General features: G+C 72.0%; 42 protein-coding genes (1 of these 42 running past the window's edge). 21 read left to right on the top strand and 21 right to left on the bottom strand.

Annotated elements, in window-relative coordinates; translation table 11 throughout:
- Nucleotides 1-275 precede the first annotated feature (275 nt).
- Nucleotides 276-890, top strand: coding sequence for an ATP-binding protein (locus Aut01nite_RS00465; protein ID WP_083999252.1), 615 nt, complete (start codon nt 276-278; stop codon nt 888-890).
- Nucleotides 891-1,171: 281 nt separating this feature from the next.
- On the opposite strand, the gene Aut01nite_RS00460 is transcribed toward Aut01nite_RS00465, so the two are convergent.
- Entirely contained in the window at nt 1,172-2,125 is a 954-nt protein-coding gene (locus Aut01nite_RS00460; protein WP_043527001.1) for a hypothetical protein, read from the bottom strand.
- 228 nt (nt 2,126-2,353) lie between these two features.
- Between Aut01nite_RS00460 and Aut01nite_RS00455 the strand changes: the two genes are divergently transcribed.
- Both Aut01nite_RS00455 and Aut01nite_RS00450 read left to right on the top strand, forming a co-directional pair.
- Entirely contained in the window at nt 2,354-3,538 is a 1,185-nt protein-coding gene (locus Aut01nite_RS00455) for an adenylate/guanylate cyclase domain-containing protein (protein WP_043526999.1), read from the top strand.
- Nucleotides 3,539-3,731: 193 nt separating this feature from the next.
- Nucleotides 3,732-4,376, top strand: a complete 645-nt coding sequence (locus Aut01nite_RS00450) for an NYN domain-containing protein (protein WP_043526998.1) — start codon at nt 3,732-3,734, stop codon at nt 4,374-4,376.
- Here the strand turns inward: Aut01nite_RS00450 and Aut01nite_RS00445 are convergent.
- The 4 genes from Aut01nite_RS00445 to Aut01nite_RS00430 all read right to left on the bottom strand — a co-directional run bounded on the left by Aut01nite_RS00445 (nt 4,373) and on the right by Aut01nite_RS00430 (nt 10,876).
- Nucleotides 4,373-5,899, bottom strand: coding sequence for an AAA family ATPase (locus tag Aut01nite_RS00445; protein ID WP_152628815.1), 1,527 nt, complete (start codon nt 5,897-5,899; stop codon nt 4,373-4,375). The two genes, Aut01nite_RS00450 and Aut01nite_RS00445, sit on opposite strands and share 4 nt — an antisense overlap.
- Nucleotides 5,890-10,347, bottom strand: a complete 4,458-nt coding sequence (locus Aut01nite_RS00440; RefSeq protein ID WP_204037381.1) for an ATP-binding protein — start codon at nt 10,345-10,347, stop codon at nt 5,890-5,892. The genes Aut01nite_RS00445 and Aut01nite_RS00440 overlap by 10 nt, the downstream gene beginning before the upstream one ends.
- Before the next feature lie 80 nt (nt 10,348-10,427).
- The gene (locus Aut01nite_RS00435) at nt 10,428-10,652 is read right to left on the bottom strand and encodes a hypothetical protein (RefSeq protein WP_043528149.1); all 225 of its coding nucleotides are present in this window, start codon (nt 10,650-10,652) and stop codon (nt 10,428-10,430) included.
- Complete coding sequence (locus Aut01nite_RS00430) at nt 10,649-10,876, bottom strand: hypothetical protein (RefSeq protein ID WP_043528146.1); 228 nt, start codon at nt 10,874-10,876, stop codon at nt 10,649-10,651. The genes Aut01nite_RS00435 and Aut01nite_RS00430 overlap by 4 nt, the downstream gene beginning before the upstream one ends.
- Before the next feature lie 342 nt (nt 10,877-11,218).
- Between Aut01nite_RS00430 and Aut01nite_RS00425 the strand changes: the two genes are divergently transcribed.
- The 4 genes from Aut01nite_RS00425 (at nt 11,219) to Aut01nite_RS00410 (ending at nt 17,454) form a co-directional block, all read left to right on the top strand.
- Entirely contained in the window at nt 11,219-15,262 is a 4,044-nt protein-coding gene (locus Aut01nite_RS00425; protein WP_043528144.1) for a SpoIIE family protein phosphatase, read from the top strand.
- The gene (locus Aut01nite_RS00420; protein WP_043528142.1) at nt 15,262-15,549 is read left to right on the top strand and encodes an STAS domain-containing protein; all 288 of its coding nucleotides are present in this window, start codon (nt 15,262-15,264) and stop codon (nt 15,547-15,549) included. The genes Aut01nite_RS00425 and Aut01nite_RS00420 overlap by 1 nt, the downstream gene beginning before the upstream one ends.
- A gap of 577 nt (nt 15,550-16,126) precedes the next feature.
- Nucleotides 16,127-16,477 (top strand): hypothetical protein, encoded by a 351-nt coding sequence (locus Aut01nite_RS00415; RefSeq protein ID WP_083999414.1) that lies wholly within the window; start codon nt 16,127-16,129, stop codon nt 16,475-16,477.
- Nucleotides 16,474-17,454: a pentapeptide repeat-containing protein gene (locus Aut01nite_RS00410; protein WP_043528138.1), complete on the top strand. Its 981-nt coding sequence runs from the start codon at nt 16,474-16,476 to the stop codon at nt 17,452-17,454. Before Aut01nite_RS00415 ends, Aut01nite_RS00410 begins: the two co-directional genes overlap by 4 nt.
- A 306-nt stretch (nt 17,455-17,760) precedes the next feature.
- On the opposite strand, the gene Aut01nite_RS00405 is transcribed toward Aut01nite_RS00410, so the two are convergent.
- Nucleotides 17,761-20,178: a DUF3376 domain-containing protein gene (locus Aut01nite_RS00405; RefSeq protein ID WP_204037380.1), complete on the bottom strand. Its 2,418-nt coding sequence runs from the start codon at nt 20,176-20,178 to the stop codon at nt 17,761-17,763.
- A gap of 247 nt (nt 20,179-20,425) precedes the next feature.
- On the opposite strand from Aut01nite_RS00405, the gene Aut01nite_RS00400 reads away from it, so the two are divergent.
- Nucleotides 20,426-20,617: a hypothetical protein gene (locus Aut01nite_RS00400; RefSeq protein WP_043528133.1), complete on the top strand. Its 192-nt coding sequence runs from the start codon at nt 20,426-20,428 to the stop codon at nt 20,615-20,617.
- A 267-nt stretch (nt 20,618-20,884) separates the two neighbouring features.
- Here the strand turns inward: Aut01nite_RS00400 and Aut01nite_RS00395 are convergent, their stop codons facing one another.
- On the bottom strand, nt 20,885-21,571 hold the full coding sequence (locus Aut01nite_RS00395; RefSeq protein WP_043528131.1) for a DUF998 domain-containing protein: 687 nt from the start codon (nt 21,569-21,571) through the stop codon (nt 20,885-20,887).
- Nucleotides 21,572-21,650: 79 nt separating this feature from the next.
- Nucleotides 21,651-22,400 (bottom strand): EAL domain-containing protein, encoded by a 750-nt coding sequence (locus Aut01nite_RS00390; RefSeq protein ID WP_043528129.1) that lies wholly within the window; start codon nt 22,398-22,400, stop codon nt 21,651-21,653.
- Between the two features lie 139 nt (nt 22,401-22,539).
- Between Aut01nite_RS00390 and Aut01nite_RS00385 the strand changes: the two genes are divergently transcribed.
- Together Aut01nite_RS00385 and Aut01nite_RS00380 are read left to right on the top strand one after the other, a co-directional pair.
- On the top strand, nt 22,540-23,142 hold the full coding sequence (locus Aut01nite_RS00385) for a M23 family metallopeptidase (RefSeq protein ID WP_236642892.1): 603 nt from the start codon (nt 22,540-22,542) through the stop codon (nt 23,140-23,142).
- Nucleotides 23,143-23,411: 269 nt separating this feature from the next.
- A complete protein-coding gene (locus tag Aut01nite_RS00380; RefSeq protein WP_173476710.1) occupies nt 23,412-23,570 on the top strand; it encodes a hypothetical protein in 159 nt (52 codons plus the stop codon).
- Between the two features lie 22 nt (nt 23,571-23,592).
- On the opposite strand, the gene Aut01nite_RS00375 is transcribed toward Aut01nite_RS00380, so the two are convergent.
- A complete protein-coding gene (locus tag Aut01nite_RS00375) occupies nt 23,593-24,168 on the bottom strand; it encodes a GNAT family N-acetyltransferase (protein ID WP_043528127.1) in 576 nt (191 codons plus the stop codon).
- A 2-nt stretch (nt 24,169-24,170) separates the two neighbouring features.
- Nucleotides 24,171-24,794, bottom strand: coding sequence for a dihydrofolate reductase family protein (locus Aut01nite_RS00370; protein WP_236642891.1), 624 nt, complete (start codon nt 24,792-24,794; stop codon nt 24,171-24,173).
- A 55-nt stretch (nt 24,795-24,849) separates the two neighbouring features.
- Between Aut01nite_RS00370 and Aut01nite_RS00365 the strand changes: the two genes are divergently transcribed.
- Complete coding sequence (locus Aut01nite_RS00365) at nt 24,850-25,341, top strand: winged helix-turn-helix transcriptional regulator (RefSeq protein ID WP_043528123.1); 492 nt, start codon at nt 24,850-24,852, stop codon at nt 25,339-25,341.
- A gap of 115 nt (nt 25,342-25,456) precedes the next feature.
- Here the strand turns inward: Aut01nite_RS00365 and Aut01nite_RS00360 are convergent, their stop codons facing one another.
- Nucleotides 25,457-26,569 (bottom strand): RCC1 domain-containing protein, encoded by a 1,113-nt coding sequence (locus tag Aut01nite_RS00360; RefSeq protein WP_373871424.1) that lies wholly within the window; start codon nt 26,567-26,569, stop codon nt 25,457-25,459.
- A gap of 157 nt (nt 26,570-26,726) precedes the next feature.
- On the bottom strand, nt 26,727-27,629 hold the full coding sequence (locus tag Aut01nite_RS00355; protein ID WP_152628882.1) for a hypothetical protein: 903 nt from the start codon (nt 27,627-27,629) through the stop codon (nt 26,727-26,729).
- An 86-nt stretch (nt 27,630-27,715) separates the two neighbouring features.
- Here Aut01nite_RS00355 and Aut01nite_RS00350 point away from each other — a divergent pair, with 86 nt between their 5' ends.
- Nucleotides 27,716-28,126: a VOC family protein gene (locus tag Aut01nite_RS00350; RefSeq protein WP_043528117.1), complete on the top strand. Its 411-nt coding sequence runs from the start codon at nt 27,716-27,718 to the stop codon at nt 28,124-28,126.
- A gap of 288 nt (nt 28,127-28,414) precedes the next feature.
- Here the strand turns inward: Aut01nite_RS00350 and Aut01nite_RS00345 are convergent, their stop codons facing one another.
- Entirely contained in the window at nt 28,415-29,671 is a 1,257-nt protein-coding gene (locus Aut01nite_RS00345; RefSeq protein WP_043528115.1) for a M48 family metallopeptidase, read from the bottom strand.
- Between the two features lie 99 nt (nt 29,672-29,770).
- The gene (locus tag Aut01nite_RS00340) at nt 29,771-31,381 is read right to left on the bottom strand and encodes an MFS transporter (protein WP_043528113.1); all 1,611 of its coding nucleotides are present in this window, start codon (nt 31,379-31,381) and stop codon (nt 29,771-29,773) included.
- Nucleotides 31,382-31,432: 51 nt separating this feature from the next.
- Here Aut01nite_RS00340 and Aut01nite_RS00335 point away from each other — a divergent pair, with 51 nt between their 5' ends.
- Nucleotides 31,433-32,047, top strand: a complete 615-nt coding sequence (locus Aut01nite_RS00335; protein ID WP_052164079.1) for a TetR/AcrR family transcriptional regulator — start codon at nt 31,433-31,435, stop codon at nt 32,045-32,047.
- Here Aut01nite_RS00335 and Aut01nite_RS00330 read toward each other — a convergent pair.
- Together Aut01nite_RS00330 and Aut01nite_RS00325 are read right to left on the bottom strand one after the other, a co-directional pair.
- The gene (locus Aut01nite_RS00330; RefSeq protein WP_043528111.1) at nt 32,021-33,610 is read right to left on the bottom strand and encodes an FMN-binding glutamate synthase family protein; all 1,590 of its coding nucleotides are present in this window, start codon (nt 33,608-33,610) and stop codon (nt 32,021-32,023) included. The genes Aut01nite_RS00335 and Aut01nite_RS00330 overlap by 27 nt on opposite strands.
- Before the next feature lie 11 nt (nt 33,611-33,621).
- Nucleotides 33,622-34,581 carry a hypothetical protein gene (locus Aut01nite_RS00325; protein WP_152628881.1) on the bottom strand — a complete coding sequence of 320 codons (960 nt, stop codon included), beginning with the start codon at nt 34,579-34,581 and terminating at the stop codon, nt 33,622-33,624.
- Between the two features lie 78 nt (nt 34,582-34,659).
- On the opposite strand from Aut01nite_RS00325, the gene Aut01nite_RS00320 reads away from it, so the two are divergent.
- Complete coding sequence (locus Aut01nite_RS00320) at nt 34,660-35,088, top strand: DUF732 domain-containing protein (RefSeq protein WP_043528107.1); 429 nt, start codon at nt 34,660-34,662, stop codon at nt 35,086-35,088.
- Between the two features lie 3 nt (nt 35,089-35,091).
- Here the strand turns inward: Aut01nite_RS00320 and Aut01nite_RS00315 are convergent, their stop codons facing one another.
- Nucleotides 35,092-36,711, bottom strand: a complete 1,620-nt coding sequence (locus Aut01nite_RS00315; RefSeq protein ID WP_236642890.1) for a serine/threonine protein kinase — start codon at nt 36,709-36,711, stop codon at nt 35,092-35,094.
- Nucleotides 36,712-36,890: 179 nt separating this feature from the next.
- Between Aut01nite_RS00315 and Aut01nite_RS00310 the strand changes: the two genes are divergently transcribed.
- From Aut01nite_RS00310 to Aut01nite_RS00290, 5 genes are all read left to right on the top strand, one after another.
- A complete protein-coding gene (locus tag Aut01nite_RS00310; RefSeq protein WP_152628880.1) occupies nt 36,891-38,051 on the top strand; it encodes a neutral zinc metallopeptidase in 1,161 nt (386 codons plus the stop codon).
- 87 nt (nt 38,052-38,138) lie between these two features.
- Nucleotides 38,139-39,347 carry a glycosyltransferase 87 family protein gene (locus tag Aut01nite_RS00305; RefSeq protein ID WP_152628879.1) on the top strand — a complete coding sequence of 403 codons (1,209 nt, stop codon included), beginning with the start codon at nt 38,139-38,141 and terminating at the stop codon, nt 39,345-39,347.
- An 82-nt stretch (nt 39,348-39,429) separates the two neighbouring features.
- Complete coding sequence (locus Aut01nite_RS00300; protein ID WP_043528194.1) at nt 39,430-40,161, top strand: DUF2382 domain-containing protein; 732 nt, start codon at nt 39,430-39,432, stop codon at nt 40,159-40,161.
- A 44-nt stretch (nt 40,162-40,205) separates the two neighbouring features.
- Nucleotides 40,206-40,742 carry a YsnF/AvaK domain-containing protein gene (locus Aut01nite_RS00295; RefSeq protein ID WP_052164077.1) on the top strand — a complete coding sequence of 179 codons (537 nt, stop codon included), beginning with the start codon at nt 40,206-40,208 and terminating at the stop codon, nt 40,740-40,742.
- Between the two features lie 104 nt (nt 40,743-40,846).
- A complete protein-coding gene (locus tag Aut01nite_RS00290; protein WP_161790685.1) occupies nt 40,847-40,987 on the top strand; it encodes a hypothetical protein in 141 nt (46 codons plus the stop codon).
- A gap of 3 nt (nt 40,988-40,990) precedes the next feature.
- On the opposite strand, the gene Aut01nite_RS00285 is transcribed toward Aut01nite_RS00290, so the two are convergent.
- From Aut01nite_RS00285 to Aut01nite_RS00270, 4 genes are all read right to left on the bottom strand, one after another.
- Entirely contained in the window at nt 40,991-41,626 is a 636-nt protein-coding gene (locus Aut01nite_RS00285) for a MarR family winged helix-turn-helix transcriptional regulator (RefSeq protein WP_063958814.1), read from the bottom strand.
- 65 nt (nt 41,627-41,691) lie between these two features.
- Nucleotides 41,692-42,129 (bottom strand): hypothetical protein, encoded by a 438-nt coding sequence (locus Aut01nite_RS00280; protein WP_052164075.1) that lies wholly within the window; start codon nt 42,127-42,129, stop codon nt 41,692-41,694.
- Nucleotides 42,130-42,330: 201 nt separating this feature from the next.
- Nucleotides 42,331-42,879 (bottom strand): carboxymuconolactone decarboxylase family protein, encoded by a 549-nt coding sequence (locus Aut01nite_RS00275; protein ID WP_043528101.1) that lies wholly within the window; start codon nt 42,877-42,879, stop codon nt 42,331-42,333.
- A 263-nt stretch (nt 42,880-43,142) separates the two neighbouring features.
- Complete coding sequence (locus Aut01nite_RS00270; RefSeq protein WP_043528099.1) at nt 43,143-44,321, bottom strand: PP2C family protein-serine/threonine phosphatase; 1,179 nt, start codon at nt 44,319-44,321, stop codon at nt 43,143-43,145.
- A gap of 259 nt (nt 44,322-44,580) precedes the next feature.
- Between Aut01nite_RS00270 and Aut01nite_RS00265 the strand changes: the two genes are divergently transcribed.
- Together Aut01nite_RS00265 and Aut01nite_RS00260 are read left to right on the top strand one after the other, a co-directional pair.
- Nucleotides 44,581-47,184 carry a putative bifunctional diguanylate cyclase/phosphodiesterase gene (locus tag Aut01nite_RS00265; RefSeq protein WP_152628878.1) on the top strand — a complete coding sequence of 868 codons (2,604 nt, stop codon included), beginning with the start codon at nt 44,581-44,583 and terminating at the stop codon, nt 47,182-47,184.
- A gap of 166 nt (nt 47,185-47,350) precedes the next feature.
- A protein-coding gene (locus Aut01nite_RS00260; RefSeq protein WP_052164073.1) for an L-2-amino-thiazoline-4-carboxylic acid hydrolase crosses the window boundary here: on the top strand, nt 47,351-47,818 show its 5' portion. 186 nt of this gene lie beyond the right edge of the window; 468 of the gene's 654 nt are visible here — the first part of the coding sequence; its start codon is at nt 47,351-47,353; the stop codon falls past the right edge of the window.

Here is a 47,818-nt window from a genome sequence, read left to right as displayed (position 1 = left end):
CGCGCCGTGCCGCATCGCGCCGTGCCGCATCGCGCCGTGCCGCATCGCGCCGTGCCGCATCGCGCCGTGCCGCATCGCGCCGTGCCGCATCGCGTCGCGTCGCGTCGTGCCGTGCCGCCGTCGTGTCGTGCCGCGGTACGGGCCCGCGACGAATGGTGCCGGTGGGGCCGCCGGACCCGGTCGGGGGAGCGCGGGCGTGAGACTCTTGACCCGGCGATGAGGCCGGGGAAGTGGCGAGCGCCGCGTGACAGCGGCTGTGTGTTCGAGGAGAGCCGATGGCGGACGAGCTTCCGGCGTACGCGGTCCCTCCGCCCCTCGACCTCGCGGCGCAGCTTCAACGCTCCGAGGACCTGGTCGCCCAGGCGGCCGCCTTGCGGGTCAAGGCGTCAGCGGTGGTGGCCACCGCGGTCGAGGTCGTCGCGGAGACCGCGAGCCGGCACGCCGCCCACCCGCGGACGGGCAGCGTGCTCTCCGATGCCGGCTCGGTGCCGGTGCCCGTGCCACCGATGCCGTTCAGCCGGATCGTCACGCGCGCCAGGCTGCGTGCGGTGCGCCGGGAGATCGGGATCGCGGCGGCCGGCGCCGGACTCGCCGACCAGGTCACGGCGGGCTTCGTGCTCGCGGTGCAGGAGCTGATGACCAATGCGGTCCGGCACGGCGGCGGTTGGGCCCGGGTGCGGCTGCACCGTTCCGGGTCGGCGCTCGTCTGTGTGGTGAGCGACCGCGGCCCGGGCCTGACCGGTGATCCTCGACGGGTCGGCACGCTCGCCGGCGCCCGGTCGGCGGGCGGGCGTGGGCTGTTCCTCGCCAGGGAGATGACCGACAGCCTGGAGGTCCGCAGCGGCCCGTCCGGAGTGACCGTCACGGTGACGATGGGCCTGCCCGGCTGACAGCGCAGTGGCCCGGTGCTCTCGTCCCACCGGGGGCCACCCGCTCGCGGGTGGGCCGACCAGGAGCCGCCTGCTTGCGGGTGGGCCGACCTGGAGCCGCCTGCTTGCGGGTGGGCCGACCTGGAGCCGCCCGCTCGGGGGCGGGCCGACCGGGAGCCGCCTGTCCGGGGGAGAGTCGTCGGATCAATGGCAGGGCCCGGCGACCGGGGGGTTCGGTCGCCGGGCCGGGACGGCTCAGCCCGGGGCGCCCGGCCGGCGGCGCCCGGGATCGGACCGGCCGGTCACGCCGCCTTCAGTTCCGGGGTGAGATCCGCGAGGAGCGCCTTGGCGAGCCGCCGCACGGCGAGGTCGTCGGTGCTCCGGCGGGCCCAGTGCGCCGGGTGCGGTTCGTCGCCGAACCATGCGGCCACGGCGGACCGGAGCGCGTCCTGCGGGCTGGCGCCGGACCGGACCCGGCGCAGCAGGTCGTCGAGCATCGTGGCGGCCGCGTCGTCGAGGGCCGCATCGCCGGGATCGCCGTCGGGCCCGGCCGGTTCCAGGTCGTCCGGCAGCGGCGCCACGGCGCCCCGGTTGGCCAGCGGTAGCAGCAGGTACTCGTACAGCCAGCCGTCGCCCGCCTCCCGGCGGATCCCGTCGAGGCAGGCCGCCACGTCGGCGCGCAGTTCCGCCCGGGTCGCCGTGCCGCCGGCCGGGCGTTCGACGCCGTCCCGGGCGGACTTGCGCAGGGCGAGCACGTCCAGTGGCCAGCCGTCCGCCTCGCCGCCGGTGGAGGCGGCGTAGCCGAGCAGGAACCGGAACACGTCGGCCAGCCAGGGATCGCCGAAGGACCGGGCGACCCGGCCGATCACCCCGTCGTTGCGCTGTGGTTTGGCGACGCCGCCCCGCGCCGCGCGCCCTCGGCGGCCGATCTCCTGCAGTTGGGCGCGCGCGGTGGCGTGGAAGTAGGCGAGCGCCATGTCGATGTCACCGGCGGCGGGGTCACCGAACTTGGCGTGCATCGCCGTGTGCGCGTGCAGCCACACGTCCAGGAACAGGTCCACGCAGCCGGTGCTCTCGCAGATCTGACGGGGGAGCCGGGCGCCGGGGTCGTGCGGGCCGAACGGGGCGGTGGTGCGGCAGGCGCCGGTCCGGTGCCCCTCGTGCCGGGCGTGTCGTGCCGGGCGCGTGACGCTCCAGGCGATGACGGCGGTCCGGGGCAGGCAGTTGCTGGTGGCGGGGCAGAACGAGGAAGACATGGACGCGCTCCTGAGGAGAACCCCACAAGGTGGGTTCGGCCACGGTGGCCGGCGCGTCCTGCGCGAGGCGCAGTAGTGAGCTCGAGGCTCGGTTGCCGATCGATCGGCTCTCCCACGTTACCCAGGCGACGCCCGGTGTCAAGGAATCGGGGCGGGATCCCCTGTCCGTTAGAAGGGTGCGGCACGGCTCGTCATCACCTCCGGCAGCACCAGAGAGGCAGGCTCACCATGACCACTCAGCTTCGTGACTCGTTCGCGGACCCGCAGTCCCGCGAGGACCGTTCCGTCGTCTTCATCGATCAGGTCGGCTCGACCGCGATGAAGGAGCAGCAGCCGGAGGCGGGCTGGCTGCCCTCGCTGGGTTTCCTGTACGACACCGTGACCACGATCGCGTTCCGCGCCAACCCGGACGCCGAGATCAAGTACCTCGGCGACGGCATCATGATCTCCTTCGACGGCGACCGGGCCACCGAGGCGGTGAACATGGCGATCCAGGTGCAGGAGGCGATCAACGACGCCAACCAGGGGCGTACCGGCGGCAAGGGCGCGATCGACTTCAACTGCAGTGTGGGCGTCAGCACCGGACCGATCGTCGCGTTCGAGACCCCGACCGGCGGCCGTGACTACGTCGGGATGGTGGCCGACAAGGCGCGTCGGCTGTGTGACGCGGCATCGCCCAAGGGCATCCTCATCGACCGGGCGACCGCGGCCGCGGCGAACATGACCCGGATCGCCAGCCGCGTCGGCACGGCGCTCGGGCGGGCTCCGGAGCAGTATCAGGGTGACATCCAGCGCATCCCGCTCAAAGGTTTCGACCAGCCGGTCGACTACTTCGAGGTCTTCTGGGACCAGCAGCTGCACGGCCTGAAGTCGGAGGGGGTGACCAGCACCGCGGACCGGATGCGCACGGCCGCCGCGCCGGTCGCCACGCAGCTGACCGTCGTGCGTCAGGCCGGCCGGGCCGGCGCCCCGGAGGAGCGGCACGTGGGGGAGGTGACCTGCTGGAAGCCGGAGGCCAACTTCGGTTTCCTCCGTGACCAGCGGACCGGCGAGGACTTCTACTTCCGCGGCAACCACATGGTCTACCCGGAGGACGCCGCCGAGACGCTGACCGTCGGCAGCCGGGCGGCCTTCGTCGCGTCCGGCCGGGCCGACACCGGCCACAAGCGGTCCGCCGTCGGCATCCTGGTGGTCGGCGACTACGCCGAGGGGACGCTGCGGCTGCCGGAGGGCAAGGCGCACGGCTGGCTGCGGGTCGCCGACGGGCTCGGCAACTCCCATCACGTCTTCACCTCCCGGGCCGCGGTGCAGGGCCACGCGCCGGGCACCCTGCTCAGCTTCAAGGTCGGCGCCAACGAGAAGGGGGGTGTCGCCGAGGAGATCGAGCTGCCGGAGATGCAAGCGGCGGCGTGACCGGCTGACGGTGGGGGCCTCCGGGACGTGGAGGTCCCCATCGGACATTCGGGTACGCCGTACGGGGGACTTTCGGCCATGGAGCTGCCGCCCGCTCCTTGATAGGCTGGGCGTGCCCCCGTCGCTAGCGCCGACTCTGCAAAGAGCCCATTCGGTCCCCGGCGGGGTTTTTCCTTCCCCAAGAGGTGCTGACATGGCGCGTGGTTGTCTCGTTCTGGTCGACGGCTGGAACCACTACCTTTCCACCAGCTCGTGCCTCGGGTTCGACCTCGCGCGGACCTTCCCGATCGACCGGCTGGCCGCCCACCTCGCGCCCCGGACCGGCGAGGAGACACTCGTCGACGTCGCCGTGGTGATGGCCCTGCCCAACCGGAACGAGCCGGGCGAGCTGCCCGAGTTCATGACCTGGCGCAAACGGCTGCGCGGGTTGCACAACGCCGGGGTGCGGCACGAGCACGCGAAATTCCGCTACTCCGACATGTCCTGCGGCGGCTGCGGCTCCCCGGTCGACCGGAAGGTCGTCTGCCCGCACTGCGAGCACGTGAACCCGATCGCCGGTCGCCGCAAGGAGAAGGGCGCCGACATCAAACTGGCCGCGCTCGCGCTCAACGGCGCCTGGCGGCAGGACTATTCGACGCTGGTCATCCTCTCCCAGGACGCGGATTTCGGCCCGCTGGTGCGCCAGCTCGCCGAGGTGCACCTGGAGCAGGGCCGGCGGTACGCCCTCTACTCCGCCTTCCCGGTCTGCGACCGGCCTCATCCGCACCGGGCGGTGCCCGGCACCCGGTCGATCCCTCTGGACGCCGCGACGTACGCCGCCTGCGCCCGCCGGTCCTAGGCGTTCTGAGCCGGCCGGGTGGCGGCCGCGGCCGCGAGCCAGTGGAGGATGTCCCGGCAGGCGATCCGGAAGTGTTCCATCAACGTCGGTGACGTGCCGGCGTTGCGGTTGTGGGCCATCGGGTTGCGGACCTTGGCGATCAGTTCGATCCGCTGGCGCCATTCCGCTTCGGCGCGGCCGAAGTACGGCTCGACCTGCTGCCAGTGCAGCACCATGACCTGCAGCAGCTCCCGCGGATGGGTGTAGTCCAGAAGGCTGCCGGCGTCGGTCGCCTCGCCGAACGCGCGGTCGCGTTCCTGCCGCTTGCGCCATTCCCCGACCAGCCTCGACTGGCTGTCCGCGAGGGTGACCGGCCAGGCGTCGCCGTACGCGTTCTCCAGCGCCGAGGAGAGGGCGGCGCGCAGCCCGATCTCGGTGCGGCGCCACAGCCGCCAGTCGTCGGAGGCGCGGGTGTCCTCCAGCGACAGCAGGTACTGCCCGAAGCTCTCGGAGAACGCCGTCCATCCGTCGTCGGTCGGTTTGATGATGCCCTCACGCGACATCCGTTCGGCGTCCAGCGGCCCGGCCGTCTCCTGCGGCCCGAACAGCACCTCGAGCAGTTTGCCCAGCCGGTTCTCCTCGCGCAGCAGCTCCAGCATGGACCGGTAGTAGTCGACGGTGAGCTGGCCGCAGGCGGCGACGGCCTGCCGGCAGCCGCGGTCCAGCGTCTCGGCGGGCGCCGGCCCGTAGAACGCCCACCGCTCGTGCAGCACCGACAGCAGCGCCGAGGACAGGAAGGGATGGCCGCCGGTCTCCAGGGTCAGCCACCCGGACAGAGCCTGCCGGAGATCGGCGTCCCGGTACGGCGATCGCCCGATCAGCTCGGTGAGTTCCGCGGCGGTGAAGCAGCCGACCGTCACCGACTGCCCGAAGATCCCCGGGAACGTCGACATCTCGGCGGTCGACTTCACCACGATCTCGCCCAGGCTGCGGCGCGACGTGGTGATCAGCCCGACCCGGAACTTCTCCTCGTGGGCGAGGGTCCGCAGGAACTCGAACGGGGCCGCCCGGGTGAACACGTTGCGCGCCGCGTCGAACTCGTCGAGCACGGCGACCACCTGATAGCCGGCCCGCCGGACCTGCCGGAGGTACGCCTTCAGGCAGCGGCACATGTCGTCCCAGGTGACGGCGGCCTCGAGGGCGGCGTACGGCGTCTGGAGCCGGTCGGTGAGCCGGCCACGATCCTCGATCCACTCGTGGATCAGGTCGGCGAGCTCACGGAACAGTGACTGTTCGGAATCGGCGCCGCTGACCGTGATCGTGATCGGGACGAAGGTGAGCCCGGCGGGGCTGGTCCCGGTGGCGTAGGTCTCGAGGGCCTGCGCGGCGAGGCTGGATTTGCCGATCCGGGGCGCCCCGACGATCGAGACGGGCGCCAGCGACGTGAACATCCGGCTGCGGACCGACCGCATCGCGTCCTGCCGCCCGACGAAATCCGCGCCGGTGACGATCAGACCGTAGCTGGCGTACGGGTTCACATCCATCGGTGCTGCAGCCACTCGCTGAACAGGCCGACCTGGATGCGGACCCGGTCACCGGGGATCCGTTTCACCACCTCACGGCGTTCGAGGTCCTGGATGACGCGATCGGCCTCGGGGTGGGCGCCGTGGTTGATCTCGTGGTACATGTAGCGCCCCGGGTCCCGGTGGGTCGCCCGCAACACCTCGATGACCAGGTCACCGCTGATGTCGGTCACCTCGCTGTCGCCCGGCGTCAGCAGGTTGTCGAACTGGTTGCGGTCCAGTTCCGCGATCAGCTTCTTCGCCACCGTGTCCACGTCGGCCGGGCCGATGACCGCCGCGAGGACGTCCGGCTGGTTCATGTAATGGACCAGGGCGTGGCACAACAGCTGGATGTAGTAGGGGCTGCAGCCGGTGAGGCGCAGGATCCGCTCGACGGCGTCACCGCGGTACCGGCTCTGGCCGTCGGGAAGCCGGATCGGATCCTCGATGAGCTGCCGGGCGTACACCTCGCCGAGGTAGGAGACCCGTTTCTCCAGCGCCACCTGGAACTCGTTGGGGTAGTCGAGGATGAACCGGGGCATCAGGTCGTTGCCGACGAGCACGCAGCGGAAGTAGCCGCGTTCCAGGATCGCCTTCCAGCCCTTCATGAAGTCGTTGGGCAGCTCACCGGTGCGCATCTTGGTGTGGAGCACGGTGAACTCGTCGACCAACAGCACCAGGGTGCTGTCGCCCAGGCCGGGCACGTCCCGCAACCACCTGCGCAGCCGCCGCATGTAGTCGTTGAACTTCGGCTGCGGAGCGAGCCGGATCTGCTCGACGTCCGGTTCCGGCGGCGGGCCGGTGGGCAGGCCGTGATCCTCGACCCGCTCGCTCAGGACCTGGTACATCTCCATGGCGATGGCGTACAGCAGGTCACCGAGGTCCTCGCCGCCGGGGAGGTCGCCGATGCTCATCTTCACCGCCAGATAGGGCGGCCGCAGCTTCTCCCGCAGGTGGTACAGCACCGACGACTTGCCGGCCCGCTTCTGCCCGTAGACGATGACGCTGCCCCGGGAGTCGCCGACCGTCTCGATCAGATCGGCGATCAGCTCGTCGCGCCCCTTGAACATGCCCGGGTCCTCGACCGGCAGGCCGGCGCTGAACGGGTTGTCGATCTCGACCCACTCCTCGTCCGGATGCAGGCGGATCGACTTCGGCTCGACCGGCGCGGTGACCCGTTCCCCCGACCGCAGGGTGAAGGCGACCTTGCTGTGCAGCGTGATGAGCTCCTGCTCGATCGCGTTCGGGGTGGCCGTCAGCGACAACTGGCAGGTCTGGGACTCCCCGGCGCCGATCGACTCGGCGACCGGGACGGTGTTCTTGGCGGCGGTGTACTCCGCGCTGTGCACGATCTCCAGTTCCACGTTGCTCACCGGCATCGCGTCGAAGCCGTTGGAGACCTGCAGCTGCACCGTCACCTCGCCGGCGGCCGGCAGGTACCGGTCGAGGACCACCTCCACCCGCAGACTCTCCGGGGCGGCCTTCGCCGAGTACCGCCGGAAGTCCTCCTCCAGCTCGTGGTCCAGGGCGAACAGGTACGGGTGCAGGGTCTCCACCGACAGCACCGTGGGCGCGGTCTCGAACTCGGCGACCAGGTCCCGGATCGCGGCGTGCACCGTGCTGAACAGCCGCTCGCGTTCGACGTACGCGCCCTGCGCCGAGTACCGCCGCAGGCTGGTGACGATCTGCTGGCAGCTGATCACCCGTTGCAGGTCCGTCTTCGAGGTCAGCTCGCGGGTCTCCTCGGCGATCCGGTCCAGTTCCGCGCGGTGCCGGTCGAGCGCCACGAGCGCCGGGCCGACCTCGGCCAGCGTGTTGATCTGCCGGTACGCCCGGCGTCCCCGCCGGTCCTGCTCCGCGGCCGCCGCCCACGCCGAGGTGAACGAGGCCTGGTCGTTGAGTGGCGTCGGCGAGCCGAGGTGCGCGGCGACGGCCTCCTGGAACAGCTCCCGGGTGGTCCGGTCGGCCCAGATCCGCCGGATCAGCCGGGCCGGCACCTCTCCCTGGGTCGGCAGGGCCAGCAACGCGCCGAGGACTTGCGGCGCCAGATGCTTCTGCCGCATGACGAGCGCGAGCGCCTTCTCCAGCGGCGGCACCTTGCCGTCCTCGAGCAGCTGCACGTTGGTGAGGGTGAACGACATGACGAGCTGGCGCAGCTTGAAGTCGACGACGTCGTCCCAGTCGGGTTTCACGCTCACCGCCTCGGTGTAATAGGCGCGGATCACGTCGGCGGTGACCCTGGCCTCGAGGGCGCAGGCGTCGCCCATGGCGGCCGCGAAGTACCGCAGGCGTTTCCGGAAGCCGTCGTCGGTGATGCCCAGGTCCTGCATGATCCGGGCCGCGGACAGGTTGGCCTCCGCCCGCTCGCGCGGCAGGTCCGTGCCGAGCAACCGGTTCTTGGCACGCCCGGAGACCAGGCGGTCGACCCGCTCGATGTCCTCCTCGGTGTACTGCCCACGGGTCCGGCTCTCGGTCGGGACACCCCAGTACTCGCACCGGTCGAGATGGAACGCCAGTAGCGGCGACAGCTCGGTCGTCGTCTCCACCTGGAGCTGCAGCGTCATCTCGACGACCGACCAGATGTTCGTCTCCATCGCGGTGTTGAGCTGTTCGAGCAGCGTCTCCAGGGACCGGTGGCGGGGATGACGGCGCAGCTCCGCCTCCAGAAGCTCCTTGGCCTCCTCGTGCCGGGTGCTCTTGAGCAGGGCGGCGGTGAGCCGCCGTACCACCCGGATGCGGTCGTCCCTGGTCGGCGCCGAGGTGATCATGGGGCGCAGCTGCTCGACCGCCTCCGGCCACCGCCCGGCGTGCTCCAGCACCGTGCTGCGGTCCTGCGACCAGCTCCACAGCTCCGTCGGCGTCCGGAACAGCCGGCGGTTCTCGTCGAGGACCGCCAGCGCCTCCTCCCGGTTCTTCATCCGGGTCGACAGCATGTTGACCAGCCTGCGTACGGCGCGGGCCGGCTGATCACCCTGCGCGATGGCCTGCCGGAACCAGCGTTCCGCATTCTCGAGGTCGCCCAGCCGGAGCGCCTCCTCGGCCAGGGACGACGGGCCGCTGTGCTTGCTCTGCGAGGTGTACATGGGTTTGCGCGCGGCCGGTTTCGGTGGCGGACCGGGAACCGGCGTGCCCGGGGCCGGTTCGCTGCGCGCGTTCGACACGGCGCGTTCCGCGGTCCAGGTCAGCGAATCCTCCGGGGCGAGCCGCACCAGCCGGGCGAGCGAACGCTCGGCCGCAGGGAGGTCCTTACGGCGCAGACTGGTGTGCACCTCTTGGGCGAGGTCCTCGACGGGGGAGGCCGCTTCCACCGGCGGGACGGCCACCACGGCCGGCGGCTCGATCGGGGCAGCCGGCTCGGCGGCCGGTGACGGGGCGGGCGGGGCGACCGTCGCGGCGGGGGCCGGGGTGGCCGGCTCCGGGGCGAAATGAAGGGCGCCGGCGAGCGCCAGGAACGCCTCCGGCGCGGCGTCGGGGGAGTTCCACTGATCGCCGGGAAACCCGGTCAGCTCGGTCGGTGACACGCAGACGAGGCCGCAGTGCAGCACCGCGAGCCGGCCGGCGCCGGCCGGCCATCGGGCGGCATCGCGGATCAGCCCGGCGAGCTCGGCCCGGCCCCCGATCTCGGTCAGCGCGATCGCGCTGAGGGCGGTCAGCGGCAGGTCGAACGGCGCGGAGTCGGCCTTGATGCAGCGGCGCAGCGTCGCCGGGGAGTGCTCGTGTTCACCGGTCAGCCGCTGGGCCATCGCGAGGTCGAAGCACGACAGGCTGTCGTCGAGAACGTCGGCCGCGTCGGAGAACAGGTCGCGAGCCTCCTCGCGGCGGCCCAGCCGCCACAGCATGCGGCCGGCGATCTGGAGCGCGTCCGGGGCCCGGTACTCGTCCGCGATCCGGCGCAGGCCCGCCACACACTGCAGGATCTTGTCCGGGTCCTTGGTCTTGACGGCGTACTCGTACCGGTTGCGCTCGGCCACCAGGTCGCGTTTCAGCCGGTGGCGGAATTCGACGTCCAGATCGCTGTCGTAGACCTCCCACACGACCGGCGGCACCTCCAAGGTGACCGCCCGTACCTGCTGGGTCAAGGCGGCGAGGACCGTCCGCGAGCCCGGCGGCAGCGGGACGTGCCGCACCACCGGGGCGGCGGCCGGCGCCGGGGGAGGCGCCGGGCCGCCGCCGTCGCCGTCGGTCGCCTCCGGCATCGGCGCCGGCGGCCGTGCGCCGCTGTCACCGCCGCCGTTCGCGCCGGGGGAGGTGCGCACGACCATGGCGATGGCAGGCGCTTCAAGGATGATCTCGTCGCCGCCGAGGTCGCTGATGATCAGACATTCGTCGTCGATGTCGACAAGGGTGCCCTCGATCGGCTCCCCGACGTAGACAGTGACACGAATACTGCTCCCCAGCGGAACCCGCGACTTGATGGGAGCGAGCCGCACCCGTGGGAATCTACCGGCTGCCGGCTCCCTTGAGGATCGACCGTTCGCGGGAGCCGGTCCGAAGCCGACCAGGGGCTTGACTATTCACGATGGACACTGGCGGGTGACCCGGAAGGCCCCCGCTCACCCTCCGGGCGCGCCTGTCCCGCCGGGCCCCGGCCGCCGGCACGGGAGGTGCGACGGAAGGTACGGGGGTCGAACGCCCCGCCGGGATGCTGCTGGACGAACTCGCCCTGCGCGTCGGTGATCAGGCCCCGGGCCCGGTCGGGATCGTTCTGCGGATACCAGTCCGATACGTCGTTCATGCCACTTCCCTACCCGCCGGGCCGGCCGGCTCACCCTCGGCGTCCTCGCCGGGGACCGGTTCGGGCGTACGGTGACCGGTGTCGTCGACCAGGCCGGGCGCCATGCTGCCGCCGTGCGCCTCCTGCGCCGGATGCTCCTGGGCGCGCCGCTGCTCGGCGTCGGCGGAACCCGGCCCGTCCCCGGTGGTGAACTCGCTGTACTGCTCGGGATCGACATCACTCATGATCGTCCTATACCCGCCCGGCCCGCTCTGATGCCCCACGGCCGGCGGAACGCGTGTGATCAGGGGTGACCGGCACGGGCATGCATGACCCGCAGCCGGGGGCGGCCGGGAGGGGAGGCCTGCCGTGGCCGCCGCGAGTCACGGGACGCTGCGTGGCCCGTACCGAAGCGTGGTGTGAGAGAACCCTCGCCGACCGGAACCGATGGCGGTGTTAGCCGACTTGTTGATCAGGGTACGGGAGGACATCGGAAGGCTGACCCCGCTCCCCGCGGCGGTGGACCGGCGGATACCTTGGCGCGGCGGGGTTTTGACGGCCTGGGGCAAGGGGAACAGCGAACAGCGATGAGCGGTAGTGAGCGCCGGCCGTCCGCACACGTCTTCTCCGCCGACAGCGAGGTCGGAAACGATCTCGCCGCGGTGGACTGGAGCGCGACCCCGCTCGGGCCGCCCGAGGACTGGCCGCAGAGTCTGCAGACGGCGGTCAGCATCCTGCTGTCGTCACGGTTCTCGATGTGGATGGCGTGGGGCCCCGAGCTGACGTTCTTCTGCAACGCTGCATACCGGAGGAACACCCTCGGCCGCAAGTACCCGTGGGCGCTCGGCCGGCCGGCCGGCGAGGTGTGGGCGGAGATCTGGGGCGACATCGGGCCGCGCATCGACACCGTGCTGCGGACCGGGGAGGCGACCTGGGACGAGGGGCTGCTGCTGTTCGTGGAGCGGTCCGGTTACCCCGAGGAGTCGTACCACACGTTCTCGTACAGCCCGCTGCGTGACGACGACGGCGCCGTGGTCGGGATGCTGTGCGTGGTCAGCGAGGAGACCGACCGGGTCATCGGCGAACGGCGGATGGCGACGCTGCGCGACCTCGGCTCGGACCCGAGCGTGGTGCGCACCGAGGAGCAGATGCTGGCGTTCGCGGGAGCGCAGCTGGGCCGCAACCTGCGGGACCTGCCGTTCACGCTGACCTACCTGTTCGATGACGACTCCACGGCGCGGCTCGCCGGGGCGACCGGGATCGACGCCGGGCATCCGGCGGCGGCCGTCGGCACGTGGCCGGTCGAGCGGCTGGCGCAGGGCGAGACGGTACGGATGCGGCTGGCCGCGGAGCCGTTCGCCGTCCTGCCGTCCGGGGACTGGCCGGCGCCGCCGACGGAGGCGCTGGTGCTGCCGTTGCTGCGACAGGGCGGCGCGCCGTACGGCTTCCTCGTCGCCGCCCTGAACCGGTACCGCCCGTTCGACTCCGCCTACCGCGGCTTCCTCGAACTGGCCGCCGGTCACGTGGCCGCCGGCATCGCCGGCGTCCGCACCTACCGGGCGCAGCAGCGGCGGGCCGAGGAACTGGCCGAACTCGACCGCGCCAAGACCACCTTCTTCTCCAACATCAGCCACGAGTTCCGTACCCCGCTGACTCTGATCATGGGCCCGGTCGAGGATCTCCTCGCCGACGCGGACGACGGGACCCGCGAGCAACTCGAGCTCATCCAGCGCAACGGGCTGCGGCTCGGCAAGCTGGTCAACGCGCTGCTCGACTTCTCCCGCATCGAGGCCGGCCGGATGCAGGCCGTCTACGAGCCGGTCGAGCTGGCCGCCGCCACCGCCGAACTGGCGAGCGTCTTCCGGTCGGCGATCGAACGGGCCGGGCTCGCCCTCGACGTGGACTGCCCGCCGCTGGCCGAGCCGGTGCACGTGGACCGCGGCATGTGGGAGAAGGTGATCCTGAACCTGCTCAGCAACGCGCTCAAGTTCACCTTCGACGGGCGGGTGCGGGTCGCGGTGCACGCCGACGGCGGCGAGGCCGTGGTCACCGTCGCCGACACCGGCGTCGGGGTGGCGGCCGAGGAGATGCCCCGGCTGTTCGAACGGTTCCACCGGATCGAGAACGCACGCTCCCGGTCCAACGAGGGCAGCGGCATCGGCCTGGCCCTGGTGCAGGAGCTGGTCGGGCTGCACGGCGGCACGATCACCGCGGACAGCACCGTCGGCCGGGGCACCACCTTCACCATCCGGCTGCCGTTCGGCAAGTCCGACCCGCCGGCCGCGGCGCCGCAACGCGCCGTCGTCGACGCCCAGCCGTTCCTGGAGGAGGCGCTGCGCTGGCTGCCCGCCGACTCCGGGCCGGCCCCGGAACCCGCGGCCCCCGGCGGCACGGCCGTGCTCGTCGCCGACGACAACGCCGACATGCGTGAGTACCTGACCCGGCTGCTGCGGTCGGCCGGGCACCGGGTCACCGCGGTCGCCGACGGTCAGGAAGCCCTGGAGAGCGCTCGCGCCGACGTGCCGGACCTGGTGATCAGCGACGTGATGATGCCGCGGTTGGACGGGTTGCGGCTGGTCGCGGCGCTGCGCGCGGACCCGCGGACGGCGGGCACACCGGTGCTGCTGCTGTCCGCCCGCGCCGGGGAGGAGGCGTCCATCGAAGGTCTGGAGGCGGGCGCCGACGACTATCTGGTCAAACCGTTCTCCGCGGCCGAACTGCTGGCCCGGGTCCGGGCCAACGTCGAGCTGTCCCGGCTGCGCAACCACCACGCCCGCTGGCGGACGGCGCTGATCGACTCGCTGCAGGAGGCGTTCTTCGTCTGCGACGAGGACGGCGCGATCATCGAGATCAACAGCGCCTTCACCGACATCCTCGGGTACGGGCCCGAAGGGCTGCCCTACGGCCCCGTCCCCCCGTGGTGGCCGGACCCGGAGACCGACGCCGAGGCGCACGACGCCGTCTCCGACGCTCTCGCGATGCTGCTCGGCCAGTCCCACGGCTCCTACACGATCCCGGTCGTGCACCGCGACGGCCACCGGCTGTGGGCGGCCGCCGCGTTCAACCAGGTCCGCGACCCGGACACCGGCCGCCTCGTCGTCGTCGGCACGTTCCGTGACGTGACCGCCGAGCACTACGCGATCCAGCGCGACAGCGCCCTCGCCGCCCTGGGCCTGTGCCTGTCCGAGGCGGAGAACCTCGACGGCGCGCTCACCGCGGTCCTGGGCGAACTGCGCGAGATCTGGCAGGCGGCGTACGTCCTGGCGGCCGTCTTCACCGAGCCCGGCCGTCCCGTCGTCACCGCCACCGACGGCGCGCCGACCTGGGAGACGCTCGCACCGGAACGGCGCGACGAGATCCTCGCCCTGCACGACCGGCCGGCGCTGACCCCGGCGGGCAGCGGCATCACCCTGGACCACCCGTACGGCACCATGGTCCTGTGGATCGAACCCGGACCGAAACGCCCCTTCACCGAACCGGACGAGACCCTCCTCGCGCTGCTCGCCGGCCACCTCAGCCAAGGGTTGCACCGCATCCACCAGATCGACCAGCAGCGGGAGACCGCGCTCGCCCTGCAACGGGCCATTCTCGGCCCGGACCGGCTGCCCAGCGGCTTCGCCGTCCGCTACGAGCCCGCCACCCGGCCGCTGAAGGTCGGCGGCGACTGGTACGACACGATCGAACTCGCCGACGGCCGGATCGGCATCGTCGTCGGCGACTGTGTCGGCCACGGCCTGCGCGCCGCCACCGTGATGGGACAGCTGCGCAGCGCCTGCCGGGCCCTGCTGCTGCGCGACTCCAGCCCGGCCCGCGCCCTGATGTCCCTCGACCAGTTCGCCGGTCACCTGCCCGGCGCCACCTGCGCCACCGTGTTCTGCGGCGTCCTCGATGCCGCCACCGGCCACCTGACCTACTCCAGCGCGGGCCACCCGCCGGCCATCGTCGGCCACCCCGACGGCACCACCCACCTGCTCGACCAGGGCCGCTCCCGGCCGCTCGCCGTGCACCCCGGCGACGACCGGCCGGAAGCCACCTACACCGTTCCGCCCCGCGCCACCCTGCTGCTCTACACCGACGGCCTCGTCGAACGCCGCCGCCGCCCGCTCTCCATCGGCATCGACCAGGCCAGCGCCGCCGTCCGGCACGGGCTCGGCACCCCCATCGAAGACCTCGCGTCGGAGATCATGGACCGGCTCACCCCGGACAGCGGCTACGACGACGACGTCGCCCTGCTGCTGTACCGCCACCCCGGCCCCCTCGAACTGGAATTCCCCGCCGAGTCCGGCCGCCTCTCCGGTGTCCGCGCCGCCCTGCGCAACTGGCTGGAACGCTGTGGCATCGACGCCAACACCACCCAGAACATCCTCGTCGCCGCCGGCGAGGCCTGCGCCAACGCCATCGAACACGGTCACCGCGACGCCCCCGGCGGCCGGATCCGGCTCCGTGCCGCCGCCACCGCCGGCGACCTGCGCCTCATCGTCACCGACACCGGCCGCTGGAAGACCCCGGACCCCGCCACCAGCCCCTATCGGGGGAGAGGGCTGAAACTGATGCGTGCTTTCATGCACGCTGTCACCGTCACTTCCGGAACCACCGGCACCATCGTCGACATGCAGGCGAGGATCTCCTGATGACCACGGCGCTCACCCTCACCACGGACTCCGGCGTGCTCACCGCCGCCGGAGAGATCGACATGAGCAATGCCGAGACGTTCGCGACGGCCCTGGCCACCGCCGTCACCGCCACGGACGGGTCACGGCTGGTCGTCGACCTGAGGTCGGTGGAATATCTGGACAGCGCGGGCCTTGCGGCCCTCTTCGCACAGGCGGACCACATCGAGGTACGCACCGGGCCGCTGCTCGCCCCGTTACTGGAGATCTCCGGACTCGCCGGCCTGACCACCGTCCACCAGACCTGACACGGCCAGCACCCTCCGGGCCGCCGCCGGCACGTCCACGCCGGTTGGGAGAGAACGCGGCGCCCCAGCCGCCCATGAGTCCAGGTCGGATGCCGCATGGCGATCCGCTCGACGATGGCGGCGTCGACGGAGACACAGCCGAGTTCGAAGCCCGCCCCGCTCCCGCCGTCGAGACGCCGGTGAACAGTGGTCAGCGCCGCTTTTCGCCTCTCGCCGACCGGGCCGTCGACGAGAGGCGACCAGATCCAGGTCACTGACGCGCCGAACGTAGTCGTCGGTGGCCAAGGAGCCCGCCACCATCAGGTCACCGACCCGTCCGAGCCTTTCCCGCTCGTCACCGAGCTCGCGGACAACGGCAGGCGGCATCCCCATGCGGCGAGTCTGAAGAGGAGGGACGACGGTCGGCGGGCGCACGGCGCATGCGTCCCGGCCGGCGGGTGGCTCCTGGTCAGCCGGGGTCATCCGAACGGCCGGCCCGACCAGCCCGTCCGGATGGAAGATGTCCGCGATGTCAGGTTTCTCCATTTTCACTGGTCACTCAGCGCAGACTGCCCTTAACTCAAGGGGGCGTGGTGACATGAGTGCGGTCTTCGGAGAAAGACTGACCTTTCCACAGGACGCCGGACCGGCGGTGGAACTCGTGGTCTGGGGTGATGAGTTCTACGCCCGGCGCGAGAACGCGGGCGACGCCGGCGACCTGTTCCGGGCCACCGCGGGCGTGGCACTCGACGACACCACCAACCCTTCCTCCGTACGCTGGGACGGAGCCGGCTCCGGCCTGGTGATCAGCGACATCGGCGATCCGGGGCCGGTGATCAGGTTCCCGGTCGGGGAGCCGTCCCCTGTCGACGACGCCGTCGCGATCCCCGGAGGCGTGGGATGCCACGGGACGCTTGCCGGCGCCGGCGCGCGGCTGCTGGCGGAATGAACCCGGCCGGCTCGCCCCGGGATGCGTCCCGGCGGAGACTGCGGGCGCTCGGCAGCCGGTCACCGCGTCTCGCGCCCCGGCGCGGGACCGATGGCCGAGCCGGTCCGGGCGGGCGGAAGTCCCTGCTCCCCGGAATCTCGTCCGCGATCACCGCGCTGGCGGCCGTCTTCGCGATCCTGATCTCGTGGCTGACCTTCCGGATCAACCGGGACGGGCAGATCACCGCTCGCTACACCAGCGCGGTCGAGCAACTCGGCAACAGGGAGATGATCACCAGGGTGGGCGCTTTCTACTCACTCGGACGGATCGCTCTCGAGTCCGACCACGACCGCCCGGTCATCATCGACATGCTGGTCGACTACGTCCAGGACAAGGCCGGGATGAAACACGGCTCCCCGGAGCAGTGCCACGACCGGCCGGATACGAGCCTGGACGTCATCGCGGCGCTGCGCGTGCTGCTGATCAGGATCGAGCGGACCCCCGACGACCACCGGCTCAACCTGCGCCGGGTGTGCCTGCGCGGGATCCAGTTGCCGGGCGCCGACCTGACGTGCGTACGTCTGGACAACGCCGTCGTCGAGTACTCGAACTTCGCCAAGGCGACGCTCGTCGACGCGTCGCTGCAGCACACCAGGTTCGGCAGGACCATCCTCGACGGCGCCGTCCTCGATCGGGCGGACGCGTTCGACGCCGACTTCAGCAACATCAACCACCACTCGATGAACACCCTGGTCGGCGCCACGCTGCGCGGCACCAATCTGATGCAGGCACGATTCGTCGGTGCCGACCTCACCGGCGCCGATCTGACCGCGGCCAGGCTGACCGGCGCCGACCTGGAAAGCGCCGAACTGGGGGGCGCCCGTCTGGACACCTATCTCGCCGACGCCTACCGCCTTCCTCCCGGAGTCGACCGAACGGACGCCCGCGCCTCGGCGCCGCCGTCGCCGCCGGCTGCGTCGTCGGGCTGCCGCGAGTGATCGACGGCAGCCGGGCGGCTCATCCACACGACCACCATCCACCTGCGAAAATCTCACGGACAGGACTGTCATGCCATCTGTTTCGCAACCGGGCGGCCCCGCGATCGAGTTCGCCGCCGCCACTGGTTCCGCCGTCCCCGGACAGCCGAGGCCGGGCGATCCCGCACCGTGCGCCGGCTATTGGCAGCCACAGTGCAAAGGGGAGGAGCCCCGGCATCTGACGAAGCACCGCAAGATTCCGAAGTGCGGCCGTGGCCACCCGGTGGAGTACTGGAATCTCATCGAACCCGACGGGCGACGCCGCGGTTATTGACGACCGTCGCGGCCGTAGACCCAGTCCCAGAACCGCCGCCGCGGCCACCACGCCGTGACGAGCCGCAGCGGCGGTTTCAGCCACCACGCCGGTGGCCGGCCCGGCGGCGACCGGCGGCTCAGCACCCCGGCGAGCCACGACCCCGCCGACGACAACGCCGACGGGGTGCCGGCGCCCCGTACGGTCAGCATCCGCAACACGTCCGTGACCGTGTCCCGGGCGATCGCCCGGCCGCTCGGCGTGCTGCGGATCAGGTCGAGAGTCGCCCGGGTGTCCAGCTCGTCGACCGCCTGCAGAGCCGCGGACAGATCCGCCGCGACGGCATCCTCCTCGGCCAGCACCGCCTCCTGCACCGCGCGCACCAGGCCGGCCGCGTGGTCGGGCAGCGGGTCGTCGCCGCGCCGGAGGAGCACCCCGATCAGATGAGCGGCCCCGTCGAGACGGCCCCAGACGAAGTCGGCGACCCGCCACTCGGGCCGGGCGAACGCGCCGAAATGCCGGAGCTGAGTGCCGTACAGCTTCCAGGCGCCCAGCGGCCGCCGCGGCTCGACCAGCGGCGAGGAGACATCCGGGCCCATCCGCAGCACGTCGAACCGGCTCATCCGGCGGAACGGGCCGTCGCCGCCGGCCGCCGAGGCGAGCACCTCGGCCATCAGCGCGGCACGCAGCACGTCGCCCGGACCGGCGTCCACCCCGGCGCCGGCGAGATAGCCGTCCGCTGCCGCGCGCAGCAGCGCGCCCAGCACAGCCGGGCTCGAACTGGCCGCGGCCGCGTCGTTCACGGCGCGCAGCAGCGTCTCCGCGTCGTCGTCCTCCGCGGTGACGACGAGAGTGGCGATGTGGTCCCGTACCGCGATGACCGCGGTGAGCACCCGGCTGAGTGAGCGCAGAGTGTCGTCGAGGGCGGGCGTGCCGGCGGCCCGCACGCGCAGATCCCGGATCAGCAGGCGAATCGTCCGGTCGGCGACCACCGTCCCCCACCGCCACTCCCCGGTGAGGTCGCACGCCCGATCGAAGTCGGCCGGTGGCACCCAGCGCGGCGCCCGATCCGGGGCGACACCACTCAGCGACGGTGTGCACAGCGGCCGGGCCGCCAGCTCGCCGGTGTGCGCCTGATACGCGTCGAGCAGCCCCGACTCGATGCGGTTACGCCGGTAGAGCGGATAGAGGGCGTCGACCGCGGCCCGGGCCTTTCCCGGATCCCGCAACGCCTCGGTGAACAGCTCCTCGGTTCCCCGCACCTGTCGTTCCGCCTCGGCCGAGCGGCGGGCCAGGGCGTCCACGCCGTTGCGGAAAGAGCTCTCCGACCCCATCCGCATCGCGCTCGTGAGCACCGGAAACCAGTCCGTGTCGAGCCGGCGCCCGCCCGACCCGTCCCGCGTCGCGACCGTCGCATGGTCGAGACCGTCCCCGGCGGTCACGTAACCGATGACGCGGCGCCAGTCCGACTCCACCGGCCGCCGCCAGATCTCGGTCATCAACGGCTCGAACGGGGTGTTGTCGAGCACGCCACCGTCGATGAGCACCGCGCCGTCGCTGTCGCCCGGCCCCCCTGCGTCGTCACCGTCGCCGCCACGCCGCGTGATGTCGTCTCCTTCGCGCCGCCCGATGTCGCTGTCGCCGCGCCGCCTGATGTCGGTCTCGCATCGCACCCGGTAGGCGCCGAGGCCGGCCTCCGCGACCGGTTCGAAGGCGCCGGGGAAACCGGCCGTCGCCCGCGCGGCCAGGGCCAGGTCGGCCGCCGCCGCGGCGGTCAGCTGCCCCGGATCGGCCGGTGTGAACAGCGTGAACGGATCCTCGGGCAGCTCACCGGCCGGCGGCTGGAAGAGCACCGCCCCCGGATCGTGGCGGAACCGGTAGACCCGCCGGTGGTCCGGCACCGCGAACTGGCAGCCGGTGCTGTCACTCCACACGGTGTCCTGTTCACCGAGGGCGGTGGCCGTGGTCAGCAGCGTCACCGGATGCGCCGCCGGCCGCCCGCCGCCGCGCAGCGCCCGGTCGAACAGCCCACGCAGCTGGCCGGTGAAGTAGGCGCCGTCGAGCAGACTCGGCAGCGGCCCCCGCCCGGACCCGCGCAGCAGCTTGCCGCGAGAGAGTTGCGCGGCCTCGACCCAGAGCTCCTTCAGCGACGGCAACGGGTTACCGGCCGCGACCGCCGAGGCGAGCACGGCACCGTTGATGCCACCGGCGCTGGTCCCGGCCACCACGTCGATGATGACGTCGACGCCGAGCTCGTCGCAGAGTGCCCGCCACCCCCGCAACGCGGGCCCGGCATCGGCCGGCAGCTCGGCCCGGTCCGGCGCACCCGCCCGACGCAGCAGGTCGATCTCGTGCGTCATGCCGCTCATCCACACGGCCAGCGAGACGCCGCCCTGAAAGACCAGGCCGAGACGGATTTGGGTCCTGCTCATCGTCCCATCCTGATGGCCCCTGAGCGTGCCGGGGCGGAAACCGCCGGAGACCCCCTGACCGGGATGACCGGCAGCACACCACCGGCTCCGCCGACACGACGCCCGCCGACATGTTCACCCGCTTGACCAGCGCCTGGGCATATCGGCCACCCGGGCCGGTTCGGTTCCCCCGCCATATCGGTGAAGTTCCGGTGAACGCTCGCCGATTCCGGTGACTCGGGTGTCGATCGTGGGCAGGGGACAGTCCATGACCGATCCGAATGACGATCTTTCCAGCGTTGCGGACTCCGGTGTGCCGGGCACTTCCGAGGTGCCGGAGGACCTGCACGGTGATCTTCCGCTCGACGAGGCCGGCCGTGCCCAGGACGGGCCGGGCGTTCCCGGCCGGGCGGCGGACAGCCCGGCGGCTCAGGGCAGTCCGATCGGGCCGCCTGACTGATCCGGATCACTGCATCGCTGTGCCCGGCGGGTGCGTGAACGAGGTCGGGCAGAGAAAGAGGGAAACGGCTCGTCGGCCGGCCGCAGCGGCGGCCCGCCGACCGAGCTGTCCACCACGGTGGGCGAGCCGGGCCGGGGACGCGCGGGTCTCGGCACGTCCCGTCGGCTGTTCCTGCGGACTTCTCGATCGCCTCTGCGCAGCCCTTGGCGGGGTTTCCGCGGGTGCCGACCATGACATCCGAGAGTCGAAGCGCAAGGGTACGGGTTGTCAGGTGAGCTGTCCGTCGAGGGATGCGCCGTCCGCCGCGCGCCTCCCGCGTGATGTGGAGGAGAGGCGGAAGGCGGCGTAGCAGGCCCACACCGGCAGTGGGAAGACGGCGACGCGTTCCATTCCGCCGATGCCCACCACCGGTCCCTGCTGGGCGAGGAACAGGGCGCTGCCGACGATGCCGAGCACGCCGAGGGCCAGGGTGACGCGCCGCAGCGGGGCCATCAGGGTTCCGTCCCGGACGCATCCCGCCGCAATGAGTCCCAGGTTGCCGCCGAAGAAGACCAGGACGGCGGCGAGCAGGTGGACGTTCTCGTCGACGTCGGCCGGGAAGGCGCCGGCCAGGCCCAGCCCGATCGCGCCCGACAGCAGCAACCGGCGGCCCCAGCGGACCGCCGGGCCGTCGCCCCAGTGCCGCCAGGTGAACAGCAGGCCGGCGATGAGCAGCGCCGACGTCAGCAGGAAGGCGAGGTTCATGGCGTCGTGCCACGGTGAGCAGACGTACCGCGGTCGGGTGGTGTCCCAGCCGCCGCAGGTCACGTTGCCCAGGTCGCTGATGTTGTTGGTGGCCCAGCTGAAAGCGGGATCGGTCCAGGCGAGCCCGACGGCGACGTTGGCGGTCAGGAACAGTGGTGCGACGGCGGCCCAGCAGATCGCCGCGACCGTGGCCGGGGGAGTGGATTTCATGGTGTCGAGTAGAGCAATCCGGCCGGTCTCCGAGCACTACCGGTAGCCGCCCGGCTGCGGGTATGGCTGGGTATACCCCTCAGGAAGCCTGCCGCAGTCCCACCTCGAGCAGGTCGTCGATGGCTTCCGGTGGCAGCGGGCGGGCGAAGTGGAACCCTTGCGCGTGCCGATATCCCAGCTCGTACAACCGCCGTGCCTGTTCGGCCGTCTCCACCCCTTCCGCCACCGTACGCAGCCCCAGCGTCTCGGCGATCCCGGCCAGCGCCACCGCGATCGCCTCCTGCTGCGGGGTGCCGTTGAGCCCGTCGACGAACGACTTGTCGACCTTGATGGCGTCGACCGGGCAGGTGCGCAGCAGCCCCAGCGACCGCCCGCCGAACCGGTCGACCGCCCAGCCCAGATACTGCGACGCGGCGATCCCGGCGGTCACCGCCACCACCGCCACGTCCAGCAGCGCCGTCGCCAGCTGCCGCCAGGTCCGCCCGCCGTCCGGCAGCCGCATCATCGCCGTGATCGCCAGCGCCGCCGCCACCACGTACAGCAGCAGGGTGCGCCCGCTGATCGGCGGCATCGTGCGGTACGGCATGGCCACGATGTCGATCGTCCGGCTCAGCGCCGCCACCTCGACCGCGGCCATCCCGGCGCCGACCCGCCGCCAGAACGTGCGCAGCGCCCCGTCGGTGGCCGCCGCCGTCGCGAAGAACGCGGCAGCCGCCAGCGCCGGCCCGGCCAGCGCCGGGACCCACACGGCCAGATGCGGCATGCCGGTGCGGAACCCGGCCACGATCAGCGCGACCTCGGCGACCGCTAGGAGAACGGCGACCGGCACGAACCAGCGGCGTCAGCGAAATGCCACCGCTGCCTCCCGTGTGCCCGTTTCCGCCGTACGCCCGGAGATCGGCATGGCGCACCGGAACCTGAGGATCATCGGCAAGGCGGGCTTGCCCCGCTCTGGCAAGATCGGATCGGTGACCGCCCGCCCCGCCCGGATCCTCGTCGCGGTCGCCGCGATCGTCCTGCTCGTCATCGCCACCGCCGTGATCACCTCCCGTCTGCGCAAGCCCGGCCCCCGCCCCGATTTCCAGCTGCCGGTCGCGTGCGGCGAGACCTGGATCCTCGGCACCTACCCCGGCCACGACGACTTCGACATCGACTTCTTCCCGGCCCGAGGCTCGGCGTGGGGCCGTCCGGTCCTCGCCTCCGCCGCCGGCACGGTCATCGAGGCCGGCGTCAACGGCACCCTCGGCTCCCGCACCCCCGACAACCCGAAGGGCCCCTACGGCACCGGCGCCGGCTACTGGGTCAAGATCGACCACGGCGGCCGCTGGGACACCCAGTACCTGCACCTGCTCGAGTCCCCACCGGTCGCGGTCGGCGACGAGGTCACCCAGGGCCAGCAGATCGGCAAGATCGGCAGCACCGGCAAATCCGGCGCCCCGCACCTGCACTACGAGCAGCGCCGCGCCGGCGACAAGGTCGAATCCCACTTCGCCGGCCAGCCCGCCGGCATCACCTCCGACGACCGCGAGTACTCGGTCCGCCGTACCAGCCGAAACTGCCCCGGACGATAGGCGGTCCGCTTCCGCTCACCCCTCTTGTTCTGGTACGCCGCAGCCCGCCCCCGACCGCGTCATCGGCCGTCCCGTGGCCCCCGCGCGAGGTCCGCGCGGGCCCGGACCGAAACGCGCCGCACGGGCGTGGCCGCTGGTCACCGCAGGCGGCTCGCTTGTGTACGAGGTGTGGAGATTCGGTGCGAAGGCTGCGAAGGGCGTTCCGGCACCCGGCCGCGGACTGATGTGATGCGCGCGGTGATACCCGCCTGCCCGCTGAGGAGCGCTCCATGAGGTACGTCTTCGTCGTCCTGGCCGTCGTGACCGGCGTCGCCGCGTTCCTGTACGGCGGCGCCGACGACTCGCCCGGCCTGCAACTGCTCGGTGCTCTGCTCGCCGGGGGAGCGATCGCCGTCGGTGTGCGGCAGGTGCGGCGCCGGCCCCGATGACGGATGGAGAGGGCCGGCGCGGTCACGCCGAGCCGCGCCACTCCTCAGCGAGCAGCGCGTACCCGTAGCCGTCGAGCCACCGGCCGGACCGGTGCAGGCAGTCCTGGACGGTGTGCGACTCGCGGCGCATCCCGAGGCGTTCCATCAGCCGCCACGACGGCTCGTTGTCGGCGAAGCAGATCGCCGTCACCCGGCGCAGCCCGAGATCCTTGAAGCAGATCCGGAGCACTTCGCGGACGGCTTCGGTGGCGTAGCCGTGGCCGGCGTGTTCCGGGTGCAGCACCCAGCCCAGCTCGGCGTGCACGCGCCGGGCCGGTTCGGTGATCTCCGCCTGGGCCCAGGCGTCCTCGATCTTGATCATGAGGTCGCCGACGACCGTGCCGTCCCGCTCGATCACCAGGGTCCTGGCGAGCGTCTCCGGATCCGTCAGCCAGGCGCGATGCTCCTCCAGGGTGGTGAGCGCGCGGGTGATCCAGTGGCAGACGTCGGGGCGGCGGCGGAACTCCCAGGTGGCTTCCGCGTCACCGGGGGTCGCCGGCCGTAACGTCAGCCGGTCGGTGTGCAGTGGCCAGGTCAGCGCGGTGAGCTCGGCGGTCATCGTCAGGCCCGGCCGTTGCGGACGGCGTAGCGGTGGAGCGTGACACCGTCGTCGAAGCGGTCCTGCTCCAGCAGGTCCAGCTCCACCGGTTCGTCGTGGCCGTCGAACAGCGGCCGGCCGGCGCCCAGGACGGCGGGATGGGTGAAGAGCAGCAGTTCGTCGAGCAGTCCCGCCCGCAGCAGCGCGGTGGCCAGCGTGGCGCCACCGACCCCGATGTCACCGTCGGCCCGTGCCCGCAGCTCCGCGAGCTCGCCGACGGCGTCATCGGCGCGGAGGATCCGGGTGTTGTGCTCGGCGCCGGTGCGCGAACGGGTGACGAGCACCTTGGGCATCGACGTCCAGATCCGCCCGTACTCCCGCAGGAAGTCCGGCAGTGAGGTGTCGTCGCGCGCCGCCGGCCAGAACTTCTCCATGATCTCGAACGTCGTGCGCCCTTGAACCATGAGCGACAGCGCCCGCGCCCGCCGGTTGAACTCGCGGTGCAGCGGCTCCCCGATGCGCATCCACGAGCCGCCGCCCTGCTCGCCGGGGGCGTGCTCGATCCGCAGGTCGAGCGAGACGTTCATCCAGTACACGAAGCGGCCCGGCATCAGCCCTCCCGAGTGATAGCGATCGGCGACTGCCATGGGTCACCCTAGGGAGAGTGGTAGTAAAGTGCAATCACTTGTCGGGAGGGTGTCGATGAAGTCCGCACCACGCTCGGGATGCCCGATCAACCAGGCGGTGGAGGTTCTGGGCGATCCCTGGGCGATGCTCGTGCTGCGCGACATCATGTTCGGCGACCGGCGGCACTTCCGGGAGCTGCTCCTGGGCAGCGAGGAGGGCATCGCGGCGAACATCCTCAGCAGCCGCCTGCGGAAACTCACCGATGCGGGCCTGCTCGCCCGGGCGGACGCTCGGCGCGGCCAGCGCGCCGCCTACTCGCTCACCGAGGCCGGGATCCAGACGCTGCCGGTCATCGCCGCTCTCGCCTCGTGGGGCCTGGCCCACCGCGACGGCGAGCGCCGCCTGCGGGTTCGCGCCGAGCTGCTGCGCGCCGGCGGCCCGGAACTGCTCGCCCGGTTCATGGACGACCTGCGCCATCTGCACCTCGGCGTCCCCCGGCCGGATCCGCACACGCCGCCGGCGGTCGACGGGCTCCGGTCGGCCTACGAAGCCGCATCGCGCGAGTGACCCCCGGCCACGCCTCAGCGCATCCGGGCGGGGCCGGCCCCGCCCGGTGCGGCCGGCCCCGCTCGGTCCGGCCGGCCCCCGTGCGGCCGGCCGGACCGGGCGGAGGGCACCGCGGTCAGGCCAGGGTGACCTGGCGCGGGTCCGGGCGCTGGACGGTGGTGCCGTCGCCGAGCTGCCCGGAGGCGTTGTCGCCCCAGCACCACAGGGTGTCGTCGGCCCGGAAGGCGCAGTTGTGGAAGCCGGCCGCCACGTCGCCGGTCCAGTTCGTGGCGGTGCCGATCCGGACCGGGGCGTACCGGTGGGTGGTGGTGCCGTCGCCGAGCTGCCCGGAGGTGTTGTTGCCCCAGCACCACAGGGAACCGTCGGTGCGTGCCGCGCACGCGGTGTCCATCCCGGCGCGGACGCCCGTCCAGCCGGTGTCCGTGCCGACCTGCACCGGTGTGCTCCGGTAGCTGCCGGTGACCCCGAGCTGGCCGTACCCGTTGTCGCCGAAGCACCACAGGGTCCCGTCGGTGCGAACCGCGCAGGTGGAGAAGTGACCGGCCGTCACCGTGTCCCAGCCGGTCAGGGTGCCGACCCGGGCCGGGGTGGTCTGGTAACTGAGCAGGCCGAGCCCGAGCTGCCCGGACGAGCTGTCGCCCCAGCACCACAGGGCGCCGTCGGTGCGGGTGGCGCAGGTGTGCGCGTACCCGGTCGTCACGTTCGCCCAGTCGGTGGCCGTGCCGACCCGCTGCGGCGTGGTGGCGGTGTAGACGACGGCGCCGTCACCGAGCTGCCCGAGGCGGTTGAAGCCCCAGCACCACAGGGAGCCGTCGGTGCGGACCGCGCACGTGTGGCTGTCGCCGGTGCTGACGGTGGCCCAGCCGGTCGCGGTGCCCACCTGGACGGGGCCGGTGCGCCGGGTGGTCGTGCCGTCGCCGAGCTGGCCCCGGGTGTTGGCGCCCCAGCACCACAGGCTGGAGTCGGCACGGATCCCGCAGGTGAAAGCGGTTCCAGCGTCGACGGCCACCCAGGTGGCGTCACCGACGCGCGCCGGCGTGGCCCGGACCGTGGTCGTGCCGTCGCCGAGCTGGCCACTGCTGTTGCTTCCCCAGCACCAGAGCCCGCCGTCCGTACGAATGGCGCAGGTGTGCCCATAACCCGAGGCCACTTCGGCCCGCACCGGGGCGGCTGCCGCGCTCGCCGTCCCGCCGAAGCCGATCGTCATGATGCCGATCAGCACTGCCACGGCGGTTCCCGCCGCCTGCCTTGTTCGCCCTGTTCTCCGCACGCGACGCCCCTCTTCCGCAACCGTTGTTTCGGATCGATGAACATCGTCACATGGGAGCGCTCCCAGGGCAATGCGTCCGTCGAAGCGGGACCGGCGACGTCACGCCGGTGATCCCTCAGCCGAGCCGGGGATGCGCGGGACCGCCCAGTTCGACGGAGATCGCGTCGAGAAGCGTGCGGTAGGCGCTGACGCGTGGCGACTCGCCGTCCTCCCGGGCGGTCTCCTCCTCGATCCATGCGGACTGGGCGAGCTGCATCAGCAGGTCGGTCAAGCGGACACCGGTCAGCGTCATCCGATCCCTGGCCGGGCCGAGGTCGGTCCAGGCCCGGAGATCGCGCTGCTGCGCGGCGGTGAGGTGAACCGTGTAGGTACGGTCCGGGCGCACGCCGACCTCGGTCAGCGCCTCGACACTGACGTCACCGAGCCCGCGATAATCGACGGCATCCGCGGACACGCTGAACTCGCACCAGGGTGACCAGCCCTGCTCGTCGTCCGGGCTCCGCAACACCGCGGACGGATCCGTCGTGGGGTAGACGCCGCGGGCCCGCCAGCGGTAGCCGCGCCCGGGCGCCAGGTCACCCGGCAGGAACTCGAGGGCGCCGAAACCGCGGAAGTGGCCCGCCCCGCCGTCACCGAGCCGCTGATAGTCGTAGATGATCCGCAGGCCGGCTTCCGCCGTCACCGAGACGCTGGTCAGCGTCGTGCCGACGACGGGCCGCCCGGGGCCGGTGACGCAGACGCCCACCGGAACCGGCGCGGGCGGAACGGGAGCGGTCGTCGCCCACAGGCGGGTGTCCACCAGGGTCCCGTCCGGCCTCGCACAGCCCATCGCGACCATGGTGCCGGAATCACGGGCGCGGTCGGTCATCTGCTGCGCCGCACGCCGGCAGGCCTCGTACAGGGCGGGTCCGTCGCTCGGCGTGACCGGCGTCGCCGCCGAGCCGGCGGCGGCGAGCGTCGTCCCGAGCACCGCGGCTCCCGCCGCCCCGCGCCACACCATCCGCCTTGTGCCGATCACCCGAGGCTCATCGGCCACCCGCCGCCGAAGTCGAGGACACCGCCCGGCGAACTACCGGACCCCACCCGCTGTGGCAGGATCGCGGGATGCTGCGACTCACCGATTTCATCATCGACTGCCCGGACACGATGAAGCTGGCAGCGTTCTACGCCGAGGTGACGGGCCGCCCGGTCAAGGAGGACAGCACCGAGGACTGGGCCGGTATCCGGTTCGGCGAGATCGAACTGGCCTTCAACCGGGTGGCGGACTACCGGGCCCCGCAGTGGCCGGGCAGCGAACATCCCAAGCAGTTCCACCTCGACTTCGAAGTCGACGACATCGAGGCGGAGCAGAGCCGTGTCCTGGCCCTCGGCGCGACCCTGCAGCGGGATTGCACCGGCCCCGACGGCTACGGCTTCCGCGTCTACACCGACATCGTCGGCCACCCCTTCTGCCTCTGCCGCAACAGGGGTGTCGTCTGGACCGAACAGGGCCTCGTCTGGCCTGTGCGCTCCTAGCTACTGCTGCGGCCGACTCGGGCTTGGAGCGGTTCCGTGCCGGCTGCGGTTTCGTCCGGCCGGCTCTCACTGTCGTCTCAGCGCTGCCGATACCGCCCCCACAACCAGCCGGGGGTGACCGGGACGGGCATGCATGACCCGCACTGGGGGACGGTCGTGAGGGGAGGCCTGCCGGGCCGCCGCGAGGCACGGGACGGTCCGTGGCCCGTACCGGAGCATGGTGTGAGAGAAGCGCCGCGGACCGGAAGCGAACCACCGCCGTAGCCGTACTCGAGGCCACGCACGGGGTCAGTACGCGAGTTCGCGCAGGACCTTCCGTTCGTGCACGGCCACCTCCGCGTCGACGCGGGCGGCCTCGCTCTCGGTGAGGGTGACCGTGGCGGCCTGCCGGGGACGCCGTTCCAGCATCTCGGCCCGTAGCCCGGTAGGCGGATGCGAGGAGTGCAGCGACGCCTCGGTGTGACGGGTGAGCCGGCGCAGCAGCGGCAGGCTCGCCGCGGAGTTCGCCCGGGCGGCGCGCGCGGCGTCACGCCAGGCGGGCATGGCGTTGCCGGCGCGGGCCTCCCGGCGGATCACGGTGTCGATCGACGCGGTCATCAGGAAGAGTTCCGTCGTGCTGACGGCCGCGTCCGTGCCGCCGGCCCGGGCGGCGGTCTCGTCGGCCAGGTATTCCGCGCGCTGCGAGTCGCGCAGGCTCGTCCACACGAGCAGCAGTTGCAGCCCCCGGGCGACAGCGGAGACGAACCGGCCGAGCGCCGCGGCGATCGTCGCGGTGAGATCCCGACCGGGCTCGCCGGAGGTCTCCTCAGGGTCGAGCAGGTGGGCGACACGGTCCAGAGTCGTCTCCGCGACCTGGGTGAGCGGGCCCCGGCGGACGTCGCCGTTGACGAAGTGCCCCAGCTCGTGGCCGAGCAGCGCCACCTTCTCCTGCGGTTCGAGCGCTGCCCACAGCGGCAGCCCGATGCAGAGGACCCGGGTGCGGCGCATGCCGACGGCGGTCGTGAACGCGTTGAGGTCGTACCCGAGCACCAGGACCTGCGGCATCGGCGCGCCCACCGTGGTGGCGACCCGCTGCACCAGCGCGAACAGTGCCGGGGCCTGGCCCGGATCGATCACGATGCCCTGCCCGGTCAGGTCGGCGAGGCTGCCCAACCGTGGGCGCAACACGAAGGCCACACCGATCAGCACGGCTCCGAGGACCGTGTACGCGGTGAAGAAGTCGGTGACCAGCAGCCACAGTCCGAGAGCGGCGACGGTGAGCACCCCGATGAGCAGAACGAACGCGGCGGCCAGTGTCGTCATCCGGGCCGCCGAGGTCCTCCCCGGCTTCAGCGACCTCTCGGCGAGGGCGGCGAACTGCGCCTCGGTCAGACGGCCCGCCACCCGATGCAGCCGGCGGTCCAGCCATCGCCAGCCGATCACGATCGGCGTCTCCTGATCGGCGTTCCACGCGCAGGACGGGCACCACGACTGCGGCAGTCCGATCCGCACCGTGGACGTCAGGCACCGTGGGCACGAGGAACCGGGAACCGTGGGCACAGTCACGCCCGTGATCCTTCCGAATCGGACCGTCTCTGGCCACCGAGTAGATGTGCCGGACGAGGGTCGCGGCACCGGGCCGGACGCGGCGCGGCCCGGCGCCGGTCATCGTGGCTCCCGCGTTCGTTGCCGCCGTGCCGGGCGGGCCACTTTGCCCAGCGTCCACACGATGTCGATGACCAGGATGATCCACCAGGTGCGCAGGAGACCGCCGGCCAGTCCGGTGGGGCCCTCGCCGGCCGTCGCGACGCCGAGGATGCCGGCCACGGGCAGGTCGTCGATGAACGTCCGGGCCGCGAGCAGCGCGACAGCGAACAGGCCCGCATGCGCCAGCAGATCGGTGAGCAGACGCCGTCGGCTCTTGACGCTCGTGGGCTCCGCATCCGGTTCGGTGAGGTCCTGTCGGGCCGGCGCATCCGGTCCCGCCTTGGTGAGGGAGGCGATGGTGGGGGAGGCGATGGTGGGGGAGGCGATGGCGGAGGCGATGGCGGCGGAGTGGGAGGTGGGGGAGGGGAGGCCGAGGTGGCGGATGGCGGCGGGGACGGTGACGGCGCCGGCGAGGATGACGGCGGCGAACACCAGGCAGGCGGTGGGCCAGGAGCCGGTCTGGTAGAGCAGGCCGGCGCTCAGTGAGCCGACCAGCGCGCCGGCCAGGGTGGCCGATTCGTACCAGCCGAGGCCGCGGCCCAGGCCGGCCGGCCCGGAAGCCTCGGCGATGACGGCCTGCTGGACGGGCAGGACCACCGACCAGGCGGCCGCGGCGGCGACCCAGCAGATCGCGATCGCTGTCGGGTTCGGGGCGGTGGCGAGGGCGGCGGCGAACGACGCGCTGGCCACCGAGGCGATCGCCAGCATGCGGGTGCGGCCGTAGCGGACGACCAGCCGGTGCAGGTACGGCGGCAGGATGCTCATCGCGATCGCCCCGGGCAGGAACACCGCCGCCACCTCGAGGGGCTCCATCCCGAACTCGCGCTGCAGGTGCAGCAGAAGCAGGACACCGATCGCGCTCTCGGCGACCATCGTGGTGGCCACGGCGAACAGCATGGGCGTGAGGCGACGGACCGGAAGAGGCCGGCCGGCGGTGGCGGCGGGGGATCGGCCGGTGGCGGCGGCGGGGGATCGGCCGGCGGTGGCGGCGGGGGATCGGCCGGCGGTGGCGGCGGGGGATCGGCCGGCGCGGCGCGGGGTCAGGGCCAGGATCAGCGCGGCGGCGAGGCAGCAGGCGGCCAGGGCGAGGAAGGTGCCGCCGTAGCCGAGCGGGCCGACGATGAGGACGGCCGGGACGAAGACGGCCCAGCCGCCGGTCTCCTCGGCGGCGACCAGGCGGGCGAAGACGCCGGAGTCCTCGGCCAGGCGCTCGCCGACCAGGGCGCGCAACGGAACCCACAGCAGAGCGCCGCCCACACCGCTGACCACTGCCGCCGCGAAGGCCGGCGGAAGAGCGCCGGCCAGGGCGTAGCCGGTGCAGGCCACGGCGTAGAGCAGGGCCCCGCAGGCGGCGAGGGTGCGGCGCTCGAAACGGTCGGCGAGAACGCCGGCGAGCGGGCGGGCCAGCAGGGACACCGCGAGCTCGGCGGCGAGCAGGGCGCCGGTGGTGGCGGGGGAGGCGTCGAGGGCGGCGGAGGCGAACAGCGGCAGCAGGAAGTCGAGGACCTCGCCGCTGCCGCTGAGCAGCACGGCCGCGGACAGGGCACGGCGTTCCCGTACGGACGTCATGACACGAGTGTACTAGTACGACCGTGTCAGTAAAGGGGTAGGATGACGGGCATGCCGAGATTCGTCGATCCCGTGGAACGCCGCAACGCCGTCGGCCAGGCGGTCTGGCGGGTCGTCAAGCGTTCCGGCCTGGCCGGCGCCTCGGTGCGCGCCGTCGCCGAGGAGGCCGGATTGTCCACCGGCTCGCTGCGGCACTACTTCAAGGAGCAGAGAGGCCTGCAGCGGTACGCGTTCGAGCTGATCCTGGAACGCTACGAACAGCGGCTGACCCGCATCGACCCGGCGCTGCCGCTGCGGGAGCAGATCGAGGAGGCGCTCTGGGCGCTGCTGCCGGTGAACCCGGAGCAGATCACCGAGGAGCAGGTCCGGCTGGAGTTCCTGATCCAGTCCCGCCTCGACCCCGAGCTGGCCGTGCTCGCCGCCGACGACCGGGCCCAGGCCGTGCGGTTGACCCGCGAGGCGATCATCGCGCTGCGCGACGCCGGCCAGGCGCCACCCGGCGTCGATGTGGAGGCGACCGCCCTGGAGCTTCTCGCCCTGGTGGACGGGCTCGCCCAGGCGGTCGCGCTCAGCCCGGAGTCGATGCCGGCGGAGCGCCTGAGGCAGGCGCTCCGCCGCTGGCTGGACAACCTGGCCGGATCAGGGCCGATCGGCGCGGAACGCTGACGCCGACGGGGGAGCGCTGCCACCCTGCGGCTCCGCCGCGGTCATCAGTTCGACGATCGCCTCGCGGTCGGCCTTCGACGGGAGGCCCCAGCCGGGCTGGTAGCCGTACACCTGATCCAGGGGTGTCGAAGCGGTCCGGCCGTCGAGGATCTCGATCGCGCCGGTGTCGATCAGACCCGGATGCTCCACCCCGCACGCCTCGGCGACCTTGAGCAGGTCGCGCCGCAGCGTCTTGATGTAGTTGGCGGCCCGCACCGATTTCAGCGCCGGGTCGAGGCCCCTGGTCAGCCACTTGTTCTGGGTGGCGACACCGGTCGGGCAGGTGTCGGTGTGGCATTTCTGCGCCTGGATGCAGCCGATCGACAGCATCGCCTCGCGGGCCACGCCGACCATGTCGCAGCCGAGTGCGAACGCCACGATGGCGTTGTCCGGCAGGCCGAGCTTGCCGGAGCCGATGAAGACGACGTCCTCGTGCAGGCCGCGTTCGGCGAACATCCGGTAGATCCGGGCGAACCCGACCTGGAACGGCAGCGACACGCTGTCGGTGAAGATCAGCGGGGCGGCGCCGGTGCCGCCCTCGCCGCCGTCGACGGTCACGAAGTCGACGCCGCGGCCGGTGCTCCGCATCAGGTCGGTCAGCTCTTCCCAGAAGTCCAGGTCGCCGACGGCCGACTTGATGCCGACCGGCAGCCCGGTCTCGGCGGCCAGCAGTTCCACCCAGTCGAGCAGGCTGTCGGTGTCGTGGAACTCGGCGTGCCGCGACGGGCTGACACAGTCGGCGCCCTCCGCGATGCCCCGGGTGGCGGCGATCTCCGGGGACACCTTCGCGCCGGGCAGCAGGCCACCGAGGCTCGGCTTGGCGCCCTGACTCAGTTTGATCTCCAGAGCGCGGATCGGGTGGGCCGCGACCAGGTCCTTGAGCCGCCCCAGATCGAAGCGGCCCTGTTCGTCACGGCAGCCGAAATACGAGGTGCCGATCTGGAAGACCAGCTCACCGCCGTGCCGATGGTACGGCGACAGCCCGCCCTCACCGGTGTTGTGCAGACAGCCGGCCAGGGCGGCGCCCCGGTTCAGCGCCTCCACGGCCGCGCCGGACAGCGACCCGAAACTCATCCCGGAGATGTTGACCACCGAACCCGGGCGGAACGCCTTCGCCCGGCCCCGCGCGGCGCCGAGAACCTTCGCGCACGGCACGTCCGCCTCGTAACCGGCGGAGGGGTTCGAGCGGGGCACCGCCCGGCCGAACGTGCGGTGCTTGATGATCGGATATCCGGCCGTGTACTCGATGTCGTTGTCCGTACCGAAGCCGAAGTAGTTGTTCTCCCTCTTCGCCGACGCGTACACCCAGCGCCGCTGGTCCCGGGTGAACGGGCGCTCCTCGTCGTTGGCCGCCACCACGTACTGCCGCAGCTCCGGCCCGATCGCCTCGATCAGATAGCGGCCGTGCCCGATCACCGGGAAGTTGCGCAGCAGAGCATGATCGCGCTGGAGCAGATCCCGTACGGCGACGGCTGTCACCGCGGACACAGCGGCGGCCGCGGCCGCCCGTAAACCTCGACCCATGCCCCGACGGTTTAGCCACCGGTCCGGGCCTCTAAACAATCGGCCAGCCAGGTGGAGACCGACGGCATGGCCAGCAGCAACTGCGCGACCAGGTGCAGAACCGCCCCGAGCGAGAAGATCACCACGCCGGTCCAGGTGTAGAAGACCGCGCTGTCCCCGGCGGCCGCCCGCACCCCCAGCGCGACCATGGTGACCGCCGCGAACTGCCACACCAGCAGCAGCATGCCGGCCCCGTACGCGATCGCGCGCAGCGCCCACCGCCCGGTCAGCCGGGTCAGCACCACCCCGCCGAGCAGCAGGATCCCGGCGACAGCCGTCACTCCGGCGGCCACCGTGGCACGGGTGAGGTCACTGACCGGAATCTCCTGCGGCGCGAAACTCATCAGCACCGCGGTGGCGACCGCGAACAGAACCGTCCCGCCGAGCAGCCCCGCCGCGGCGGAGACCAGACTCCGGCCGAGGCTGCCCCGGTCGTAGTCGCGGTACTCCGCGAGATCCGCCCGGGCCGCCGGCAGCAGCCACAGCAGCGCCGACACGGTGATCGGCAGAGTGAACAGCACCGTCCCGACCGGCACCAGAACCAGCATCAGGTAGATCGGCCCGATCCGGTTCCACGAATGCGACAGCTGATCCACCGCGCCGACGAGCATCAGCACGCTCAGCGCCACGGCGAGCGGGCCGAACGTCCACAGCACCGAACGCCCGGCGGGACGCCCGTTCGCCGCCCGGATCGCCGCGAACGCCACCAACGGCGGGATCGCCAGGATGACGCCGACCACGGTCAGGAAGATGACACTCTCGCCGGGCGCGCTCGCCGCCCCGCCGATCGACGGGCTCAGCGCCTGCGTGACGAAGGCGCCGAGCATGGCTCCGAACTGCACCAACGCACCGGCCAGGGCCAGCCAGGCGGTCCAGCGGGCCGCCCGCACCGCCGCCGGTTCGATGACGTCCTCGAGCACTGGGATCGACATGCTCAACTTTCTACCGTATATCCATTTGTGCGTGTCGACTACTCTCTTGATGGATCTTGACTGACGGGGAGTGGAACGATGTGGAAACGATGGTCGATTCTGGCCGTCACGGTGACGGTGTGCGCGCTGACCGGATGCAGCGGTGGCACGTCGTCGACCTCCAAGAACAAGCCGAATCGGACGTCGACCACGAAGACGGTCACCAAGACGACGACGAAGCCGACCACCAAGGCGACCACGAAGCCGGCGGACCGGTTCGTGACGGTGGTGAAGACCGAGCTGCCCGCGGTGGCGGCCGGGCGCACCGACCAGGAGATCCGGGCGATCGGCGACACCGCCTGCGACGACCTGGCCGCCGGTGGGAAGGCCGACGTGATCGTGGCGACCACCCGCACCCTGGGCACCCTCGACGCCGAGGCCACCGACCAGGCCACCGCCCGCGAACTGGTCAAACTCGCCATCGACACGATCTGCCTGGACCAGTCCGGCCGCGTCGACGAGTTCTGACGCTCAGCTGGGCGAGGCGCTGGGCAGCGGCCCACGGTCGACGAAACTGAACGTCGACGCCGGTGGGGCGTCGCCCAGCAGCTCCACGTAGAACTTCTCGCCGTTCCACTGCAGGAACCCGTATTTCTCGCTGGAGATGGTGAAGGTCGGCCGGCCCCGGTCGTCCTTCCGCCCGGTCTGCTCGATCTGGAACAGGGTGCCGACGCTGAGGAAACACTCGGCCCGCACCACGTCCGCCGAGGCGTCGGGGTCGAGTTGCACCCCGAGGCAGTTCTCCTCCTCGGCGGCCTTCGGGTCCTGCAGCGACCTGATCAGGAAACCCGTGCCCATCGGAATCAGTGTGAACTCCGACCGCGCGCCGGTGCCGTCGCCGGCCTGAATCTCGTAGTCGTTGTCGTCCAGGGCGAGATCCTTGTTGATCTCGGCGACGTGGATGAGCGTCTTGCGCTGGCCACGCCGGATCCCGTCGAGCTTCTCGGCGGCCGTCAGCACCTTGGTGGTCACCGACGGCCTGGGGGCGAGGCTCGCGCTGCTGCCCGGCCCCGGCCCGGCGGCCTCCTGGCCTTCGTTCGGCAGGAAACGGATCGCGGCGCCGACACCGGCTGCGGCGAGGACGGCGGCCGCGGCGGCGATCAGGGTGGTCGTACGCCCACGCCGTGCCCTTCCTACCGGGACCGGCGTCACGTCCGCGGCGGTCTCCTCCGGCCGGACCGGCGTCGCCTCCGCTGCCGGGGCGGTGATCGCCGCCGGGCGGGGCGCCTCGCCCGCCAGCAGCGCGTCCAGCAGCTCGCGGGCGGTCGGGCGGTCCCCCGGTTCCTTGGCCAGGGTTCGTTCGACCAGGCCGCGCAGTGGCTCCGGCACACCGGTCAGGTTCGGTTCCTGGGTGAGGATGCGCATCGCGGTCGCCGCCGCCGAATCGGCGGCGAACGGGGTCCGGCCGGTCGCCGCGAACACCATCACGGCACCCCAGGCGAAGATGTCGGCGGCCGCCGTGACCGGTCGCCCGTCAACCGGATCGAACCGTTCCGGCGCCATGTAGGACACCGTCCCGACCATCTGATCGGTGCGGGTGTGCTGGCTGGTCGCCTCGAACGCCCGGGCGATCCCGAAGTCGATCACCTTGATGCCGCCGCGGGCGAAGAGCACGTTGCCCGGTTTCAGGTCCCGGTGGATCACCCCGGCCCCGTGGATCGCGGTCAGCGCCGTCGCGATCCCGACCGCCACGCTCTGCAGCGCCGCCCCGGACAGCGGCCCGCGTTCGCGGATCTCCATGGCCAGGCTGGGGCCGTCGACGTACTCCACCACCAGGTACGGCGGCTCGTGGTCGGGGTCCGCGTCGAGGACCTCCGCGGTGGAGAACGACGGCACCTGCTTGGCCCGGTTCACCTCACTGCGGAACCGTCCCCGGAACTCGGTCTCGTGCGCGAACTCCGGACGGACCATCTTGATCGCGACGAGCCGCCCGCCGTCACTGTCGCGTCCCAGGTAGACGGCCCCCATGCCGCCTTCGCCGAGACGGCCCACCAGCTCGTACCGCCCGAGGGCCGCCGGGTCCCCGGGGCGCAGCGGCATGCTCATCTGGATCTCGTCCCCCTCTGCCTTCGCGCCGGGGAGTCTACTCATCTTGATCACCCGGCCCCGGCCCGGCGTCCGCCGGCGCCGTTACCATCCCGTGACCATGGTCGCCGCCCCCGCCCGCCCCCGGCCGCATCGCACCTGACGACCGACAGGCAGAGAGATCCGCATCGGACGCCATTGACGAATGGCGATAGGTTGGCGTCTCCGACCGACCTGGGGGATCGATGCGAAGATATCTGTCCTGGCTGATGGCGCTGAGCGCGGCTCTGACCATCGGCATGTCCGTTCTCGTGGTGGCGCCGGTCTCGGCCGGCGCCCCCGAACGGGACCGCCAGCTGCGCGCCCGGATCACCGCTCTGCTGCCCGACGACTACCGAGCCCGTCTCGCGGCGCTCGACGCGCGGCTCGACGTGTCCGAGGGCGACCCGCGAGACATCGCCGAAGCCGTCATCGATCCGGACGACTACGAGTGCGGCACCACCGAACTCACCACCTGGCTGGAGGCGAGCGTCGCCGACTGGACACCGGAGGACTTCGAGAACGTCCTCGTGGTCATCCTGCTCAATCTGGTCTTCTACGACGCCCTGCTGTTCCCGGAGCCGGCCGCGGGCCGCTACTTCGGTGCCGACGGCGAGTACACCGGCAAGCTCCAGCGCTCGTTCGGCAATCTCCAGCGGTTCTGGGACATCGACGGACGCGACATCGAGATGGTGCCGGCGCACGGCGGCACGCTGCGGGACGTACCCCGCATGACCCGTGTCCTCCAGTTCGTCCTCGAACTTCCCGAGGCCGAGGCGGCCGAGGCCGCCGCCGCTCTCGCCGCGATCGTCGACCAGCCGAAGTACGACTACGGCAACCACCCGATCTTCACGTTCAACGCGTTCGCCTTCACCGCTGACGGCCAGGAGTTCCCGGGCGCCGGCATCCCCACCGACAAGATCATCATGGGTGACGGCATGCTCGACGGGTTCCGGGCCATCGGCCTGTCCGACGTCGCGCCGAACGCCATCCTCGGCCATGAGTACGGCCACCACATCCAGTTCGAGCGCGATCTCTTCGCGTCGCCGCTCCCCGGCCCGGAGGCCACCCGCCGCACCGAACTCATGGCCGATGCGTTCAGCACCTACTGGGCGTCCCACAAACGCGGCGAGAACCTGCGCTGGAACCGGGTCCGCAAGACACTGCAGACCTTCTACAACATCGGCGACTGCGCCTTCGACGACGTCGGCCACCATGGCACGCCGAACCAGCGGCTGCGAGCCGCCGACTGGGGCCACGACATCGCCGTACGGTCGTGGCCGCCGACCAGGGTGCTGCCCAGCCTGACGTTCGCCCGTCTCTTCGAGCGCAAGCTTCCGGCCCTGGTGGCGCCGGACGCCGGCTGACCGGTGGCGGGCCGCCCACCGCCGGGCGGCCCGCCTGGACCGTCCACCGCGGCCGGTTCGGCCCGATCGGCGCTCTACGATGCGATCATGGTTTCCTGGAGTGCCCGTCGGCTCGTGGCGTCCGGCCCGATCCTGCTCGTGGTCGTCGTCGCGGCGGCCGTGGCCGGCGTGGCCGCGGCGGTGGACGCGGCGGCCGTGCTGAGCGTCCACGGCGGGTTCGTGGATCTCTCCGTCTATCAGTACGGTGGCCGGCTGCTCGTCGACGGCCTGCCGCTCTACGGCTCCCGGGATCCGGCGACCAACCTGCGGTTCACCTACCCGCCGTTCGCGGCGGTGGCGATGACGCCGCTGGCCGCGCTGCCCGCTTGGCTCGCCACCGCGGTGTGGACCGCGGCGTCGGTGGGCGCGCTCGCCGCGACCATCGCCCTGGCGGGCCGCGCGTGGGGGCGTACCGTCCCGGCCCGGACCGTCGCCCTGCTGACCGCGGGCGCGGTCGCCCTGGAACCGGTGTGGCAGAACCTGACCTTCGGCCAGATCAATCTGCTGCTGATGCTCGCGATACTGGCCGATCTGGTACGACCCGAGCGGCGCTGGGCCGGCGTGCTCATCGGCATCGCCGCCGGCGTGAAGCTGACGCCACTGGTGTTCGTCGTCCTGCTGGTCCTGGTCGGCAGGCGTGCGGCGGCGGTACGCGCGCTGCTGGCCTTCGCCGCGACCGTCGCGATCGGGTTCGCGGTCGCGCCCTCCGCGGCGACCACCTACTGGACCGACAACCTGATCAAAGCCGGCCGGGTCGGCCCGCCGGAACTCGCTCACAACCAGTCGGTCTTCGGCCTGCTCACCCGGCTGCTCGACCATCCGCCCTCGACCCGGCTGTGGCTGGTGATCGCCGGGCCGATCGCGGTGGCCGTCGTGATCGTCGCCGCGGTGTGCTGGCGCCGCGGCGACCGGGTGCTCGGGACCGGCCTGGGCGCGCTGGCCATGCTGCTCGCCTCGCCGGTGTCGTGGTCGCACCACTGGGTCTGGGCCGTGCCGATCGGGCTGGCGCTGTGGCAGCGCAGCCGGTGGACGAGCCTGCTGTGGACGGCGGTGTTCCTGTTCCGCCCGTTCGTGTGGCCGCCGTGGGGCGACCGCCGCGAGTACCGCTGGGGCGCGTTCGAGCATCTCGTCGGCAACGCCTACGTCCTCGCCGCTCTCGCCCTCACGCTGTGGGTGGCGGTGCGGCTCCTGCCCACCAGGACCCCACCGTCGCGGCCCGGTGAGCGACGCCTAACGGGTGACGTACCGGTTCCCTAGGGATGACCTGCACGGCTTCCCCGTGGGATCGCCTCGGGTCCGGGTAGCTGCATGCCCAGCACCCCGACACGAGGAGGCATTGGTGATCGCGCAGGAGAAGATCGGTTCACTGTACGGCCACGACGTCTACGACTGCACCGGCGACAAGATCGGCACCATCGCCGCGGTGTGGAGCGACGACCGCGGTGACCCGGCGTGGGCCGGCGTCCGCACCGGCTGGTTCGGCACGGGCGAGTCCCTGGTGCCGTTGCGGGACGCCGACCTGCAGGGTGAGCGGGTGGTGGTGCCGTTCGAGAAGGCGTACGTCAAGAACGCCCCGGAGGTCGACGCCGGCAGCGGCGAGCCGCTGGCCGGCGACGAGGTGGCCCGGCTCCACCAGTACTACGCGATGAGGTGGGACGGCAGCGGCCGTCGCCGGCCCGGCGGTCCCGACGACGCGATGACCCGTTCCGAGGAGCGGCTCGAGGTGGCCACCGAATCCGAGGAGATCGGGCGTGCCCGGCTGCGCAAGCACGTGGTCACCGAGACGGAGCACGTCACCGTCCCGGTCAGCCGGGAGCAGGCCTGGATCGAGCGGGAGCCGATCACGGACGCCAACCGGGCCAAGGCCCTCGACGGTCCCGACATCACCGAGAACGAGTACGAGCTGACCCTGTTCGCCGAACGGCCGGTCGTCGAGACCGAGGTGGTGCCGGTGGAGCGGGTGCGCCTGGACACCGAGACGGTCACCGAGCAGCGGACCGTCCAGGCCGAGGTACGCAAGGAGCGCATCGAGGCCGAGCTGCCCGACCAGGGGCGCCGCACCCTCGATTGAGGGTTCGGCCGACGTCAGACATCCATGAGACATGCGGAGGCACCGTGGACAGGGCCGGATTCGACGCGATGACGACCGGGCGACTGCGTGACAGCGCGACCGCCCGAGGCGTGCCCGGCGTCGGCGACATGGACCGGGAACAGCTGATCGCGGTGCTCTCCGGCAGCGACGACGCGATGACCCGGTCGGAGGAGCAGCTGGTGGTGGGCACCGAGCTGTGGGAGACCGGCCGGGCCCGGTTGCGGAAGTTCGTCGTCACCGAGGACGTGCAGATCACCGTGCAGGTGCGCCGGGAGGGCATCCGGCTCGAACGGGAGCCGATCGAGGAGGGCGACCGGCAGCCCGTACCGGATCCGGACGTCTTCGGCCCGGCCGAGGTCTTCGCCGGCCGGGACGGCGGAGTGGTCTTCGAGATCACCCTCCACGAGGAACGCCCGGTGGTGACCACCGAGATCGTGCCGGTGGAACGGGTCCGCCTCACCAAGATCGTCGAGACCGACGACCAGGTCGTGTGCGGCGAGATCCGCAAGGAGCGGATCGAGGCGGAACTGCCCGGCGAGGCCCCGAAACCCCTCTCCTGACCCGCCGCCGTGCGTAGACCCGCAGCCGGTGGGTATCGCACAGCGTGACCACCGTCGAGACCCGAAAGGAACGATCCGCGATGAACTCCGCCGTGAGCACTGCCGTGAGGACCGCACTCCCGGTCGTGACCAGCGCCGCCACCGCCTACGTCATGCGCAGGACCCGCCTGCCGGGCATCGCCACCCCGGTGGTCAGCCTCGTCATCGGCGGCGCCGTGGCGAAGCTGGCCCAGCGGATCCGCTGACGGTCACGACGCTCCTGGTGGGCCCGGGTCACCGGACCCGGGCCCCGCGTTCTCGTGGTCGGGGCAGCTCACCCGGAGCTCGGCGTCACCGAACGGGGCGTCGACGAAGTCGCAGTGGTGCGGCCGGTCCCGGACGGGGTGCGCATGTGGCACGAAGAACCGGCATGTCAGGCACATGCGGGAGATCGGGATGGCATTCCGGTCCTGCAGTTCGCGGATCATCGTGGTGGTGCCGCGTAGCATCGCCGCGAAATCGTCGCCGGACAGGGCCGCGACCGCATCGGTCAGCTCCGCCGACTGGACGTTGAGCCGGGCCGCCTCCACCCGGCCGGCCGCGGTCAGGCCGAGCAGCAGGGCACGGGCGTCAGCAGGGTCCCGCGTACCCTCGAGAAGCTCTTTCCTGCGCAGCACCTTGACCGCGTCCGAGACGGTCGGCGGCGTGGACGCCAGCTCTTCCACGATCTCGCCCTGACGGATGGGGTGGCCCCGGCCGTCCAGCAGGGTGATGATGTCAGCCTGCAACGGGGAGAGATGGTGCGGTCCGGCGTTGCGCCACGCCTGCATCCGCACGGCCTGCCCGAGCCGGGCCAGGCCGATCAGCAGCTGGTTCGCCGGCGGCGGCCCCGGAACGTCTGGCATGTCGACCACCTCTGCCCCACCCGCTGTCGCACCGGCAGGTGATCCTATCGCGTGGCTCCCGCCGGTCAGCGCCGGAACGTGCCCGGCAGTGACAGCTCACCGGACGCGATGTCGAAGACGTTCTCCACACGCAGCAACGGGTCGTGCAGGTCGGCATCGACCTTGAGCGCGGCGGTGACCCCGTCGAATCGGAAGGAGTCCGGGAAGCCCATCGTGGTCGACGGCACTTCGATGCGTACGGTCTGCCCGGTGAGTCTCGTCGGATAGGACGGGCTGTCGAGGTACAGGGGCGCGCCCGGCCACGTCTTCGGCAGCCGCGGTTTCTCCCCTGGTGCGATGTCGCGGACCTTGAGGGCGCCGTCCGGGCGGGTGGTGTCCGGCACCAGCACCACCCAGTGGGAATGCCACAGTCCGCCGTCGTCGTCCTTGCTGCCGTTGCGGTTCTCGTCGGCCAGTGGGGTGTCGTCGAAGTCGGGATGGCTGGTCGCGGCCAGGGCGAGCACGCCACTGTCCCTGGTGAAGCCGACCGTGGCGGCGTTCAGCGAGACGGGCCCCTGAGCTGACGAGGGTGAGGGCGGCGACTGCCGGGACGGCGGCGCGACGCGGGCTCCAGTGCGGCATGATGTCTGCCTTTCTCCAGGTGGATGGCGGGTCTTCGGCAGGGGAAGGCGGGCGGCGGCGCGGCCGCGCCGCCGCCCGGCGGGTCAGTCGCGCGGGGTGACACCCTCGACGGCCGGGAAATCGAGCGTGGTCTGGCCGACCGAGTTGAAGTAGTTGGTGAAGGTGTTGAGGGCCACCGCGGCGACGATCTCGCCGATCTCGCCGTCGCCGTAACCGGCCTCGCGGACCGCGGCGAGGTCCTCGTCGGTGACGAAGCCCTTGGTGGCGAGGACCTGCTTGGCGAAGGTGAGCGCGGCCTCGGCCTTGGGGTCGGAGGCCCGGGCGTCGCGGCCGGCGGCCAGGTCCTCGGGGGAGACGCCGGCCTTGGCGCCGAGCACGGTGTGCGCGGCCAGGCAGTAGCCGCAGTCGTTCTGCACGGCGGCGACCAGGGCGATCTGCTCCCGGACCGGGGCGGGGAGCAGGCCCTTGGACAGGGCGCCGGAGAACTGAAGGTAGGCGTCGAGCACGGCGGGCGAACTGGCCATCGCCCGCGTCATGTTGGGCGTGACGCCGAGGGCCCGTTCGATACGGGTGAGCAGGGTGCGGGCCTGGCCCTCGGCGGTGGCGGGGTCGACGGTGGCGAGACGGGGCATGTCGGGCTCCTTGTTCGATTACTTGGCACTGCCAACAATAGGCGGTGCGAGCGGCAGTGCAAGAGCCTTCGATGTGGCTTGGAACACCCCAGGGTCGGCTTCCCGGCCGCGCCGGTGAACTGCCGGGAGAGTCGAAAGGTCAGCAGCTCACGTGTGCGACGTGGCAGGAGCCGGAATTCCGGTGGCCGTGATGCTGCTCGGCGCGTACCTGTCGGTGGTTCATGCCGTCCCCGGTGGGGCGGTCGGCAGGAGGAGGAGCCTGATCAGCCGTCGCGCCGCCACTGCAGCATCGCCGCGGTGGCGTCGTCGTGGAGCTCGCCCTCCTCGTAGGAGACGATCGTGTGGATCAGCCGGCGCATCGTCTCCGGGGCCGGAATGCCGTCGCCCAGGGTGGCGAGGAAGAATTCACCGAGCCGTTCCACCCCGAACAGCGTGCCCGAGGCGTCCCGTGCCTCGGTGATCCCGTCGGTGAAGAAGACCAGGGTGTCGGCGGGTTCCAGCTGCTGCTCGACGACCAGCGGTGGCCGGTTGATCATGTTGCCCAGCCCGAGCGGCAGCATGTTCGGCGCCGGCAGTTGCGGCAGTGAGCGGCCGCCGCGCAGGAACAGTTCGGCGGGATGGCCGGCGCTGATCCGCCGGTAGGTGCCGGTCACCATGTCCAGTTCGGCGAGCAGCGCGGTCACGAACAGGCCCGGGTACTGGGCGCGGATCCACTTGTCGATCGACCGGTAGGTGTCGGCCAGGGACAGGCCGGACCGGCGGGCGTTGCGGTACGTGTTCAGCGTCAGGGTGGTGAGGGCGCTGGCGCTGATCCCGTGCCCGACGGTGTCGAAGAGCGCCACGTGCAGCACGTCACCGTTGGCCGCGTAGTCGAAGGCGTCCCCGCCGACCTCGTAACACGGCTCCAGCACGGCGGCGACCATGGTCCCGTCGACGGCGAACGTGAGCGGCGGCAACTGATTCCAGATGATCTCCGCGGCGAGTTGCATCGGCATCCGGCGCCGGGTGTGCTCGACCGCGTCCCCGTAGAAGCGCCGGCTCGCGATCAGCTCCGCGACCAGGGCGGCGATCACCTCCAGATCATCCGGCGCCGACTCCGGGGGATAGGCCTTCAACCGCAGTTCGAGGACCCCCAGCCGTTCCGCGCCGTGCAGCAGCGGCAGCCACAGCAGCCCGCCGCCGCCCGTCGCCAGCCACTGCCGCCGTGCGGTGGTGAACGCCCGCCCGGCCGCGGTGTCCTCCACCTGCAGGGTGGTCGCGGTGTCGACGGTGGTCCCGCGCAGCGGGTGCAGCGCCATCTGCCCGTAATCGATCAGCAGCACGGTGGCGGCCTCCGCGCCGAGCAGCGGCGCCGCCTCGGCGAGCACCGCCGGCAGGTCCTCGGCCCGGCCCCGGTGCCGGAGATCCATCAGGCGGCGCACGGCTTCCATCGCTGCGAGCATCCCCCTCATCTTCCCCGCCCGGCCCCCGCCGAAGCAGCCCCGGTCTGCCCGACCTCACCGGCGTTCTCGGCGCCCGGCGCCCGGACCGCCCGGAAACACCCGTGCGTCGTACGGTCGTGCCAGGGTTCCGTCATCTCCCGGCGACCGGGCAGGCGTCGCCGGCGACCGTCCCTCGCCGCCGGGTCATGCGGGCCCACGGCGTCTCCGGCAGGCCCGGTACGGGGCTCAATTCCGGCAGGATGGTGTCGATGGTGGGAATGTGCCCGCAACGCCCAGCCGTGTGCCGATCTTCGCCGATCGGGCGTTCCAGACCGTCACGGTCCTGGTGATCGTCGATGTCGCGGCGTTCCTGGTGCAGGAGCGGGCCGGGCGGCTGTGGCCCGCGCCGGTGGACTGGCTGCTGTTGATCGCGGTGATCGTCCCGGCTCTGGTGCTGTGCCGGCGGGTGCACACCGATCCGGCGTCCGCGCCGGTGGTCCGCCGGTACTGGCACTCGGTCGAGGCCGGGATCGCCCTGTTCGCCGGGGTCGCAGGGCTGCGCGTCCTGGCCGGGCTCGATCTGGGCGGGTGGTTGCTGCCGCTGTCGGTGGGGCTGCACCTGATCGGCGGGTTCGTGCTCACCTGGCCGCTGGTCGGATTGCCGTTCAGCGCCCGGGGCCGGGCCCGTCAGGCCGGGGTGTGGCTGGACCTGGGTACCCTGACGGCCGCCGCCGGGCTGCTGATCTGGCATTTCGCCGCGTCCGCGCAGTTCGCCGACGGCCGGGTCACGGTGCCCCGCGTGCTGGCCGCGGCCGTCGTGATGGGCGCCGGGCTCAACCAGGTCTTCCTGGCCGCGAAGGTGGTCCTGGCCGGAGTAGACGCGTTCGCCCGGCGCGGGCTGTACTGGATCGGCGCGTCGGCGCTGATCGGCGGGTTCGGTTCGGCGATCGCCTTCCTGCATCCGCGGCAACCGGACGGGGACCTGCTGACCCTGGTGCTGCCGCTGGCGGCGTACGCGGCGGCGACGGGCGCCCGGATGCAGGTCGTCGACACCGCGGCCGGTGAGCGGCGGCGGCGCACCCCGGACGGTTACAACCTGATGCCGTACGTGGCCATCGCCGCCGTCGACGCCATGGTGATCTACCACAACCTTCGCGGCACCGGGAACGGCATGCTCATCGACGGGGCGGCCGTCACGCTGACCGCGCTGGTGGTGCTGCGGCAGTTGATCGCGTTCCGGCAGAACGACGCCCTGCTGGCCCGGCTCGGCGTGCAGGAGAACCGGTTCCGGCTGCTGGTGCAGAACTCCACCGACATGGTCACCATCACCGACCCGTCCGGGGTGCTGACCTATGTCAGCCCGGCGGCGCGGCGGGTGCTCGGCGTGGACCCGGACGACCTGGTCGGCACCGATCTGACGCTGCGTACGCACCCGGACGACGTGGCCGCCGTCCGTGCCGTCACGTCGACCTGCCAGGTGCGGCTGCGGCACGCCGACGGCACGTACCGCTGGCTCGAGGTGATCAGCGCGGATCTGACCGGCGAGCCCAGCGTCGGCGGCGTCGTCCGCAACGCGCGCGACATCACCGAGACCCGGGAGGTACGGGACCGGCTCAGTTACGAGGCCAGCCACGACGTGCTGACCGGCCTGGCCAACCGGGCGCTGTTCGGCAGACGCCTGGAGGCCGCGGTGGCCGGTCCGGGCCGGGTCGGCGTCGTGCTGGTCGACCTGGACGACTTCAAGACCGTCAACGAGACGTTCGGGCACGCCACCGGCGACGCCCTGCTGGTGCACGTGGCCGAGCGGATACGCGCCAGCGTGCGGCCCACCGACACGGTGGCCCGGCTGGGCGGCGACGAGTTCGCCATCCTCTTCGACGGCGCGCTGCCGCCGGACGTGGACCTGGTGCTGACCCGGATCGCGGCGGCGCTGCTCGAACCGGCCCTGGTCGGCGGCGAGCCGATGACCGTACGGGCCAGTTTCGGTTTCGTCGACGGACGTGGCGGCGACGACCCGGGCGACCTGCTGCGCCAGGCGGACATCGCGATGTACGAGGCGAAGGCGCGCGGCCAGGGCGGCGTGGAGCGCTACCAGCCGGGCATGGAGGCCCGCGGCGCCGAACGCAGCCGCCAGGCCGCCGCCCTGCGCGCCGCGATCCTCGGCGACCAGCTGGTGGTGTACTTCCAGCCGGTGGTGACCCTGCCGGACGGCCGGATCACCGGCGCCGAGGCGCTGGTCCGCTGGCAGCATCCGGTCGACGGGCTGCTCGGCCCGGGCGCCTTCATCGACACCGCCGAGCAGACCGGCCTGATCCTCCCGCTCGGCGGCTGGGTGCTGCGCGCCGCGACCCGCGAGGCGGCGACCTGGCCGGATCCGCTGACGGTGTCGGTCAACGTGTCGGCCCATCAGTTGCGCGAGCCGGGGTTCCCGGACGTGGTGGCGGCGGCGCTGCGCGACAGCGGACTGCCGGCCCGGCGGCTGACCGTCGAGATCACCGAGTCGGTCGCGGTCGGCGGCGGGGCGACGGGTGACAACCTGCAGGGCTTGCGAGATCTGGGCGTACGGCTGTCGCTCGACGACTTCGGCACCGGCGCGTCCACGTTGACGCTGCTCGCCACCTGCCCCGTGGACCAGATCAAGCTGGACCGCTCGTTCGTGCCGGACGGTGGCTCGGAGGCGATCGCCGGCGCGGTGGCGCAGATGGCCCGGTCGTTCGGCCTGGAGGCGGTGGCCGAGGGGGTGGAGACCGCCGAGCAGGCGGCCCACCTGACCCGGCTGGGGTTCGGCAAGGCGCAGGGGTTCCACTTCGCCCGCCCGATGCCCGGTGCCGACCTGCGGTCCCGGCTCGTCAGCCCGGTCGCCGTCACACCGCTGCCGCGCTGACCCGGCCCGCCGATCGCCCGCGGCTCCGGCCACCCGCTCGCGCCGGCTTGACGGTGCTGCAAGACTGGACGGGTCATCTCGCAGCGCCGGTCGGTGGTGGAGCGCGCTGGTCGACCCGGGCCGCACGGGGGCGTTCCCCTGTGGTCCTGACCAGACAAGGATCACCATGACCGACACATCGAAATCGCCGGAGCACGACCCCGCCGACTGGACCCCGATGATCGAGCGGGCGTTCTTCGCCCGTCTGGAGGACCAGGCCCCCGCCGACGGCCGGCCCGTCGCCGCGCTGGTGCGGGAGCGGCTCACCGCCCTCGAAGCGGAGATCGGGCACCTGGTCGCCAACCCGATGGACGCGGCCAACGCCCGGTTCACCGTCCTGGCCGTCGCGGCCTACGACGTCCTCACCCCGGTGTGCGGCCCGGCCCGGGCCGCCGCGATCGTGGCGGACTGCCTGAACGGCCCGCTGCGCGCGGACATCCTGGCCGGCACCCGGGAGATGCTCGACCACACCGGCGACCCGTTCGCCACCCTGGTCGCCGCCAGCAAGCAGCGCGAGGAGTCCTATTTCGGGCCGTCGTTCCACTTCGAACGACCCGTCGACGACCAGCACACGTACGTGCTGGACGTGCGCCGG

Origin of the sequence: Actinoplanes utahensis, assembly GCF_016862455.1 — a bacterium.
Taxonomy (GTDB): domain Bacteria; phylum Actinomycetota; class Actinomycetes; order Mycobacteriales; family Micromonosporaceae; genus Actinoplanes; species Actinoplanes utahensis.
Note: the sequence above shows the minus strand (reverse complement) of the source record. Positions and strands in the feature narration are given on the sequence as shown.

Coding starts and splice junctions, on each gene's coding strand:
- Aut01nite_RS00460 (WP_043527001.1), bottom strand. CDS start 2,125: ATGTCTTCCTCGTTCTGCCCCGCCACCAGCAACTGCCTGCCCCGGACC.
- Aut01nite_RS00305 (WP_152628879.1), top strand. CDS start 38,139: ATGGTTTCCTGGAGTGCCCGTCGGCTCGTGGCGTCCGGCCCGATCCTG.
- Aut01nite_RS00405 (WP_204037380.1), bottom strand. CDS start 20,178: ATGAGCAGGACCCAAATCCGTCTCGGCCTGGTCTTTCAGGGCGGCGTC.
- Aut01nite_RS00335 (WP_052164079.1), top strand. CDS start 31,433: ATGCCGAGATTCGTCGATCCCGTGGAACGCCGCAACGCCGTCGGCCAG.
- Aut01nite_RS00465 (WP_083999252.1), top strand. CDS start 276: ATGGCGGACGAGCTTCCGGCGTACGCGGTCCCTCCGCCCCTCGACCTC.
- Aut01nite_RS00315 (WP_236642890.1), bottom strand. CDS start 36,711: ATGAGTAGACTCCCCGGCGCGAAGGCAGAGGGGGACGAGATCCAGATG.
- Aut01nite_RS00275 (WP_043528101.1), bottom strand. CDS start 42,879: ATGCCCCGTCTCGCCACCGTCGACCCCGCCACCGCCGAGGGCCAGGCC.
- Aut01nite_RS00425 (WP_043528144.1), top strand. CDS start 11,219: ATGAGCGGTAGTGAGCGCCGGCCGTCCGCACACGTCTTCTCCGCCGAC.
- Aut01nite_RS00285 (WP_063958814.1), bottom strand. CDS start 41,626: ATGCCAGACGTTCCGGGGCCGCCGCCGGCGAACCAGCTGCTGATCGGC.
- Aut01nite_RS00340 (WP_043528113.1), bottom strand. CDS start 31,381: ATGACGTCCGTACGGGAACGCCGTGCCCTGTCCGCGGCCGTGCTGCTC.
- Aut01nite_RS00420 (WP_043528142.1), top strand. CDS start 15,262: ATGACCACGGCGCTCACCCTCACCACGGACTCCGGCGTGCTCACCGCC.
- Aut01nite_RS00375 (WP_043528127.1), bottom strand. CDS start 24,168: ATGACCGCCGAGCTCACCGCGCTGACCTGGCCACTGCACACCGACCGG.
- Aut01nite_RS00430 (WP_043528146.1), bottom strand. CDS start 10,876: ATGAGTGATGTCGATCCCGAGCAGTACAGCGAGTTCACCACCGGGGAC.
- Aut01nite_RS00395 (WP_043528131.1), bottom strand. CDS start 21,571: ATGAAATCCACTCCCCCGGCCACGGTCGCGGCGATCTGCTGGGCCGCC.
- Aut01nite_RS00410 (WP_043528138.1), top strand. CDS start 16,474: ATGAACCCGGCCGGCTCGCCCCGGGATGCGTCCCGGCGGAGACTGCGG.
- Aut01nite_RS00445 (WP_152628815.1), bottom strand. CDS start 5,899: ATGGATGTGAACCCGTACGCCAGCTACGGTCTGATCGTCACCGGCGCG.
- Aut01nite_RS00415 (WP_083999414.1), top strand. CDS start 16,127: ATGAGTGCGGTCTTCGGAGAAAGACTGACCTTTCCACAGGACGCCGGA.
- Aut01nite_RS00365 (WP_043528123.1), top strand. CDS start 24,850: ATGAAGTCCGCACCACGCTCGGGATGCCCGATCAACCAGGCGGTGGAG.
- Aut01nite_RS00320 (WP_043528107.1), top strand. CDS start 34,660: ATGTGGAAACGATGGTCGATTCTGGCCGTCACGGTGACGGTGTGCGCG.
- Aut01nite_RS00455 (WP_043526999.1), top strand. CDS start 2,354: ATGACCACTCAGCTTCGTGACTCGTTCGCGGACCCGCAGTCCCGCGAG.
- Aut01nite_RS00330 (WP_043528111.1), bottom strand. CDS start 33,610: ATGGGTCGAGGTTTACGGGCGGCCGCGGCCGCCGCTGTGTCCGCGGTG.
- Aut01nite_RS00350 (WP_043528117.1), top strand. CDS start 27,716: ATGCTGCGACTCACCGATTTCATCATCGACTGCCCGGACACGATGAAG.
- Aut01nite_RS00370 (WP_236642891.1), bottom strand. CDS start 24,794: ATGGCAGTCGCCGATCGCTATCACTCGGGAGGGCTGATGCCGGGCCGC.
- Aut01nite_RS00325 (WP_152628881.1), bottom strand. CDS start 34,581: ATGTCGATCCCAGTGCTCGAGGACGTCATCGAACCGGCGGCGGTGCGG.
- Aut01nite_RS00380 (WP_173476710.1), top strand. CDS start 23,412: ATGAGGTACGTCTTCGTCGTCCTGGCCGTCGTGACCGGCGTCGCCGCG.
- Aut01nite_RS00435 (WP_043528149.1), bottom strand. CDS start 10,652: ATGAACGACGTATCGGACTGGTATCCGCAGAACGATCCCGACCGGGCC.
- Aut01nite_RS00270 (WP_043528099.1), bottom strand. CDS start 44,321: ATGCTCGCAGCGATGGAAGCCGTGCGCCGCCTGATGGATCTCCGGCAC.
- Aut01nite_RS00310 (WP_152628880.1), top strand. CDS start 36,891: ATGCGAAGATATCTGTCCTGGCTGATGGCGCTGAGCGCGGCTCTGACC.
- Aut01nite_RS00450 (WP_043526998.1), top strand. CDS start 3,732: ATGGCGCGTGGTTGTCTCGTTCTGGTCGACGGCTGGAACCACTACCTT.
- Aut01nite_RS00400 (WP_043528133.1), top strand. CDS start 20,426: ATGACCGATCCGAATGACGATCTTTCCAGCGTTGCGGACTCCGGTGTG.